The organism is Phaeobacter sp. B1627 (genome assembly GCF_006265095.1).
Taxonomy (GTDB): Bacteria; Pseudomonadota; Alphaproteobacteria; order Rhodobacterales; family Rhodobacteraceae; genus Epibacterium.
On sequence record NZ_VCNK01000035.1, the window covers coordinates 1 to 57671 of the forward strand.

Below are 57671 nucleotides of genomic sequence, written 5' to 3' on the forward strand. Positions count from 1 at the left end.
TGAGGAACAGCAACTTTGCAAAGCCCGCTTCCTGCGCATTGCTGACCTTAATGCAGTGCGTAGCATCGCTCCGGGGGGCAAGTGGATTGGAATGGCCGCAATTCCCTTTGGGACATGTAGCTTTCGCAGGTGCAGAGAACGCGGGGAATCCGCCCATTGTATTGATCTAAACAGACTGCCCTCACAGCTTCTCAATGAGCTCCGGCCCATCATCCGCTGGCCGAAACCGCTTGCCCGGGTGGTCGCGCAATACAGCGCCCGCACCGAGCCGCGTGTCCGAACTGCCACCCACAGGCGTCCCAATTCAACGGGTCAAGAATGACCGGGATGCTTGGTGTCGGGGCGCTGGTAATACTTGTTTCACCGAACCAGCCGGGTAGTCTTTGCTCGCAATATGGAGCATCGCAAATGTTGAGAATCGTTCTGGCCTGGATCTTCCTTTGCTCTGCGGTTGCAGCCGGAAACGTTCCGGACTGCGGGCTGTATGCATATCGGGTTGAAATCACCCGCGTGATTGATTGCGACACTATTGTCGCAGACATCGACCTCGGCTTTGATATTTGGCTTCACAAAGAGCATTTGAGGCTCTTTGCGATCCAGGCAGAAGAGCGAAACGAGAAAGGATTTATGCCTGCAAAGATCGCCCTTGAGCAGCGTCTCGCGGGCCAGGATGTCTATATCTGCACGGTCAAGAGCGCGCGTTCCGAGGCTGAGAGAACGGGTTCATTTGGTCGATATCTGGCGACCGTATATGTCAACGGCGAAAACGTGAATGAATGGCTTGTGCGCGAAGGTCACGCGACCCGGTACGAGGACTGCGGGAAACCATCGGTTGGTGACGCGATGACGGCAGGTAGCCGAATCGCGACGTTCATACAAGGCGCAGTGAAGGCTCTCCACTGCACAGATACCTTCGGGAATTACTTCGGGACTCAGACTCCCGAAGCTACCATTTTGTTCCCTATTTTTCCCATTTCAGGGCCACGAAGCGTGCCGCACTTCAATGAAAGTTGGGGCGTAAGTATCTCATGTTGCTGAATTTTGTTTGGAGTCCTTTGGAGCGGGTAGCGAGAATCGAACTCGCGCGTTCAGCTTGGGAAGCTGACAGGCTACCATTACATCATACCCGCGCCCGTACCGCAGAGCTTTATGCGGCGCTGCGGAGGGCGTCAATAGCGCCGCTCCAGTTTTCTCGCGTCTAGCCGCGCCGCCGTCGCCGCCGTCCGCCACTGGTGTCCGCATCGCCACCGCCCGCATTAAAGGACACATCCGGAAGCCTGACGACAGTCTTGAGGATCGGGTAGGGTTCCGTGGCATTGGGAATCGCCGAAGCATTGACGAAATGCTCCTGAAACCGGGGCTCTACCGCAGTTTCGATCTTTTCGATCTGGCGAACGGTTGCCTCGATTTCCCGCCGTGCATCAATATTCAACAGGGCGATGCGGGCCCCGGTTCCGGCCGCATTCCCGGCGCTTGTCACCTTGTCAAGCGGGCAATCCGGGATCATGCCCAGCACCATGGCGTGTTTGGCCGAGATATGGGCGCCAAACGCCCCGGCCAGCACCACACGATCAACCGTTTCAACGCCGATCTTGTCCATCAACAGGCGCGCTCCGGAATAAAGCGCGGCCTTGGCCATCTGAATCGCGCGAATATCCGGGTTGGTGACAGTGATCCTCGGGCCGCCCTCGGCCGTCCCATCCCACAGGAGATAGGCATGTGTGCGCCCTTCCGGCACGCAGCGGGCGCTGCCGGTCTGGGCCGCCGACCCGATCAGGCCCGAGGCATCGAGCAGGCCCGCAAGGCGCATTTCAGCAATCACCTCGATGATGCCAGAGCCGCAGATCCCCGAAATTCCGGTCGTTGCGATGCTTTCTCCGAACCCCGGCTGGTCAGACCAAATCTCGGAGCCAATCACCCTGAACCGGGGCTCCTTGGTTTCGGGATTGATCTCCACCCGTTCAATCGCCCCGGGGGCTGCGCGCTGTCCTGAGGAGATCTGAGCCCCCTCAAAGGCCGGGCCGGTGGGAGAGGAACAGGCGAGAACCCTGTCCTTGTTGCCCAACAGGATCTCCGCATTGGTGCCGACGTCCACCACCAGAACGAGATCGTCAGATTTGTCGGGCGCCTCAGAGAGCGCAACCGCGGCGGCATCGGCACCCACATGACCCGCGATACAGGGCAGCAGATACACCCGGGCCGCCGGATGCAGGTCAAGATTGAGATCATGCGCCTTGAGGGTCAGCGCATTGGAGGTCGCCAATGCAAAGGGAGCCTGCCCCAGCTCGAAAGGGTCAATGCCGATAAAGAGGTGGTGCATGACCGGATTGCAGACAAACACAGCATCCATGATCAGCGACGGATCGATTTCGGCCTCGGCGGAGATCTGCGCGAAGAGGGCATTCATCCCCTCCTGCACCGCCCGGGTCATTTCCTTGTCGCCGCCCTTGTTCATCATCGAATAGGAAACGCGGCTCATCAGATCTTCGCCAAATCTGATCTGCGGGTTCATGATCCCGGAGGAGGCCACAACCTCGCCGCTCTTTAGGTCACACAGGTGGGCCGCAATGGTGGTGGAGCCGAGATCGACCGCCAGCCCATAGATCGTGCCGTCATAGTAGCCCGGCCAGATATGCATAATGCGCGGTGGCTGATTGGCGTCGCCCTGATGGAGGGCAACAGTGACGTTCCAGCCGCCTTTGCGCAGCACGGGCTGAAGCGTTTGGATGACATGAAGGTCGCAATTTACATCTTTGATTTGCCACTGTTTGTCCAGTGCTTCACACAGCCGTTCGAGGTCTCCGGTCGGCTTGTGCATGTCAGGTTCTTCCACCTCGACATAGACCAGACGGACGGATGGATTGAGGGTGATATCGCGCGCCTCGGCCCGTTTGCGGACAACTTGTTTGTGGACCTGACTTTCGGGCGGAACGTCAATGACCACGTCCTTTTCTATCTTGGCCTGACAGCCAAGGCGACGCCCGTCGATCAGGCCGCGCTTGTCCTTGTAGCGCTGTTCAACCTTGTTCCACTCCGACAGCGCATCATCGGCAACGCTCACCCCGTGTTTGGCGAAATCCCCATAGGACGGCGTAATCTGGCATTTCGAACAAATGCCGCGCCCGCCACAGACAGAATCCAGATCCACGCCCAGTTGACGTGCGGCGGTCAGAACCGGGGTGCCTGTCGGGAAACGTCCGCGCTTGCCGGATGGGGTAAACACAACGAGGGGATCGTTTGACATGCCTCTAGCCTTTATGTTCCGAAACTCATGCGGAGCATATGTCACTTTTTGCAGCGTGAAAGGCAAGCACCGTCACTTCCTGTTCCAGGGGCGGCATCGAGGTTGCAAATCTGCATTGAATTCCGCGCTCAAAGGAGCGGTCACGCCCGAGACAGGCGCATCTACGGGCGCATCGATGGGCGCGTCTTTGAGGCGCTAAGATGCGGGAAGCTCGCGAAAATGGCCGCAGCCTCTTTCCCCTGTTGGGAAACTGTGCAATAGGGTCACCGCCAAACGGTATTATGCATGGGGAAGACAGATGCAGATTCGTGAGGCTCTCACATTTGACGATGTTTTGCTGGTTCCGGCCGCGTCCAGCGTGCTGCCAAATACGGCGGATACGCGCACTCGGGTGACCCGCGCGATCTCGCTCAACATTCCGCTGCTGAGTTCGGCCATGGATACGGTCACGGAATCGCGCATGGCGATCAGCATGGCGCAGGCCGGGGGGATGGGCGTGATCCACAAGAACCTCGATATTCTGGAGCAGGCGCGACAGGTACGCCGGGTGAAGCGGTTCGAGAGCGGGATCGTGTACAACCCGATCACCCTCCGGCCCAACCAGACGCTTGCGGATGCCAAGGCCCTGCAGGAGCGCTACCGGGTGACAGGGTTTCCGGTCGTCGACGAAAATGGCCGGGTCGTGGGCATCGTGACCAACCGTGACATGCGCTTTGCCTCTGATGATCGGACGCCGGTTTCCGTGATGATGACTTCGGAAAATCTGGCCATGCTTCAGGAGCCGGCAGAGCGCGAAGAAGCAATATCCCTGATGAAAGCCCGGCGGATTGAAAAGCTGTTGGTGACCGACAAGAACGGCAAACTGACCGGGCTTTTGACCCTGAAGGATACGGAACAGGCGGTCCTGAATCCGACCGCTTGCAAGGACCAGCTGGGCCGGTTGCGTGTGGCGGCTGCCAGTTCTGTCGGCGATAGCGGCTTTGAACGGTCAGAAGCGCTGATCGATGCGGGCGTCGATATTGTGGTGGTTGACACGGCCCATGGCCATTCCGCCGGGGTTATCGAAGCCGTCAAGAGAATCAAAGCACAATCGAACGAAGTTCAAGTGATTGCGGGCAATGTGGCGACCGCTGCTGCGACCCGGGCACTGATCGATGCGGGCGCGGATGCGATCAAGGTGGGCATCGGACCCGGATCCATCTGCACGACCCGTATGGTGGCGGGTGTCGGGGTGCCGCAATTGACCGCGATCATGGATTGCGCCAGTGCCTCCGGGGATACGCCGGTGATTGCCGACGGCGGTATCAAGTTCTCCGGCGATTTTGCCAAAGCGATTGCGGCGGGGGCATCCTGCGCGATGGTCGGCTCGATGATTGCGGGCACAGACGAAAGCCCGGGCGAGGTCATTCTCTACCAGGGGCGCTCGTTCAAATCCTACCGGGGCATGGGGTCCATGGGCGCGATGGCCCGCGGCTCGGCGGATCGGTATTTCCAGAAAGACGCCGCTAGCGACAAGCTTGTTCCCGAAGGCATCGAAGGGCAGGTCCCCTACAAAGGCTCTGCCGGTGCGGTCATTCACCAGCTGGTGGGTGGCTTGCGGGCTGCTATGGGGTATACCGGCTGCGCCACCGTCGACGAGATGCGGACGAACTGTGAATTTGTGCGCATTACCGGCGCGGGTCTGAAGGAGAGCCATGTGCATGATGTGCAAATTACGCGCGAGTCGCCGAACTACCGCATTGGCTGAGCTGCTGCTGGCCACCTGTGACCATCCCGGAGCCCGCGCATGACCCCGGCTGCTCGCATTCAGGCCGCGATCGAGTGTCTCGACGACATATTCGCCGGAACCCCGGCGGAAAAGTCGCTTACCAATTGGGCGCGGCGGAGCCGCTATGCCGGATCCAAGGACCGCGCGGCGGTGCGGGACCACGTGTTTCAGTCGCTGCGCTGTCTGCGATCTCACGCCGCCCTTGGGGGCAGCAAGACCGGGCGCGGGCTTCTGGTCGGCGCGTTGCGGGAGGACGGGATTGACCCGGCCGGTGTCTTTACCGGAGAGGGCCACGCGCCATCCCCGTTGAGTGACGCCGAACGCGCGGCGTCCCAGAGCTTTGACACGACGGCAGAGGAATACGATATTCCCGAATGGCTCTGGCCTCTGTTCCAACGCAGCCTTGGCCAGGGTGCCTTGGATGCTGCCGGGGCTCTGCGCTCACGGGCGCCAGTGTTCCTGCGTGTCAATCTGAACAAGACCACCGTGCCGGAGGCCATTGCGCGTCTGTCAGGCGAGGAGGTCCTGGCCGAAGCCCACGGGGCAGCGACTTCGGCGCTCCGAGTGACGCAGGGCGCGCGCCGGATCAAGAATACCCAAAGTTACCTCCAGGGCTTTGTGGAATTGCAGGACGCAGCCAGTCAGGCCGTTGTCGATGCCCTTCCACTGCAAGACGACATGCGGGTTCTGGACTATTGCGCGGGCGGCGGGGGCAAGGCTCTGGCAATGGCGGCACGGGCGCGGCTTGCGCTCTTTGCCCATGACATCGACCCGCGCCGGATGAAGGACCTGCCGCAGCGGGCTGAACGGGCAGGGGTCCGTGTGACCACTCTGACGACCGAAGACCTGACGAATGTGGCGCCGTTTGATCTGGTGCTGTGTGATGCCCCCTGCAGCGGCTCCGGCTCGTGGCGGCGTGATCCCGAGGGGAAATGGCGTCTCAGCCAGGATCGGCTGGAGGAGCTGGTCGCGCTTCAGGCGTCCATATTGGATGAGGCCGCCGGGCTTGTCAGCGCGCAGGGCCGACTTGCCTTTGCCACATGCTCGATGCTGGATGTGGAAAATGGTATGCAGGCGGAGCAATTTCTGAACCGCAACCCCGAGTGGCAGCAGCTGTCCGAGGTCTTTTGGCAGGTGCAAAATGGGACAGACGGGTTCTATGTTGCAGTGTTCCAGCGTAGAAAGTGAATTAATCCCTTGGAAAGTTTTGTCATCCGGGCCGTTAGTTAACTTCGCTTTAACCAACAATGCCGTGATAGTGCGGCATGAAAAATGCTGACGGAGCCGAAATGATCGGTCGCCCCACCTCGATTGTACCGGACCTGAAGGGGCAGAGCCCTGAGCAGATCCGGCTGATCGTGACCCTGTGTCTCGCGGGAGGTCTTGTGATCGTCCCTTGGATATTGCCGGTTCCCGACTGGGCCGCCCGCGCGGTGATCGCGGTTGGTCTGACATTGGCGGGGGTCGCGACAATCATCCTGTACCAGACGCGGATTCAGGGGCGCGCCCGGGCCATGGCCAGTGAGCTGCTGAGCGGTTTTATCGACAAGGACGCCTCGCCCAGTTTCGTGACCGATGAAGACGGGCTGATTCACGCCTGTAACACCTCGGCCCTGAAACGGTTTGAAAGCAGCGAAAGCGAAACCTTGTCAGGAACTATGAGGTCGGTTCTGGCAAATCCGTCGGCGGTTTTGTTTCGCTTGCAAAGCCGGGCGAAACTCGAAGGATCAGCGCGCGAAGATATCGTGACAAGGCGGGGTCATGTCCGCCTGTCGGTGCATGAGATGGCCAATGGAAGTTTCCTGTGGCGCGTTGAGGACATGGGCGACCGCCCGGCCGGACGCACTGCGGATGCCAACCCGGTTCCGATGATCTCGGTCGGGCGCACCGGAGCGGTCTTGTTCATGAACGAGGCCGCCCGCAGCCTGATCGGCGAACGGGTGAAATCCACCGACCGTCTCTTTACATCGCTTCCGGTGGCGCCGGACCGGATCAACACCATCATGACAAAAACCGGACCCGTTGAGGTTCTGGTGAGTGAACAGGGGCGCGGGCAGGGGCGCAGCGAACTGTATTTCATGAAGGCCGAGGTCGAGGACAGTGGCACGCATACCGGGGTGGAAACATTGCCGGTGCCGCTCCTGAAAATCCGGCCGGAGGGCGAAGTGGTTCTGGTCAATCGCATGGCGATGCGTCTGCTTGGGATCGAACAGGCGGAGGGCGTGCATCTCGGCCAGCTCATGGAGGGGCTGGGGCGTCCGATGAACGATTGGCTGCATGAGACAGCGCATGGGCTGGCGCCGCATAAATCCGAATTCCTGCGCGTCAGCCGCAAGGACAAGGAGGTCTTTGTGCAGGTGACCCTGACCCGCGTGATCGAAGACGGCGAGACGCTGTTGATGGCGGTTCTGAACGATGCCACCGAGCTTAAAACGCTCGAGGCGCAGTTCGCACAAAGCCAGAAGATGCAGGCGATCGGGCAGCTGGCTGGTGGTGTCGCGCATGATTTCAACAACTTGCTGACTGCGATTTCAGGTCACTGCGACTTGTTGTTGTTGCGTCATGATCAGGGTGATCAGGATTTCGGGGATCTGATCCAGATTCATGAAAATGCCAACCGTGCCGCCGCATTGGTGAGCCAACTTCTGGCCTTCTCGCGGAAACAAACCCTCCAGCCCGAAGTTCTGGATATTCGCGAAACCCTGTCGGATCTGACACATCTCCTCAATCGGCTGGTGGGCGAGAAGGTCTCGCTGACGCTGAGCCATGATCCGGTCATGCGGTCGATCCGGGCGGACAAGCGTCAGCTGGAACAGGTCTTGATGAACCTCGTGGTGAATGCGCGCGATGCCATGCCGCATGGCGGCGAAATCCGTGTCGAGACCGAAGTCGTATCGCTGGACGCAACGCTGGAGCGGGATCGCGCTGTCGTGCCGCCCGGCGAGTGGGTCACCATCCAGGTCCATGACGAAGGCACCGGCATCGCGCCGGACAAGCTGCAGAAGGTCTTTGAACCTTTCTATACAACCAAGCGGACCGGCGAGGGCACGGGCCTTGGTCTGTCCACGGCCTACGGTATCATCAAGCAGACCGGCGGGTTTATCTTTGTCGACTCGGTGGTGAACCAAGGCACCAGATTCACGCTGTATTTCCCGGTCTATCGCAGCGATGGCGAAGAGCTGGACCCGACCCCGGAGCCGGTCCAGAAGGCGAAGGTCACGGCGCAGCACGGCGAGGGCGTGGTGCTGCTGGTCGAAGACGAAGCCCCGGTCCGGGCCTTTGCGTCGCGCGCCTTGCGCATGCGGGGCTACACGGTTCTGGAGGCCGAGTCCGCCGAGGACGCGCTGCACACGCTGGAAGACCCGAACCTGAGCGTCGATGTCTTTGTGACGGATGTGATCATGCCGGGGATGAATGGCCCCAGCTGGGTGCGCGAGGCGCTGAAGGAACGTCCGGGCACCAAGGTCGTCTTTGTATCCGGTTATTCCGAGGGCGCCTTTGGCGAAGCGGAGCCGGACATTCCCAACTCGGTCTTCCTGGCCAAGCCATTTTCGCTCAGCCAGCTGACGGAAACCGTTCATTCACAATTGCAGTGAGTGGGCGGGTGGCGGCTAGGCCCTGATCCTGGCGTAAAGCGCAAACTCCTCCGGGTGTTTGCGCTTTAGCTTTTCCAGCATGTCTTCGTGCAGCGTCACATCCGCCTGGGGGCTCACATTTTCAGGTTTTGTCTGGTAGGAAACGCCGATGCGATCCTGCAGGAAGGCGTGCAGGGCCTTTTGGTTTTCATAGGCAAACAAATGAGAGACGTGACAGCCATTGGGCTGTGCTTCCAGGAATTTGGCCTGGCTACCCACATTGGCATGCGGCGGCCGTTTTCCCCGGCAATAATCGTCAACGAAGGCATCAAAGCTCATCCCCTGCGTCGAAGTGGGTTGCCCGTCAAGATGCGGGCGTCTGCGAAACCGATACCAACTGCCGAGCCAGTCCACGGGCTCGCGCATTGTGGCCACCACCTCAAGCTCGGTGCCGCAGACCTTGTCAAACATCGGGCGGACCCATCGATTGTAGCGGTATACGGGCGAGTGTTTGAGCTCTGGCGGGTCCGAAATCACCATATCGGCATAGGGCCGCAGCGCCGTCATCAATGCGGTGGTTCCGGTTTTCGGGACCGACAACAGCACAAGCCTTGCGTGGAAAAAGACCATCATGACGTTAAAGCCCCGGTAATACTTCAAAGTGTTCCTGCTTTGTAAACTATTCTTTAACTCCGTTGCCAGTCCCTGAATGCAGGTGGATTTGGCTTGCAATGTTCTTGTTTTGACCCCATAAGGAACAAGAGGAGAACAAAGCAGTGATTGTCGTCCGCCTCCGGGTGTGACACATAGAGAAGGATACGGGTATTATGGCGGATCTATTGACCATGAAGGACGACAAGAAGAGCGGCGACAAGAAAAAGGCTCTGGACAGCGCGCTGGCCCAGATCGAACGGCAGTTCGGCAAGGGCTCGATCATGAAGCTTGGGGACGGTACGGCTCTGCAAGAGATCGAAGCCAGCTCCACGGGCTCGCTGGGGCTGGACATCGCGCTTGGCATCGGCGGTCTGCCGATGGGCCGGATCGTGGAAATCTACGGGCCCGAAAGCTCGGGCAAGACCACGCTGACACTGCACTGCATTGCCGAACAGCAAAAAAAGGGCGGTGTGTGCGCGTTTGTCGATGCAGAGCACGCGCTGGATCCGCAATACGCCAGGAAGCTTGGCGTGGATCTGGACGAATTGCTGATTTCCCAACCCGACACGGGTGAACAGGCGCTGGAGATCACGGACACGCTGGTGCGTTCCGGTGCGGTCAATATGGTGATCGTCGACTCCGTGGCGGCTCTCACTCCGAAGTCGGAACTCGAGGGCGACATGGGCGACAGCAGCGTGGGTGTGCACGCGCGTCTGATGAGCCAGGCAATGCGCAAACTCACCGGTTCGATCAGCCGGTCCAAATGCATGGTTATCTTTATCAACCAGATCCGCATGAAGATTGGCGTCATGTTTGGCTCGCCCGAGACAACGACAGGCGGCAATGCGCTGAAATTCTACTCTTCGGTGCGGCTGGACATTCGCCGTATCGGCGCCGTCAAAGACCGCGACGAAGTGGTCGGAAACAGCACGCGGGTCAAAGTGGTGAAGAACAAGGTGGCCCCGCCGTTCAAGCAGGTGGAGTTCGACATCATGTACGGCGAAGGGATCTCCAAGATGGGCGAGCTGCTTGATCTTGGCGTGATTGCCGGTGTCGTGAACAAATCCGGGGCCTGGTTCTCCTATGGGGACGAACGGATCGGTCAGGGACGGGAAAACGCCAAGACCTATCTGCGCGAGAACAGTCGCATTGCACTGGAAATCGAGGATAAAATCCGGGCTGCACATGGTCTGGAGTTCGATATGCCGCCAGAAGAAAAAGATGACGACGTATTATTTGAAGGCTGACAATGCCCGTCACTCGTGAAGAACTGGACGCGGCCCTGCCGCATGTGATGGCTGCCCCAAAGGACGGGGCGGCCATTTCCATGTTGTGCTTGCGGCCGGGGTATAACCAACGCAATTTCGTCGATGAAATTTCGGTCACACCTGAGGCGGGCATTGCGGGCGAGCGTTGGTCCACCCGCCCCTGGATGCGGCTGGAAGACGGCAGCCCGCATCCCGGCATCCAGATCTCCATTCTCCCGCAGCGGGTGTTGGATCTGGTCTGGCTGGAGCGTGAGACGACCACGCATCCGGGAGACACATTCATTGTCGATATGGATCTCTCAGAAGACAACCTCCCTGCGGGGCAATTGCTGCAGGTCGGATCTGCCAGGCTGCGGGTGTCTGATATCTTCAATGACGGCTGTGTGAAATGGAAAGTCCGCTACGGCGCTGAGGCGAAAGACTGGGTCGCGACACCGGAAAACCGTCCCCTGCGCCTGCGCGGTATCCTGTGTTCCGTGGAAAAATCAGGCACATTTCGGACCGGCGATCACCTGACAAAGGCATGACTCTGTCTTCGCGGGAGCATTCCCGTGAAAAACAGGGGAATAGGGTGCCTGTGCTTTGGGCGGTAGACAGGCCTGCGCGGGCGCGATAAACCGCCTAGGACTGTCACATTCACTTCAGAGAGCCGCGTTATATGCCCAGCTTGAACGACATCCGGTCGACCTTCCTCAATTACTTTGCCAAGCAGGGCCACGAGGTTGTGGACTCCAGTCCGCTGGTGCCACGAAATGACCCGACTTTGATGTTCACCAACTCCGGCATGGTTCAGTTCAAGAACTGTTTCACCGGGCTGGAAAAGCGGGACTATGTGCGCGCGACAACGGCGCAGAAATGCGTCCGGGCCGGCGGTAAGCACAACGATCTGGACAACGTCGGATATACGGCGCGCCACCACACGTTCTTTGAAATGCTGGGGAACTTTTCCTTCGGTGATTATTTCAAGGAGGAGGCAATTCCCTTCGCCTGGGAGTTGATCACGCGCGAGTTCGGAATTCCGCAGGACAAACTCTATACCACGGTTTATCACAACGACGACAAAGCCTTCGAAATTTGGAAGAAAGTCGGCGTACCAGAGAGCCGGATCATCCGTATCGCGACCTCTGACAATTTCTGGCAAATGGGCCCGACCGGTCCCTGCGGACCCTGTACCGAGATCTTTTTTGACCACGGCGACCATATCTGGGGCGGGCCTCCGGGCTCTGCGGAGGAAGATGGCGACCGGTTCATCGAGATCTGGAATGTGGTCTTCATGCAAAACGAGCAGTTCGAAGACGGCTCGATGAAGGCGCTGGACATGCAGTCGATTGACACTGGCATGGGGCTGGAACGGATCGGTGCCTTGTTGCAGGGCAGCCACGATAACTATGATACCGACCTGTTCAGATCGCTGATCGAGGCCTCGGCGGATGTCACCAATGTTGATCCCTATGGGGAGCAGAATGTCCACCACCGGGTCATCGCTGACCACCTGCGGTCGACCTCCTTCCTGATGGCAGATGGCGTCACGCCGTCAAATGACGGGCGTGGCTATGTGCTCCGCCGCATTATGCGCCGCGCCATGCGTCATGCGCATTTGCTGGGGGCAAAAGATCCGGTCATGCATAGGCTGGTGCCCGCTCTGGTCCAGCAGATGGGCGCGGCCTACCCTGAGCTGGGGCGGGCTCAGTCGATGATCGAAGAGACCCTCAAACTGGAGGAAACCCGGTTCAAGCAAACCCTTGATCGGGGTCTGAAACTTCTGGACGACGAACTGTCCGATCTTGAGGAGGGCGCGCCTTTGCCGGGTGCTGCGGCCTTCAAGCTATATGATACCTTCGGCTTCCCGCTGGACCTGACGCAGGACGCCCTGCGCGAAAAAGGGCGCGATGTGGACATCGAGGGATTTGACAGCGCCATGGCCGAGCAAAAGGCCAAGGCCCGTGCAGCCTGGGCGGGATCGGGCGAGGCGGTCGACAGCACAATCTGGTTTGATATCGCGGACAGCAAGGGAACCACGGATTTCCTTGGCTACGAGACCGAGCGGGCCGAGGGTCAGATCCTGGCCTTGGTCAAGGATGGCGCCATCGTGAACGAGGCGGGCGAGGGCGATAGTGTCCAGGTCGTGCTCAACCAAACGCCATTCTATGCGGAATCCGGTGGCCAGGTTGGGGATCAGGGCCAGATCCGCCTCGATGGTGGCAGCCTGCGGGTGACGGACACGAAAAAGGTCGCCGGCGTATTCATTCACATCGCGGAGGTTACCAATGGGTTGGTGACCACAGGTGCTGCCGCACAGCTGGAGGTCGATCACGCACGTCGTTCGGCCATTCGTGCAAATCATTCTGCCACACATCTGTTGCACGAGGCGCTGCGCGAGACGCTTGGCGATCATGTGGCGCAGCGCGGCTCGCTCAATGCGGATGATCGCCTGCGGTTCGATTTCAGCCACACCAAGGCGCTCAGCCAGGAGGAGCTGCTGAAGGTTGCAGGCGACGTCAATGCCTTCGTGCGCCAGAATACGGTTGTCGAGACCCGGATCATGACACCCGATGATGCCCGTGCGCTGGGTGCGCAGGCGCTGTTCGGTGAAAAATACGGCGATGAGGTGCGTGTGGTCTCCATGGGCACTGCTCAGACCGGCAAAGGTCTGGCGGGCGATACCTATTCGATCGAATTATGTGGGGGAACCCATGTAAAGCAGACCGGCGATATCGGCACTTTTGTCATTCTGGGGGACAGTGCCTCCTCCGCGGGTGTCCGGCGGATCGAAGCGCTGACAGGGGCTGCGGCTTTTGCGCATCTGGAACGCGAAGCCGCGCGAATGGCCGAGGTCGCGACCTCGCTCAAGGCGCAGCCGGCAGAGGTCATGGACCGCCTGAAGGCCCTGATGGATGAACGCAAGGCGTTGCAGAACGAGATTTCCAATCTCAAGCAACAGATTGCCATGGGTGGCGGGGCCGATGGCGGTGTTGAGGCGAAAAACATCGGCGGCAAGACCTTTGTCGGTCAGGCCTTGCAAGGCGTGTCCGGCAAGGATCTGCGTGGATTGGTCGATGCGCACAAACAGAAAATAGGCTCCGGTGTGATCCTCCTGATTGCCGAAGATGACGGAAAGGTCGCGGTTGCTGCCGGGGTGACGGATGATCTGAAGGCTGAAATTTCCGCTGTGGATGTGCTCAAGGCCGCAGTTCCCGCCGTCGGAGGAAAGGGCGGCGGTGGCCGTCCCGACATGGCGCAGGGCGGCGGCAAGGATTTCTCCGGCGCCCAGGAGGGGATCGCGGCGGCAGAGGCATTTCTCGCGGGCCAGTGACTGATTGAAACGATCAGTGCGGGCCATAGGGATCTGCATTGACCGGGAATGACCAAAGAAAATAGGAGGCCAGGATGCCTGCACTGTGGATTGCACATGTGACCGTGACCGATGCGGACGCCTACGGAAAATACGCCGAGCTGGCGGGACCGGCGATTGCCAAGCATGGCGGGGAGTTCATCGCCCGAGGCGGACGGTTTGTTCAGCTTGAGGGCAAGGAACGTCCCCGGAATGTGGTGGCAAAGTTCCCAAGCGTGGAGGCTGCGGTCGATTGTTATCACAGCCCTGAATATCAGGAGGCGCTTGCCCACGCGCGAAATGCGTCAGAACGCGAGTTGATGGTGGTTGAGACCAGCGACTGACAGATTTGACCGGCATTTTTGCAAGGCAGGGCACCTTTGGGTGCCCTTTCCTTTGCCTGAAACACCGTTTACCCATGTAAGCGGGACATTTGTTCTGCGCAGTGATCGAGCAACAAAAAAGGCCGCCAATACAGGCGGCCTTTTGTGGTCTTGCAGAGTTTATTGGTTGGCTTTGGCCATCCTCTTGCGCTCATGCGGGTCCAGATAGCGTTTGCGCAGACGCACGGAGCTTGGCGTGACCTCAACAAGCTCATCGTCGTTGATATAGGCAATCGCTTCTTCCAGAGAGAGCGTGATTGGCGTGGTCAGACGGACCGCATCGTCAGTACCCGAAGCCCGGACGTTGGTCAGCTTCTTGCCCTTCAGCGGGTTCACTTCGAGATCGTTTTCCCGGCTGTGCTCGCCGATGATCATACCCTGATAGATATCTGCCTGTGCGCCGATGAACATCTTGCCACGCTCTTCGAGGTTCCACAGAGCATATGCCACGGATTGGCCGTTCTCCATCGAGATCAGAACACCGGCGCGGCGGCCGGGGATCGCACCTTTATGCGCAGTCCAGCCGTGGAAAACGCGGTTCAGGACGCCGGTCCCGCGGGTATCCGTCAGGAATTCACCGTGGTAGCCGATCAGCCCGCGCGACGGCACATGGGCGATGATCCGGGTTTTGCCGGCGCCTGCCGGTTTCATCTCGACCAGTTCACCCTTGCGGTTGCCGGTGAGCTTTTCGATCACCACGCCGGAGTATTCGTCATCCACGTCGATGGTGGCTTCTTCGACGGGCTCCATCCGCTGACCGTTTTCTTCCTTGAACAGAACCTGCGGCCGGGAGATCGAGAGCTCAAACCCTTCGCGGCGCATGTTTTCGATCAAAACGCCCATCTGAAGCTCGCCGCGACCGGCCACCTCAAAGGCTTCACCGCCGGGCGTGTCTGTGACCTGGATCGCCACGTTCAGCTCTGCCTCTTTCATCAGGCGATCGCGAATGACCCGGGACTGGACCTTTTTGCCATCGCGGCCCGCCAGCGGACTGTCATTGATGCCAAAGGTTACGGTGATGGTCGGCGGATCGATTGGCTGCGCGGGCAGGGCTTCGGTGACCGAGGTATCGACCAGAGAGTCCGCAACCGTCGCCTTGGTCATACCGGCCAGAGTGACGATATCGCCGGCTTCGGCCCGATCGATAGGCTGCTGGGACAGACCGCGGAAGGCGAGGATCTTGGTGCAGCGGAAGTTCTCGATCAGCTCGCCCTCACGGGTCAGCGCTTTGAGGCTCTCGCCGACCTTGAGGGTGCCGCTTTCAACACGGCCCGTCAGAATACGACCCATGAACGGGTCGGAGCTGAGCGTGGTGGCCAGCATGCGGAAGGGATCGTTCATCTGCGCGATCTGTCGCGGAGCCGGTACGTGGTCTACGACCAGATCAAACAGCGCCGAGAGATCCTTGCGCGGGCCGTCGAGTTCCATATCCGCCCAGCCGGAGCGGCCGGAGGCGTACATGGACGGGAAATCGAGCTGATCATCATCGGCACCGAGGTTCGCAAACAGATCAAAGCACTCGTCCAATGCGCGATCGGGTTCCGCGTCGGGCTTGTCGACCTTGTTCAAGACGACGATCGGACGCAGGCCAAGCGCCAGCGCCTTGGAGGTCACGAATTTGGTCTGCGGCATCGGGCCTTCGGCGGCATCGACCAACAGGACAACACCGTCGACCATCGACAGAATGCGTTCGACTTCGCCACCAAAGTCGGCGTGGCCGGGGGTGTCGACGATATTGATGCGGGTGCCTTTCCACTCAACCGAGGTGGCTTTGGCGAGGATGGTAATGCCGCGTTCGCGTTCCAGATCGTTGGAATCCATGGCACGTTCTGCCACGGCCTGGTTTTCGCGGAACGCGCCGGATTGTTTCAGTAGCTCGTCAACCAGGGTCGTTTTACCGTGGTCAACGTGCGCGATGATCGCAATATTGCGCAGGTCCATGACTATGCCTTTAATTGGAGGTTGCCGCGCGCATACCGCGATACCCCGCCAAAGGCCAGAGGAAATGCGATCTGGAGGTGTTTCAAAGGCCGCTCTGTCGCGATGGCACTGGGTTATGGATGACCGGTGCTCGCGGAAAACAGGTGGATGACCAGAATGCCCAGGATGATGAGCCCCATTCCCAGGACGGCCGGCAGGTCGATCCTTTGGCCAAACACCACGAAACCGATCGCGGCGATCAGCACAATGCCGAGACCGGACCAGATGGCGTAGACAATCCCGACCGGCATCACCTTCAATGTGAGACTCATCAGGAAGAAGGACGCGCCGTAAGCGACGATGACAATCAGGACGGGCACCAGCCGGGTAAACTGCTGGCTGGCCTGCAGCGCTGTCGTTCCGATGGTTTCGGCCAAAACTGCGGCGAGCAGGTAGAGGTAGTGCATCTCTTGTCCTCATGCGTCGGTGTTTCAGGGTGCATACCCTTGAAATCCTGACATTCGCCCGGATGCAAGCAGAGAGTGCGGGGGGCGGTGGGATGGATCAAGGAGAGAGGCGCTATAGGCGATTATGGGCGGTAAACCAGGGCAACAACAACTCTCTGAGATGGGCCCAGACATCTGGAACGCCTCGGGCAACCTTGCTGCCGACCCGAGTGTCCAGTTGCGGCAAGCTCACATCATAATCGACCCAGCTGCCGCCGCCATTGGCGAGGTTCAACAGCACCGGCTGTATGCGGTCTATGGATTTGGCAAAAACCGCATCGCCGCTTTCGGCGGCTTCGAAGTCCTGCCAGAGTTCCATGCAGTTTTCCGCCTGCGGGAGCGGCAGCAATCCAAATATCCGCTGCGCAGCCCTGTGTTCTGCGGCCTCGATCCGCGCCGCTTCAGCCGCATCGGGCGCGGAATGTATCGGTACGTCACCGGCGTCGATTTCCACCAGATCATGCAGCAGCAACATGGTCAGCACGCGATCAAGATCAATCCCTGCGACACTATGCGGGGACAGAATCCACGCATACATCATGATATGCCAGCTGTGTTCGGCTGAATTCTCCTGTCGCGTTCCGGCGGCAATCTTCGAGGCGCGCAATACCGTCTTGAGCCGGTCTGCTTCGGCCAGGAACGCCAGCCGCGCGGCAAAGGCATCCTGGGGCAGGGAGGCCCCTGCAATCAATGCCGTCGCTGCATCATAGGCCTCGGGGAATCTGTCTTTGAGACATGTAGCCCGCCCGGTGGCCAGGTTTTCCCGCACGACCCGCATGTGATCACGGAGCGGCTGATCTGCATATAGGGTTTGAAAAATGGGCTGACAGTAATCCAGCGCCTTGGCAAAGCGGGCATCGGCGCTTTCGGCCAATTCAAATTCCACCCATAGCGCGGTCAGTTCACGCCCCTGCTCCGTCGGCAGCAGGCCAAAGATGCGGCGTTGAGCCTGTTGTTCGGCCAAGGCCACGGCGTCCCAGTCGGTCGGTTCATCAATCGGATGGTCACCGACGTCGATCTCTACGATGTCATGCAGCAGCAGCATCCGGATGACCCGCGGAATGGACACCTCCGGGGCGGCGTAGGGCGCGAGTGCGAGCGCGTAGAGCGCCAGATGCCAGCTGTGCTCTGCCGAGTTTTCCTGTCGGCTACCGTCCAGCAGCAGGTTTTGACGATCCACCTCGCGCAGGCGTTCGATTTCGGCCAGGAATTCGAATTGCCGCTGCAAGGATGTTGTCATTTCGGGAGTTTGGCCTGTTTGGAGTGTGCTTCAGCCTCAAGAGCGGCCTTGGCAGCTTCGAGGCGCGTGTTCAGGAACGCCCGCGCCTTGCGCTCGGCAAGGCGAACGCGGATTTCGGTCAGGAAGGCTTCTTCGAGGGATTGCGAGGCCGCCCCCAGAACCTGGGCGACCTCCATGAACATGCGGTCTTCGCCAAGCGCATCCTGGACCTTGAGCGTATCTTCGGCCAATTGGGCCGCCAGCTCGTCCAGCGTGGCCATCAGCGGGAGCTTTCCGTCAGCCGCCGCTTCACATAATCGTTCACACTGCCGATCATCGTGTCCATGTGGCTGTCCTGGAAGAAGTGATCCGCTCCCTCGACCTCCGTATGGGTGATGGTGATTCCCTTCTGCTCGTGCAGTTTGTTCACGAGGTTCACGGTATCCGCAGGTGGAGCCACGCGATCTGCCGTGCCATTAATGATCAATCCGGACGACGGGCAGGGCGCCAGGAACGAGAAATCATACATGTTGGCAGGCGGCGCAACCGAGATGAATCCCGTGATCTCCGGACGGCGCATCAGCAGCTGCATGCCAATCCACGCGCCGAATGAAAAACCGGCAACCCAGCAATGCTTGGAATTGTTGTTCATGGATTGCAGATAATCCAATGCGGAGGCCGCATCGGACAATTCGCCGACACCCTGGTCGTATTCGCCCTGCGACCGGCCGACACCGCGGAAATTGAACCGCAGGACCGTGAAGCCCATATTATAGAATGCGTAGTGGAGGTTATAGACCACTTTGTTGTTCATCGTGCCGCCGAATTGCGGATGAGGATGCAACACGATTGCGATCGGCGCGTCCTTTTCCTTTTGCGGGTGATAACGGCCTTCCAGGCGTCCTTCGGGTCCGGGGAAAATGACCTCAGGCATGGGTGGGTGGATCCTACTCTCTTTTGGCGGGGATGCCGGAGACAAATACTTGACGACTTTTCTCTGGCACCTTAGAACTATTCTAAAGAGGCGCGGGTTGGCACCGGCACCTTGTCAAGGTGAGATACGCATTGACAAGGGTATCGTCAATCGTTTGCTGCCTTTTCGGTGAAAGGGTGAAGAAATGAAGCTTTCGACAAAGGGACGATACGCGATGGTGGCCTTGGCCGATATCGCGATGCACCCGGCCAAGGGACTGGTCGTTTTGGCAGATATTTCCAAGCGCCAGGATATTTCCCTGCCATATCTGGAACAGTTGTTTGTGAAACTGCGCCGGGCTGGGCTGGTGGCGTCTGTGCGCGGGCCGGGCGGTGGCTATCGTCTTGCAAAGCCCGCGACCGAGATCCGTGTTGTTGAGATTCTGGCGGCCGTGGATGAAACCGTCGACGCCATGCACAAAGGCGCCGGGGTGTCCGGTGGCGCATGTGGCAGTCGCGAACAATCCCTCACCAACCGGCTCTGGGAAGGGTTGAGCGCGCATGTCTATGTGTTCCTGCACCAGACCCGGTTGTCCGATGTGATCGAAAACGATCTGGCGCCGTGTCCTGCGGTTCCGAACCTCTTTGCGGTTGTCGACGAGTAACCATATCTAACTCACTCCCGGCCGTCAGAACGTCAAAATCCAAACGTCAAAAAAGATGTCTCCATGACCCGTGTCTATCTCGATCACAATGCCACGTCGCCGCTCCGCCCCGAAGCGCGCGATGCGATGATTGCGGCGATGGAGTATTGCGGCAATCCGTCGTCGGTTCATGCAGAAGGCCGTGCGGCTAAGGCCGTGGTGGAGCGCGCCCGGGCACAGATTGCATCGGCTTTTGGTGCGGATGGTTCAGATGTTGTTTTCACCTCCGGTTCCACAGAGGGGGCTGCGCTGGCCTTGGCGGGGCGGAAATTACACGGGGCACCAGTTGAACATGACGCCGTAAGGGCCTGGATTGATGAGGATCTGAAGGTTCTCACGGATGGGCGCGTCATTGTGGATGACCCGTCGCAGAGTTGCCTGCAATTGGCCAATTCCGAAACCGGTATCCTTCAGGACTTGCCCGATGGTCTGGCCGTGACGGATGCGACGCAGGTCTTTGGAAAGCTGCCGGTGGCCTTCAACTGGATGGGGGCCACAATGGCCCTGATTTCGGCGCATAAACTCGGTGGACCAAAGGGCGTGGGTGCTGTTGTGATCAGGCGCGGGACCGAGCTCAGCGCGCAGATCAAGGGCGGCGGCCAGGAAATGGGACGTCGCTCCGGAACGGAAAATGTCATTGGAATTGCAGGCTTCGGCGCCGCAGCTGAAGCTTCTGCACGGGATTTGGACGCGGGGGTATGGGATCGGGTTGCACAACTTAGAAATATTCTAGAAAACGTGCTTGCGACGAACTGCCCTGAAACTATTTTTATAGGTCAGGAGGCGCGCCGCCTGCCGAACACCTCGTGTTTCGCGACCCCCGGCTGGAAGGGCGAAACACAGGTCATGCAAATGGATCTGGCGGGTTTTGCGATCAGTGCAGGCAGCGCTTGCTCCAGTGGCAAGGTGCGCGCCAGTGCGGTTCTGACCGCGATGGGATTTGACGAAACCACGGCCCAGGGTGCGATCCGCGTGTCGCTCGGGCCGGAGACGACGGAAACAGAAGTGCTGTGCTTTGCGGAAGCGTGGTGCGCCAAACAGAAAAAACATCGCGCCCGTTCGGCGTGAGTTCAGGAGAACACGATGGCCGCTCTGGACCAATTCGAAGCAAAAGAAGGTGTTGATCAGGAAACGGTGGATGCCGTTCGTGACGTCAGTACCTACAAATATGGTTGGGACACCGATATTGAGATGGAATACGCCCCCAAAGGCGTGAACCCGGATATCGTGCGACTGATCTCTGGCAAGAACGAAGAGCCGGAATGGATGACCGAATGGCGTCTGCAGGCCTTTGAACGCTGGACGGGGATGAAAGAGCCGAACTGGGCTATGGTCAGCTACCCCGAGATCGACTTTCAGGACCAGTATTACTATGCCCGTCCCAAGAGCATGGAAACCCGGCCGAAGTCTCTGGACGAGGTCGATCCCAAGCTTTTGGCAACCTACGAAAAGCTTGGCATCCCATTGAAAGAACAGATGCTTTTGGCTGGTGTCGAAGGCGCGGAAGATGCGCCGGACGAAGGTCGCAAGGTGGCGGTCGATGCTGTGTTCGACTCGGTTTCCGTCGGCACCACCTTTCAGGCGGAGCTGAAAAAGGCGGGGGTGATCTTCTGCTCCATATCAGAGGCCATCCGCGAGCACCCAGAACTGGTCAAAAAGTATCTCGGCACGGTCGTCCCGGCGTCGGACAACTTTTATGCGACGCTGAATTCCGCTGTCTTTTCAGACGGATCCTTCGTCTACGTGCCGCCGGGCGTGCGCTGCCCGATGGAGCTGTCGACCTATTTCCGCATCAATGCGGAGAACACCGGCCAGTTTGAACGCACATTGATCATTGCCGACAAGGGCAGCTACGTGAGCTACCTTGAGGGCTGCACGGCGCCCCAGCGCGACACGGCCCAGCTGCATGCGGCGGTGGTCGAGATCATCATCGAAGAAGATGCCGAAGTGAAATATTCCACCGTTCAGAACTGGTATCCGGGCGATGAGAACGGCAAAGGCGGCATCTACAACTTTGTGACCAAGCGGGCCGATTGCCGGGGCGACCGGGCCAAGGTGATGTGGACACAGGTCGAAACCGGTTCTGCGGTCACCTGGAAATATCCCTCCTGCATCCTGCGCGGCGAAGAGAGCCAGGGCGAGTTCTATTCAATCGCCATTGCGAACAATATGCAGCAGGCCGACACCGGCACAAAGATGATCCACCTCGGTAAAAACACCAAGAGCCGGATCGTGTCCAAAGGGATCTCGGCGGGCAAGGCGCAGAACACCTACCGCGGGCTCGTCTCGATGCATCCGAAGGCGAAGAACAGCCGCAACTACACGCAATGCGACTCTCTTTTGATCGGGGACAAATGTGGCGCCCATACCGTGCCCTATATCGAGGTGAAGAATAACTCCTCGCGCGTGGAGCACGAGGCCACGACCTCGAAGGTGGATGACGATCAGCTGTTCTATTGCCGCCAGCGCGGCATGGACGAGGAAGAGGCCGTCGCTCTGGTGGTGAACGGGTTCTGCAAGGATGTTCTTCAGGCTCTGCCGATGGAGTTCGCCATGGAAGCGCAGCAGCTGGTTGCCATTTCCCTCGAAGGGTCCGTCGGTTAACGGTCGCCATAGTCAAGGACGCAGCGGTCGCCCGGCGACGGCAGGAGATTTCGCATGGATTTTGATCCGGCAAAACTGGCAGAGTTTACCGGCCGTATGGTCGCCGGAGAGCCTGTGGGCTTTCCGGGGCTTGACCTCCATGCCTGCGACATCTCCGGCCGTCGTTTCGTCTTTGCGGTGGATATGAAACGCGACCCAATTCAGCGTGCCCTCCGCGAGGGAAAATTCTACGAAGAGGAAGAGCTCTCGCTGGTGAAGTCGATCTTCCCGTTCGGGGGCACTTTCGTGGATATCGGTGCAAATGTCGGCAACCATAGCCTCTATGTCGCGAGTTTTCTGACCGCTGCAAAGGTCATCCCGTTCGAGCCAAACCCCAAAGCGTTGAAACTTCTGCTGGCCAATATCGCGATGAACGGTCTGACGGATCGTTTCGATCTCAGCCATCTGGGGCAGGGCGTGGCGAGGAGTCCGGGCACCGGCTTTGGGATCGAGGACAGAAACAGGAACCTTGGCGCCGCCCGGATGCGTGCTGGCGAAGGGGAGATCCGGGTCACGACGGGCGACATCGCGCTTGTCAACGATGCCCCGGATTTCATCAAGATCGATGTTGAAGGCATGGAAATAGACGTGCTCTGCGGTCTTCGGGAGACAATCGCCCGGTGTCAGCCTGCTTTGCTTGTCGAAGTGGACCGTGACAATGACACAGCCTTTCATGCGCTGCTTGACGAGATCGGTTACTGCGTCGTCCAGACGTTGCAGCACTACCGACAAAACAAGAATTACGTTGTCAAACCGCGTCCGGATGACGCGGCTGGGCAAGGATAGAAGATAAATATCCGCACCTTGTGACGGATTGTCAGAGACAAAAGGACGAATAGAAATGCTTGAGATCAAGAACCTGCACGTAAAACTTGAAGAAGAGGACAAGCAGATCCTCAAGGGTGTGAACCTGACCGTGGAAGCGGGCAAGGTGCATGCGATCATGGGGCCGAACGGCTCTGGAAAATCCACCCTGTCCTATGTGTTGGCGGGCAAGGACGGCTATGAGGTCACCGAGGGTTCGGCAACTTTGGCGGGCGAGGAATTGCTGGAGCTGGAGCCGGAAGAACGCGCCGCGCTTGGTGTGTTTCTTGCGTTCCAATACCCCGTCGAAATCCCCGGCGTCGGCAATATGACGTTCCTGCGGACCGCGGTGAATGCACAGCGCAAAGCGCGGGGCGAAGAGGAACTCTCGGCCTCTGATTTTCTGAAGGTCGTGCGTGAAAAGGCGAAAACGCTGAAGATCGACGCCGATATGCTCAAGCGTCCGGTCAATGTCGGCTTCTCCGGTGGTGAGAAGAAGCGGAACGAAATCCTGCAGATGGCGATGCTGGAACCCAAGATGTGCATTCTGGACGAGACCGACTCTGGTCTGGACGTCGACGCCATGAAACTGGTTGCGGACGGGGTGAATGCGCTGCGGGATGAGGGACGGGGATTTCTCGTGATCACGCACTACCAGCGTCTTCTGGACCACATCAAACCGGACGTTGTTCATATTATGGCCGATGGCCGGATCATCAAGACCGGCGGTCCTGAGCTGGCGCTTGAGGTGGAGAACAACGGCTACGCAGACATCCTCGCCGAGGTGGCATAATGGCGCTTCCTGAGTTGAAACAATCCACGACAGAGGCGCGCCTGGCGTCATTGTCGATGCCCGCTGGTGGCTGTCTCGAGGCTGCGCGACGTGCGGCGATCTCACGTGTGCAGGCCACCGGGCTTCCTGATCGTCGGGACGAGTATTGGAAATACACCCGACCCGATACACTCACTGTCGCCGAGGCCCCGAAGGCGGCCGTCTTTGACAGCGGCGAAGAACCGATGTTCGATGCATTCGACCGCATCAAGATCGTATTCGTCGATGGAGTGTTTGACGCGGCGGCGTCCGATGATCTGGCCCTGGAGGGTGTGAGCATCGAGCGTCTCGCGGATCTTGCTGGCAAAGATATCCATTGGAGCAAGGACATATACGGCGTTCTTGAAGCGCGTGGACAATCCCCGGTGGAGCGTCCTCTTGCCGCACTGAACACAGGCTATGCCACGGATGGTGTTGTCATCCATGTGACGGGACGCCCCTCCAAGCCGATCAATCTGGTCTATCGCCACCAGAGTGACAGCTCGGATGCGATGCTTCATCACGTGGTCAAAGTGGACAGCGGTGCCGAGGCGACCATTCTGGAAAACGGCCCGGCCGCATCGCGGTTCAGTCACGTGATGGAGATCGACATTGCCGATACCGGAACGCTTCATCTGGTGCGGGCGCAAGGCCGTGACCACGAGCTGCGGAACGCAACGCATCTGTTCGCCCGCCTCGGCCGCGAGTCCGTCTTCAAGAGCTTCACGTTGACGGTGAACGGTGTTCTTACGCGCAATGAGGCCGTGATTGAATTCCTGGGTGATGATGCGGTTGCCCATGTGGCGGGAGCCTGCGTCGGAGACGGCGACTTCCACCATGATGACACGGTGTTCGTGACCCACGATGCGGTAAATTGCGAAAGCCGTCAGGTTTTCAAAAAGGTTCTCCGCAATGGCGCCACAGGCGTGTTCCAAGGCAAGATCCTGGTGAAGGAAGGCGCTCAAAAGACTGACGGCTATCAGATTTCGCAATCTTTGTTGCTGGATGACGATAGCCAGTTTCTTGCCAAGCCGGAGCTGGAAATCTACGCCGACGATGTGGCCTGCTCGCACGGGTCAACCTCTGGTGCGATCGACGAGGACGGTCTCTTCTACCTCCGTTCGCGCGGCGTGCCCGAAGCCGAGGCAACCGACCTGATGACACTCGCTTTCCTGGCCGAGGCCGTGGAAGAAATCGATAGCGATGACATTGCAGCCTCGATCAATGACCGCCTCTACGGCTGGTTGGCGCGGCGGCGCTGAGTTCGGATGGCGGTGACCTCTGATATTCTTGCAACCTATCGGGGGCCGCGAAAAGTAATCGCGCGGCTCCTGAATATGGGGCCACGCGAGGATCGGCTTTTGGCTTTCCTGATGGGGGCTTGCGTTTTGATGTTCATCGCGCAGATGCCGCGGCTTGCGCGCGAGGCCTATCTGACCGGGCAAGAGCTGAACATGCTGCTGGGCGGTGCGCTGCTTGGGATCGTGTTTATCGCCCCGTTGGCCCTCTATACTTTGGCCTGGCTCTCGCATCTGGCTCTGCGGTCTTTGGGCGGGCAGGGCGACGGATACCAAAGCCGCCTGGCCTTGTTCTGGGCGTTTCTGGCGGCCACTCCGCTTTTGCTCCTGAACGGTCTCGTTGCCGGTTTTATTGGCTCCGGCAGCGCATTGGTTGCCGTTGGCGTTCTTTGGAGTTTTGTGTTCCTTTGGTTCTGGATTTCAGGTCTGTTTCAGGCCTATTGGGGAAAAACCTGATGGATTTCAAAGCTCTCGCTCTTGAAACGGTTCTGGCACCGGCCAGTGCCGCACGCAGATTGCTTGACCGGAAATTTGACGCCGAAGTGATCTGGACCGGATTTGCGCTGAGCGTCGTGCTGAGCGTGCTTCTGTATGCCGTGCAGGGCTTTCTGCTGGGCGCGCCGTCCAATGCGGTGTTTCCCTCCCTCAGCCCGGCGATGTTCGGTGTTTTTCTCGCCTCTCTGCAATTGGCCTATACGATTTCCGCGATCGTTGTCGGCAGCTGGCTTGGGGGGCATGCGGGTTTTGTCCCGTTCTTTGGGCTTCTGGTCTGGCTTCGCTTTGTTAATATCGCGGTTCAAACCGCTGCGATTGTTATGGTTTTCATCATGCCACCAATCGCAATCGTGCTCAATCTTGCGGCTGCAGTCTATGGGTTCTACGTCTTGTTGCACTTTACCAACGTGGGCTTCGGTCTCAACTCCATGGCGAAGTCGCTCGGCGTGATACTGCTTGCGGGGCTTGGCGCAATGACCGTCATTCTACTTCTGATGGGGCTTTTTGTTCCCGCAATTCTGGAGACCTCCAATGTATGATGTCGAACAAATCCGTTCCGATTTCCCCATCTTGTCGCGTGAGGTCAACGGCAAGCCACTGACCTATCTCGACAATGGTGCATCCGCTCAGAAGCCGCAGATTGTCATCGATGCGATCACCAAAGCATACGCACAGGAATATTCCAACGTACACAGAGGGTTGCACTACCTATCCAACCTGGCGACTGAGAAATACGAAGCCGTACGCGGGACCATCGCCCGATTTCTGAATGTCGAGAACGAGGACCATATCGTTCTAAATTCAGGCACAACGGAAGGGATCAATCTGGTCGCCTATGCCTGGGCCATGCCACGGTTCGAGGCGGGAGACGAGATCATCTTGTCCGTCATGGAACACCACGCCAATATCGTGCCCTGGCATTTCCTGCGCGAAAGACAGGGCGTGAAATTGAAATGGATCGAGACAGAGGTGGACGGAAGCCTGGATCCACAGAAGGTTCTGGATGCCATTGGCCCCAGAACCAAACTGATCGCGATTACTCATTGTTCCAATGTGTTGGGGACTGTTGTTGACGTAAAAGCCATTTCTGCAGGCGCGCGTGAAAAAGATGTGCCCGTGTTGGTCGACGGATCGCAAAGCGCCGTGCATATGCCTGTGGATGTACAGGATCTCGGCTGTGATTTCTACGCGATCACGGGGCACAAACTTTATGGTCCAACCGGTTCTGGCGCGATTTATATCCGACCCGAGCGAATGGCTGAGATGCGGCCCTTTATGGGGGGCGGCGATATGATCAAAGAGGTGACGCGGGATCGGGTGATTTACAATCATCCGCCAATGAAATTTGAGGCCGGAACTCCAGGGATCGTTCAAACGATCGGATTGGGCGTTGCACTGGACTATATGATGAATGTCGGCATGGCGAACATCGCGGCGCATGAAGCCAGCCTCCGAGATTATGCATCAGACCGGTTCAAGGGCCTCAACTGGCTCAACATCCAGGGGCAGGCTCCCGGGAAAGCCGCCATATTCAGTTTGACATTGGACGGCGCTGCCCATGCGCATGACATTTCAACCATTCTGGACAAGAAAGGCGTTGCCGTTCGTGCGGGCCATCACTGCGCCGGTCCTTTGATGGAGCATCTTGGTGTGACCGCGACCTGTCGGGCGTCTTTCGGCATGTATAACACGATGCAGGACGTCGATCGTTTGGTCGACGCACTTGAACTGGCGCATGAGTTGTTTTCGTAATCAACAACATCGCGATACTCCACGCAGAATAGGCGCACGTCACACATCATAGTATAATATGGCGTGACTTGTGCCTCATAATTTTACATAATAATGATTATGAGATGTACATTGTGACCATAATGAGCTTTTGCACCCATCGGAAAAGCACAGCACCCTCTCTCTCCTTGCTAAACGCAGCGTCGATGAGCACATGACCTGGATGACGCGCAGGCATGAACGGAGCTGGAGCTTTCGGCGCATGTCGCGACCGAATTCCAACCCAAGCTCGACAGCAAGCTCGACTGTTCGGTCGGAGCGTTTACAGCAAGATGCCTTTGCGCTTTTGGGGCGCTCAGCCGCTGCGCCTTTCGCGCTACTTGCAGAAAGTCCCGCGTGTTTTAACTGTTTTTGACGGACCCTCGGCTGCTCCGTTCTTCCTTACTTTGCATTCTTGTCTGTTTGCTGCAGAGAATATGCTGAGCTTCGCGGACCTGCAAAAAAATAGGTGCGATTGGTGTTTTTTGCGCTTCGTGCGTTCGCAACTGCAAGGCGCCGTGCTGGGTATTCATAATATTTAATGCGAATTTCCTGGAAACTTGTTGTTATTTGGAGGGCAATTAACCTTAAAATTAAGACGCTGATCTCTTTTTCATTGGCCATGATCCCTGTGACCACGGCCCTCGGTTGGCCAATCCCCGCAAAATGAAGGGGCTTGCAGTTATGCAAACCCCGTTTTGCATCAATGGGATGCGTTTAGAATTAGAAGAATGCCTGCAGACCGGTCTGAGCACGCCCAAGAATGAGCGCATGAACGTCATGGGTGCCCTCATAGGTGTTGACGGTCTCAAGGTTCACCATATGCCGGATGACCTGAAACTCGAGACTGATTCCGTTGCCGCCATGCATATCCCGGGCAACCCGCGCGATCTCCAACGCCTTGCCGCAGTTGTTGCGTTTGACGATTGAAATCATCTCCGGCGCCGCATTGGCCTCATCCATGAGCCGCCCTACCCGCAGCGAGGCCTGCAGGCCCAAGGCAATTTCCGTCTGCATATTGGCCAGCTTCAGCTGAAATAGCTGCGTATTTGCCAGCGGGCGACCGAACTGGTGCCGGTCCAGACCATATTGACGGGCCGCATGCCAACATGCTTCGGCGGCGCCCATGACGCCCCAACTGATGCCATAGCGCGCGCGGTTCAGGCAGCCAAACGGACCTTTCAATCCTTCGACGTTGGGCAGCAGAGCGTCCTCCGAGACCTCGACGGACTCCATGACGATCTCGCCGGTGATCGACGCGCGCAGAGACATTTTCTTGTCAATCTTCGGCGCAGACAGGCCCTTCATTCCCTTTTCAAGAACAAACCCCCGGATCTTGCCGCCATGGGCTTCTGATTTGGCCCAGACCACAAAGACGTCCGCGATCGGTGCGTTTGAAATCCACATTTTGGACCCGGTCAGGCGATATCCGTCCGCGGTTTTGACGGCCCGCGTCTTCATGCCCGCAGGATCTGAGCCCGCATCGGGTTCCGTCAGGCCAAAACACCCGATCCACTCCCCGGACGCGAGCTTTGGCAGGTACTTCTGGCGTTGCTGCTCGCTGCCATAGGCGTAGATCGGATACATGACCAGTGAACTCTGCACCGACATCATCGAGCGATAGCCACTGTCGACCCGCTCGACTTCGCGCGCGACCAGCCCGTAAGAGACATAGCCTCCGCCAAGCCCGCCGTATTCCTCGGGGATTGTCGTGCCCAACAGACCCATTTCCCCCATTTCTCGGAAGATATCCGGATCGGTATGTTCTGTCTGGAAGGCTTCGGTCACGCGGCTTTGCAGTTTTTCCTGCGCATAGGCCCGGGCAGAGCTCTCAATCATGCGTTCGTCTTCGGACAACTGGTCAGAAAGCCGGAACGGATCTTCCCAATTGAACTTGCCCAGATCGGGCGCGTCTTTTGCACGAAGGGTTGGCTTTTGATCCGACATCAGTGGAGCTCCTCAAGAAAACTTGACACAACATTAATACCGACTTGTCCTGAAAAACAGCGAGACTTTCGCAAGCATGTATGACAATAAAGCATACATGACAGTCCCGCGCCGATTTATACCATCGATTGCATCATTGCGCGCGCTGGAGGCGCTGGATCGCCTTGGCAGTGCCTCTGCGGCCGCGACCGAACTGGCCCTCACCCAGGGCGCGGTCAGCCGCCAACTGCAGGCCCTGGAACGCCAATTGGGGTTGGATCTGGTCGTGCGGGACGGCAAGAAGCTCGCTCTGTCTGCAGAAGCCTCCGCCTATGCAGAGGAGGTTCGCCAGTCACTGGACCGGATCGTGCAGGCAACGGTGCAGCTGCAGGCTCAACCTTTGGCCGGCAGTCTGAACCTTGCGATCCTGCCGGCCTTCGGGATGCGCTGGCTGATGCCACGTTTGCCGGAGTTCGCGCGGCGCAATCCAGATGTCACGATCAATATGTCCACCCGGTTGGCGCCATTTAACTTCTCCAGAGACCCCTTTGATGCGGCAATACATTTCGGCCTCGGAGACTGGCCCGGAACCGATGCTTTGCTGTTGAAGCATGAATATGTAGTCCCCGTCTGCACGGCGGAGATGCGGGACCGCTATTCTATCGAAACGCCGACGGATCTGTTGCAGATGCCCCTCTTGCACATCCAGACCAGGCCCGAGGCATGGAACCACTGGTTTGCCCGCAACTCTGTTCCGGTAGAGGGCGAGATGACCGGAACGACCTATGATCAATTCTCAACAATCAACCAGGCCGCTCTGCACGGTTTGGGCGTCGCGTTGATGCCTGACTACCTTGTGGAACAGGACCTGGCAACCGGGCGTCTGGTCGCGCTCTATCCATCAGTCGAAGCAATGGATGGCGCGTACTACCTTGTTTGGCCTCAAGCCAAAGCCCGCAATTCCAGCCTGATGCGGTTCCGGGAGTGGTTGCAAGGGCAAGCGCAGCCAGAAGATCCCCTGCCCCGGTGACTCTGCCGCGATCCCCCGGCCCCGCTACCCTACCCCTATCCAGATACTCCGGCCCGGCAGACGGAAAACGGCCCCGCCATCGCGGAGCCGAATTTTTCGGCAATGAACCCCATACCCGCTCTAGCCAAGCGCGTAGCCCGCGCCGCGTACGGTTCGTACCGGATCTTCGCCACCATTCTGGGTCAGCGCCTTGCGAAGACGGCCGATGTGCACGTCAACGGTGCGAGTATCGACATAGATATCGCGCCCCCAGACCCGATCCAGAAGCTGTTCCCGGCTCCAGACCCGCCCCGGCTTTTCCATGAAGGTGGACAAGAGACGGAATTCGGTGGGACCTAATTTGAGCGGGTGCTCGGATCGGCTGACCTTGTGGGTTTCGGCGTCCAGAACGATATCGTCAAACTCCAGCCGCATGCCCACCGTTGCCGGGCGCACACGGCGCAGCTGGGTGCGGACCCGCGCCATCAGTTCAATCACCGAATAGGGTTTGACCACATAGTCATCGGCGCCGGTTTCGAGACCACGGACCTTGTCCACTTCCTCGGACCGGGCCGACAGCATGATGATCGGAATCGCGCGGGTCTCGGCGCGCGACTTCAGGCGGCGGCAGACTTCGATTCCGGTGAGGTTGGGCATCATCCAGTCCAACACGATGATGTCGGGCATGTCCTCGTCAACAAGAAGCAGCGCCTCTTCGCCGTTTTCTGCCCTGATCACCCGGAACCCATCGGCTTCGAGATTATAGGCCAGAACCTCACGCTGGGCCAACTCGTCCTCGACGACCAGTACTGTGGGCTGATCGACTGCCATCTCTACACCTCCTGGGGCGAAACCGATGTGGTATCTGCCTTTGTGCGTTCCTCATCAGGCTTGTTGCCTGTCACGAGATAGATCACCTGCTCTGCCATCGAGGTGACGTGGTCCCCCATGCGCTCGACGTTCTTTGCGATGAAATGCAGGTGCATGCAGGAGGTGATGTTGCGCGGATCCTCCATCATATGTGTGAGGAATTCGCGGAACAGGGCGTTGTACATCTGATCGACGTTGCGGTCTCTGTCGATCACGTCGCGGGCCAGCTCTGCGTCACGCTGGATGTAGCTGTCCAATGCGTCCTTCAGCATCAATTCAACTTCCCGAGCCATACGACGCAGCGCGGCGGCGCTGTCGGCAACCGCCGGTCCCTGAACCAGCACGCCGGTGCGCTTTGCCATGTTCTTGGCATAGTCACCGATACGCTCGAGGTTGGCAGAGATCTTCATGACGCTGAGGACCACCCGCAGGTCAACGGCTGCGGGCGCGCGGATCGCAATCACCCGCGCGGCGTCTTCGTTGATCAGCTCCTCTAGACCGTCGATTGCGGCGTCGTCCTTCACCACCTTTGCGGCCAGCTCCTCGTCCCGGGTTTCCAGGGCGCGGGCGGCTTCCATGATGGCGGCCTCGACAAGCCCGCCCATTTTCATGATCCGGGCCTGAATGGCTTCCAGATCCCGGTCGAATGCGGATGCGATATGTTGCTCTTCCATGAGACTGTCTCTCTGCCTTAGCCGATACGGCCGGTGATGTAGCTTTCGGTGCGCGGATCTTCGGGGTTGGTGAAGATCTGACCGGTGGGGCCAAATTCGACCAGATTGCCCAGGTGGAAGAAGGCGGTTTTCTGGCTGACGCGCGCGGCCTGTTGCATCGAATGGGTGACGATCACCACCGAGTAGTTCTCGCGCAGCTCGTCGATCAGTTCTTCGACCTGGGCGGTCGCGATCGGGTCGAGCGCGGAACAGGGTTCATCCATCAACAGGACCTCGGGCTCTGTTGCGACCGCACGAGCAATACACAGGCGCTGCTGCTGGCCACCGGACAGGCCGGTTCCCGGCGACTGCAGGCGATCCTTGACCTCGTCCCAGATGGCCCCGCGGCGCAGGGATTTCTCGACGATTTCATCGAGCTCGGCCTTGTTGCGGGCCAGACCGTGAATGCGCGGTCCATAGGCCACGTTGTCGTAGATCGATTTCGGAAAGGGGTTCGGTTTCTGAAACACCATGCCAACCTGCGCGCGCAGTTGCACCGGATCGACGCGTTTGTCGTAGATGTCCTCGCCGTCCAGAAGGATATCCCCGGTCACCCGGCAGATGTCGATGGTGTCATTCATGCGGTTCAGACAACGCAGAAATGTTGATTTGCCGCAGCCCGACGGGCCGATAAAGGCCGTTACCGTCTTGTCTTCGATTTCAACGTTGACGTCCTTGATCGCGTGGCTTTCGCCATAATAGACGTTGACGTTCTGCGCGGCGATCTTGGTACTTTGGGTTTCCACGGTGTTATCCACTACTGTCATATCGTTCATTGTAAATATCCCCTTTACCAGCGGCGTTCAAAGCGGCGGCGCAAGATCACGGCCAAGGTGTTCATGGTGATCAAGAAGACCAGCAGGATGATGATACCGCCCCAGGCCCGTTCGTAGAAGGCAGGGTCTGCGCGTTTCGCCCATTCGTAGATCTGGGCAGGCATGGCAGAGTTGGGCGACAACAGCCCCGAGGCGATGCTGTCCGGCGCATTGGAGGCAATGAACCCCACCATCCCGATCAGCAGCAGCGGTGCGGTTTCACCCAGCGCCTGCGCCAGGCCGATGATGGTGCCGGTCAGGATCCCCGGCGCGGCGAGCGGAAGCACATGGTGGAACACCGACTGCATTCGGGACGCGCCTACACCAAGGGCGGCATCGCGGATCGATGGCGGCACGGCCTTCAGCGACGCACGGGTGGAGATGATGATCGTCGGCAGGGTCATCAGGGTCAGCACCAGACCACCAACCAGCGGCGCCGAGGATGGCAGGTGCATGTAGTTGATGAAAACCGCGAGCCCCAGAATACCGAAGACGATCGAGGGCACCGCCGCGAGGTTGGAGATATTGACCTCGATGATGTCGGTCAGCCAGTTCTGCGGTGCGAATTCCTCAAGATAGATCGAGGCCGCGACGCCGATGGGCAGCGCCAGGGCCAGAACCACCAGCATCATGAAGAGCGATCCGAGCATGGAGACCCCCATGCCGGCGGCCTCGGGACGGGCGTCCGATGCATCCGACCCCAGGATGAAGGCCATGTTGAAGGTCTTCTCCACCACATCGGCCTCGATCAGCGCATCCACCAGGTCGAGCTGCGCGGCAGAGATGTTCTTGTCATTGGCAATGCTGTCGCGGCTCACCCGCCCCTTCAGATAGCCATCGACGCGGCTTTGCGCCAGGAAGCGGAACTCGACCGTTTCACCGATCTGATCGGGGTGGCTCACCACATATTCACGCAGGGTCGCGGCCGCGTCCTTGGACAGGATACCGGCCATGTCCTTGGCCTTGAGCGGCGTGTCGATCCCCAATGCGTTGACTTTTGTCTCGACCGCGCCGCGGATGATCGGGGCATAGCCGAAGGTTGTCACCTTCTTGATATCGTCGATATCGCGATTGCCGGTCTTGTCGAGCTTGCTTTCAAGCAGTTCGACCTGAAGCGTCACAAAGGTTTGCTGGAAGGCGCCGATCCCCTTGCTGAAGATGGTCGTGACCAGCACCAGCAGCATCAACAGACCGATGGCGATGGCGCCGATCCCATAGGCTTTGAACCGGGTTTCAGCAGCATTGCGCCGCTTGGTGCGATCGCTCAGTTCCAGCAGAGACTGGCCTTGTTTCTTTGGCATCGGCGTATCACCGGATGCGGGCGTTTGGCTGAGGTCAGTCATTAGTCGTACTGCTCCCGGTATTTGCGCACGATGTAAAGCGCGAGAACGTTGAGGCCCAGAGTGAGCACAAAGAGGGTCAGCCCGAGGGCAAAGGCCACCAGCGTCTCAGGGCTGGCGAAATCCGTGTCGCCGGTCAGCTGGCTGACAATACGGGTGGTTATGGTGGTCATGGCCTCCAGCGGGTTGGCCGAGAATTTCGCAATCGCACCGGCGCCCATCACGACGATCATGGTTTCCCCGATCGCGCGCGAGGCGGCCAGCAGAACGGCGCCGACAATGCCGGGAAGCGCTGCCGGGATCACCACCTGACGCACGGTTTCGGATTTGGTGGCCCCCAGCCCGAGCGAGCCGTCCCGCATCGCCTGAGGGACCGCATTGATGATGTCGTCAGACAGCGAAGACACGAAGGGAATGAGCATGATCCCCATCACCAGCCCCGCCGTCAGCACCGAGGTCGCCCCGGTCATCCACTCCACCCCAAGGATACCGTCTTCGCCCTGACCGAAGAACCGGACCAGCGCAGGCCCGACTGTCAGCAGCGCGAAGAGACCGTAAACGATGGTCGGAATACCGGCGAGGATCTCCAAGAGCGGCTTGGCAAAGGACCGGGTGGCGGCGCTGGCATATTCACTGAGGTAGATCGCCGCAAACAGGCCCAGCGGGACGGCCACCAGCAGGGCGATGAGCGAGACGTAGAACGTCCCCCAAAGCAGCGGCAGGATCGAGAGTTCAGAGTCGCCGCGGAAATTCGGCGCCCAGGTTCCGCCAAAGAAGAAATCCGTCCACGAGTGCAGGGTGAAGAAATTCCGGGTCTCGAACAACATCGACAGCACAATGCCGACGGTGGTCAGGATGGCCAGGGATGCCGCGATGATCAACAGCGCCATGATGCCCTGCTCCACCACGTTGCGGGCGCGAAAATCCTTGTGCGTGCGCCCGTAGGACCAGGCAAAACCGCCGACCGCCACCAGCGCCACGACGATGGTCATGATGGTGGTCCCGGTATTGGACATGGTGCGGTAGGCTTGGGCCGCGCGCATGACCTCGGGGCGAACATCCGCCCCCAGCGCGACGCCCACTTCGCCCAGGAGGCCGCGGACATCGGAAAACTCCGTGCGCAGGTTGCGCGCCTGTTCCGCGGTCATCGCACCCTGGGCGACGGCAATATCGAGCCCTTCGGCGACGCGGCGCACATCGCTCATGACCAGCCCCAGCGTGGTGCCTTCGGGAACGGCTTCCTGCGGGATCATGTTCGACACGCGTGTGTCAACGAGCATCGGCTGCAGCAGCAACCATGCGGCAAGGATGGCAAGCGCGGGCACCAAAGCCGACAGCGCTACATTATGCCCATAGTAGGAGGGCAGCGAATGGAGGTTCTTCGGGTTTCCGTTTGCGGAAGCCAGCGCGCGGCTGCGTCCGAGAAAGAACCCGGCGACCGACAGTGCGATCAGGACGAGAACAAGCCATATAGTGGGCATCAAGAGCTCCGTTCGACGGTGCAAGAGTGGTGGGCAAAGGTGGGTGTGGGCGAGAGTAGGCTACGGCGTTGGATGTGTTTGGAAACGAAAGGCCGGGGCAGCGCACTGCCCCGGCCAGAAATCCTGCGCGGGGCCGCTTAGGAGTTGCCGCCCATGGTCGCTTCAGCAGCGACAGCTTCCTGGGTCTTCGCCAGTTCCGGGTCCGCAACGAGGCCGTATTCGGCCAGCGGGCCGTCCGGACCTGCAACTTCATCGGAGACGAAGAACTCGGCGAATTCCTTCACGCCTGGGATCACGCCGATGTGCGCTTTCTTCACGTAGAAGAACAGCGGGCGGGACACAGGGTATTCACCGGTCGAGATCGACTCGGTGGAGGGTGTGATGCCGGACATTGTCGCAACCTGCAGCTTGTCGGTGTTGTTCTCGTAGAACGCCAGACCGAAGACGCCGATGCCGTCCTTGTTGGATTCGATGCGCGCCAGTGTCTCCGTGTAGTCGCCGTCGATGTCCACCGAACGACCGTCGGTCCGCAGAGCGATACAGGCTTTTTCGGCGGCTTTCTTGTCGTCACCGTTGGCCGCTTTGTAGACGTCGAAATCGCCGGTCTCTTCACAGCCTGCGAGGATTACCTTGTCTTCGAAAACTTCGCGTGTGCCGTGTTTGGTGCCGGGCACATAGGCCTGGATTTCCTGCGCTGGCAGAGCGGGGTCAACTTCGTTCCACATTGTGTAGGGGTTGTCGACCAGCGCGCCATCGACGACGACCTGCTTGGATACGGCTTTGTACCACTGAACCGGCGTGAACTCAAAGGAGTTGCCGTTGATGTCGGAGGCAAACACGATGCCATCATAGCCGATGCGGACTTCGATGATATCCGTCACGCCGGCGTCGGCGCAGGCTTTGATTTCCTTGTCACGGATGGCGCGGGAGGCGTTTGCGATGTCGATGGTGTTTTCGCCAACACCTTCACAGAAACGCTTCAGGCCGGCGGAGGAGCCACCGGATTCAACAACAGGAGTCGGGAAGTCGAAGTTCTCGCCAAAGGCCTCGGCAACGATAGAAGCATAGGGCAGAACGGTGGATGAACCGGCGACCTGCACTTGGTCACGCGCAACCGCTGCAGTGGCGGATACGGCTGCGATGGCCAGGGTGGATGCGGTCATTTTCACAAAGGACATATACGTCTCCATGAGTTTAAGAGGTTTACGATCACCCCCAAGATGATCTTGCGCCTGTCGTAGAAGGCTCAGGTGTGGCTTTTGTGACAGTTGTGTAACAGTAATATGACGACCGCCTGCCTTGAGTGAAAAAAAACCGAAATAGTCACGCTGATTTATTGCTCGGAGGGGGGAGCAGGCCGAAATCGGCGCGCCCGGTCTGCATTTCACGGCAAAATCCTTAACCTCGTGTAACAGGGTGAGTCTCTGCTTGGCGGGCAGCAGTCCACTGGGCCGGGTGGCCAGACCTCCACAGACGAGATTGAAAGCCAACGGTGCGGCGGGGCGGATCTACTGTGGCAGGATCACGGTAAAAGTGGCGCCCTGCCCGAGATCACTTTCGACCCGCAGGCGCCCACGGTGGCGGTTGATGATGTGTTTGACGATCGCCAGCCCAAGCCCCGTCCCGCCCAGCTCGCGCGAGCGGTGGTTGTCCGCGCGGTAGAAACGCTCGGTCAGGCGCGGCAGATGCACCGGATCGATACCGGGCCCATCGTCGGTCACCTGAATGCGCACGGCCGGGCAGCGCAGGGCCGGATCGCGATCCAGCACGGTCAGGACCACAGCGACCTCCTTGCCACCGTATTTCAATGCGTTTTCGATCAGATTGGTGAAGACCTGCTGGATCTGGTCCGGGTCCGCCGGGATTTCCACCGGGATCGACGGCGCCTGAAGCCGCAATTTGGTGCCCCCCGCGGCTGCCAGAGGGTCCAGCGACTTGATCGTGGACTGCAGCTGGTCAACGAGATTGATCCGGTCCTTCGGGCGCACCCGCTCTTCGCTCTCCACCCGGTTCAAAGAGAGCAGATCGCCCACCAACCGGTTCATCCGGCTGGCCTCGCCCTCCATGATGGTGAGGAACCGGTCGCGGGCGTCGGCATCATTTCGGGCCGCACCGCGCAGGGTTTCGATGAAGCCCATCAGCGCGGTCAGCGGCGTGCGCAGCTCGTGGCTGACGTTGGCGACGAAATCGCGCCGCATCTGGCTGGCCTGTTCGCGGTCGGTGATATCAGAGAAACAGACCAGCACCGCGCCGCCCCGGACCGCCCCCACACCGGGCACATAGCGCAGGGTCACCTCAAAGGTGGTGTCCTGCGCGCCGTCATTGGAAAGATGCCGGGCGGTACGGGGCTGGCGATCGAGCAAACAGGTCTCGATCGCGGTGGTGACGCTGGGCTGACGCAGGATGGTGGCAAAATGGCGCCCGATGATCTGCGGCCCCAGAAGCGTCGCCCCCTCGGTATTGGCCGCAATGAACCGCTCCGTCTGATCCACCAGAACGGAGGGCAGCGGAATCGCCGCCAATATGCCTTCGATCAACTCCTGCGTCATGCCTGTTGCCCCCTTCCCTCTTGCCCGTCACTCTTGACCCGTCTTTTTCATCGTGGCGACCTGTGTAGCCCGCCAATGTAACTATGACGTGGCAGAGCGAACCGCCTGTTCAAAGATCCCGCACAGCGTGTCCGGGTCCTCCAGACCGACGGAGACACGGAAGAAGCCTTCGTTCAGCCCCAGACCGGCCCGCTCCGTTTCGCTCAGGGCGCGGTGCGAGGAGGATGCCGGGTGCGACAGCGTGGTTCCGACGTCGCCAAGGGTCGGCGCAAAGGACAGGCCTTCGGCCCCGCGGGTAAAGGCATTGGCCACCTCGCGCCCGCCGTCCAGTTCGAAGGACACCATATTGCAGCCCCTGCCCTGCAGCAGCGCTTTGGCGCGGGCGTGATCTGGGTGATCCTCACGGGTGGGATAGATCACCCGCTTTACACCGGGCAGCGTTGCCAGGTGGTCCGCCAGACGCGCGGCAGTCGCCTCGGCCCGGTCAAACCGCAGATCAAAGGACAACATGCCCCGCTCGGCCAGCCAGCAGTCAAAGGGGCTGGGCGTCATGCCGGTGGTCACCGAGAAGATGCGCATCCGGTCGTTCAGGGCCGCCTCTTTGGCAACCACATAGCCCAGCATGACATCGGAATGCCCCGCCAGCAGCTTGGTCACCGAATGGATGACGATATCGGCGCCATGGTCAAAGGGGCGAAACGCACGCGGCGTGGTGAAGGTATTGTCCACCGCCAGCAGAATGCCCTGCTCCTTGCAGAGCGCGGCAAGCCCGGCCACATCGGCCACAGCCAAAGTCGGGTTGGAGACGGTCTCCACCAGGATCAGCTTTGTCTCCGGACGGATCGCGGCCCGCACGGCCGCCACATCCGCCGGATTTGCCAGCGTGGTGGCAATGCCCAGCCGCGGCAGGTCTTCTTTCATCAGGCGCAGCGAGCGGCCGTAAAGCTGATCCCCCCCAATGACATGATCGCCGGCCGAGAGTAGCCCCAGCAGAACAGAGGACACGGCCGCCATGCCGGAGCCCGTGACCACACCACCGGTGGCCCCTTCCATGTCATCCAGTCGCCGGGCCACCACATCGGCGTTCGGGTGCCCTTCGCGGGAATAGGTGTAGCCATGCACGCGGCCTTCGTATTGATCATCCAGCGCGTCCGGCGTTTCAGAGGCATAGACCACCGAGGGGCTCAGCGGCGTCACAACGGGATGGCTAGCGCTCTCGGGTAGTCCATGAGGGCGCATGACGGATGGGCGGGAATTCTTCACGTTCAGATCTCCTTCAACTCCGCTTTGAAGCGGCGCATGTTGTCCTGATAATGCAATGCACTGGCTGTCAGCTTTGCGACCAATTCCGCGTCCACGGTACGGACCACTTTGCCAGGGGCCCCCATGACGAGAGAATTGTCAGGAATTTCTTTGTTTTCGGTGATCAGGGCACCGGCCCCGATCAGACAGTTTCGACCGATTTTGGCCCCGTTCAGGACGGTGGCGCCCATGCCGATCAGAGAGTTCGCGCCGATGGTGCAGCCATGCAGCATGGCTTTGTGTCCGATGGTGCAATTCTCTGCGATGGTCAGCGGGTAGCCTGCATCGATATGCATGACGACGTTTTCCTGCACGTTTGAGCCGCGACCCACACGAATTTCCTCGTGATCCGCCCGGATCGTGACGCCAAACCAGACCGAGGCGCCCTCCTCCAGGACCACCTGACCAATCAGGTTGGCATCGGGTGCGACCCATGTGTCGGGGTGGATGTCGGGGCGATGATTGCCGAGCGCATAGAGGGTCATGTCAGCTCATCAAACTCCTGTTGCAGACGTCGTGCGTGCTCTATCAGCGTGGGTTGCTGAATGCGTCTGAGACGCGTGGCCTTGATGATCGTGCGGAGGTTTTCTTCGGTCTCGTCGAGGTTCTCGTTGATCAACACATGATCGTATGATCCCCAATGCGAGATTTCATCCCAGCTTTTTTGCATGCGGCGCTTGATGGTCTCTGCATCGTCCTGTCCGCGGCTTTCCAGCCTGCGGCGCAATTCGGTGATGGAGGGCGGCAACAGAAAGATCGACAGTGTATGCTTGCCAAGGTCGGAATTGGTGATCTGCTGGGCCCCTTGCCAGTCGATGTCGAACAAGACATCGCGACCTGCATTGATTGCCTCCTGCACCGGAGCCTTTGGCGAGCCGTAGAAGTTTCCGAAGACATGCGCATGTTCCAGCATCTCGCCATGGGCCACGTCATTCTTGAACGAGTCGACGGTGACAAAATGGTAGTCCTGCCCGTCGACCTCGCCGGTGCGCGGTTGGCGGGTTGTGGCGGAGACGGAAAAACTGATGTCCTCATCCCAGGCGCGCAGCCGTTTGGCCAGCGTGGACTTGCCTGCCCCCGAAGGCGAGGACAGGATAATGAGAAGGCCACGCCGATGTGCTGGTGAGTTCGCCATGAGGGGTACGGCTCCTTATTCTATGTTCTGGACCTGCTCGCGCATCTGGTCGATCACGGTTTTGAGTTCCAAACCGACTTCGGTCAAGGCCGCGTTCTGCGCTTTTGAGCACAGAGTATTGGCTTCGCGGTTGAATTCCTGCATCAGAAAGTCAAGCTTGCGCCCGATGGCGCCCCCCTGATCAATCAAAACACGCGCCGCCTCCACATGGGCGTTCAGCCGGTCCAATTCCTCGGTGATATCCGTTTTAACGGAAATCAGCGCCAATTCCTGCGCGACCCGATCTGAATCAGCGCCATCGCTGTTTTGCAGAACACGCGCGAGGTTCGTCTTCAGGCTCTGTTCCGTCAGCGGCCGACGCGCCTCGGCGCGCTGGGCGGCAGTGGCACAAAGGGCGGCAATCTGGTCAAGCTGGGCGCGCATCACAGACTCAAGAGCCGCCCCCTCTGCCCGTCGCATGTTAACAAAATCGGTCAGAAGTGAGTCGAATTCGGATAGTAGTGTTTTCAAAAGGGGGGCGTTGTCCTGATTGGGCGTGTTCATATCCAGCACGCCCCGCATCGACAAAATGTCGGTTGCACGCACCGGCGACAGCGCTACACCGATGCGCTCCGCTTCCGCCTGTGTCTCTGCGATCAAGGTCAGCGCCAGCTTCAGCGCGGCCGGGTTCAGCTGCATCTGCGCCTTGCCGTCTTCTGCGCGGACCAACCGGAGCGTGACCGAAACATTGCCCCGCACAAGCTGCTTTGAGGATCTGGATTTTATCTCTTTTTCAAGGCCTTCCAGCCACTCCGGTACTCTGGTCCGAAGGTCGAGCCCCTTTGCATTGACCGATCGGATGTCCCAGGTCCAGGTCGCGCCGTCCTGTGCGCCCTGCCCCGATGCAAAGCCTGTCATTGAGTTCAATGTCATCTGTGACCCTCCTGTCTCCTGCATACAGTCCGGCCCGCCCGGGTCAATGGCCAGCGGGTCGGTCAACAGCGCGAAAGCGAAGGCCACTATACGATAGTGTTAACCATCGCTTAAACTATTGGTCCAAACTTGAGTAAGATTGTGTCATGTTAACTCCACGGTAACTTCATCGGCGTTAACACTTGGACATGAATATCTTGCCAAGTTTCGATGCTGAAACCGGATGCAGCAGAGGACGAGAGAAATGATGTTTCGCGGTCAAGACGGCACCGACACAAAGACTGAACAGGACAAGGTGGTAGCAATGGATCGCTTTCGCAGCCGTTCAAATCTGTCACCGTTGCGTCAGGCTGAGGCCTATTGGTCAGCGCTGCGTCAGGGGGACGAGATCCCGAGTCGGTCCCAGGTTGATCCGCGCGGGCTTGAGAACATCCTCAGCCAGACCTTTATTCTGGAGCGTGTCGCACCGGGGATTGCCCGCTTCCGCCTCGCCGGTCAAAAGGTTAACGAACTCGCCGGTATGGAAGTGCGTGGGATGCCGTTGACGGCTTTCTTCACCGCGGATGCACGCAAGGACGTCAGCGCCTCTCTGGAACATATGTTCGCGGATCCCTCTATCCTGGAATTCGACCTGAAAACAGAAGCGACCCGCCTGCGCGGCAGCCGTTCGGCCCGGATGATCCTGCTGCCCCTGCGCAGCGATCTCGGCGATGTCAGCCGCGCGCTGGGCGTGCTTGTTTACGAGGGCGGAGCGAGCCGGGTGTCCCAACGCTTTACCGTTGAAAAATGCGATATGCGTCAGGTTGGCAAAGCGGTTCCTGCAGCGCGCAAAACCGAAGGCAAGACACCCCGGCGGAATCCGGAGCCGAGCCTGCAAAACCTGCCGCGCCGGGATCTGTCTGCAAAGACGCCTGCGCCAACCCAGGGGTTTGCGGAATCCCGCCCGGCCTTTGAACGCAAATCGACGAGCCTGATGGATGAGGCACGGTCTCTTCTGGATCGGGCGCGCCGCGAGAATAACGAAGCGCTGACGTCTGCGCGCCCGCCTGCCTCGGTTCGGACAGAATCTGCCCGGAGGGAGGCCGACAAGAAATCGCCGGTCTCGCTTGAAGCTGTTTCAACAACCGATGTTGAGAAACTGGTTTCCCGCCCCCCGCGCGGCGGCAAATCAGGCAAAGCGGCGTCGCACCTGCGTTTGGTCGTTTCTCGGGACTAATCGTTAAAATTATATTCGAAGTCTCGAAGAATACAATTAAGTTTCAACCTACTGGACATAGACGTTGAAGCATTGACGCCCGGGCGCAGAACGCCCCGGGCGTTCTTTTTTCAGGGTGCACAGTCTTGGCATACAGTCTGCACACAAGGCCTTCAGTATGCACGAACTCGCCGGGACTCCCAAAAAAACGGCCCGTAAAAAACGGGCCGCCTTTCGGGTCAGTTCACTTGCGCGTTCAGCGGGGTTCAGATCGCGGCGCGGCTTTCGTTGCGCGTGCGCAGTTTGGACACTTCTTCTGCGACAAGGAACGCCAGTTCCAGCGATTGGCTGGCGTTCAGGCGCGGATCGCAAGCGGTATGGTAACGATCGCTCAGGTCCTCTTCGGTCACGTCCCGCACCCCACCGGTGCATTCGGTTACATCCTGGCCGGTCATCTCGAAATGCACGCCGCCGGGAATTGTACCTTCGGCCTGATGGACCCCGAAGAAGTCGCGCACCTCACGCAGAACGGACTCAAAGGGCCGGGTCTTGTATCCGGTCGCCGACTTGATGGTGTTCCCGTGCATAGGGTCGCAGACCCAGGTCACATTTGCCCCTTCTTCTTTCACCGCCTTCACAAGCCGCGGCAGGTGTTCGCCTGCTTTTCCGGCGCCAAAACGGGCGATCAGCGTCAATTTGCCTTCTTCGTTGGCAGGGTTGAGCTTTTGCATCAGAATTTTCAAATCTTCGGCGGTGGTGGTCGGGCCGCATTTGAGGCCGATCGGATTCAGCACGCCGCTGCAGAATTCGACATGTGCCCCATCGGGCTGGCGGGTCCGATCGCCGATCCAGATCATGTGGCCCGAGCCAGCCAGCCACTTGCCGGACGTCGAATCAAGCCGTGTGAGCGCTTCTTCATATTCCAGCAACAGCCCTTCGTGGCTGGTATAAAATTCCACCGATTGCAGCGTGTGCGCCGTTTCAGTGGTGACGCCCGCGGCCTTCATGAAGTCGAGCGTATCGGTGATACGGTTGGCCATCTCACGATAGGATTCGGCCTTTTCACCTTCGGTGAACCCCAAGGTCCAGGCATGAACCTGGTGCACATCGGCATAGCCCCCGGTGGAAAAGGCCCGGATCAGGTTCAGCGTCGCGGCGGCCTGCGTATAGGCCTGCAGCATCTTTTTCGGGTCGGGAATGCGGGAGCCCGGCGTGAAGGCCAGCTCGTTGATGATGTCACCGCGATAGCTCGGAAGCTCGACACCGTTGACGGTTTCGGTCGGAGCGGACCGGGGTTTGGCAAACTGACCGGCCATGCGGCCCACTTTGACCACCGGCACTTTGGCGCCATAGGTCAGAACCATCGCCATCTGCAGCATCACCTTGAACGTGTCCCGAATGGCATCGGCACTGAATTGTTCAAAGCTCTCGGCGCAGTCGCCGCCCTGCAGTAAGAAGGCCTCACCACGACCCGCTGCTCCCAGTTGGGATTTCAGACGTCGCGCCTCGCCTGCAAAAACCAGCGGCGGGTATTTGGACAATTGCGCTTCGACAGACTGCAGCGCGTCCTGATCCGTATACTCCGGCATCTGGACCCGCGGCTTGCTCCGCCAGTTCGTTTTTTGCCAATTGCTCATGGCTTTCACTCCGAAAATGACTTTGAAACCCGGTTTTACGAAAGTAAGCGTATATAGAAGAGCGCTAACAGTGGCCAGTTTAGAATTTCGATGTCTTGACCCGGATGCAAAGCTGTGAGCAGGGTTTTCGAATTCGCGACCCTGCGTTGCCCTAAACTTCCGGCACTGTCTATCCAGACCCGTTTTGTAAGGACCCGGCCATGCAAACCAAACCAGAGGCTCGTCCTGAACTGACATCAGGTGGCAAGCACCGCCGGTTTACGTTTGTCCTGTTGGACCAGTTTACCCTGCTGTGCTTTTCGGCGGCAATGGAATCTTTGCGGATCGCCAACCGTATGGCAGGCAAGGAGTTGTATTCCTGGAAGCTGCTGGGCGAAGGCGGAGATACCGTAACCTGTTCTGCCGGAACGATTTTCCATGTTGATGCGGATCTGGAAGAACTGCCCCGGGATGACACCGTCATGCTGTGCGGCGGGATCGAAGTGCAGAAGGCCACCACCAAGAGGGTCCTATCCTGGCTGCGCCGGGAAGCACGCAAGGGGCTGACGATTGCCGGATTATGCACCGCTTCCTATTCCTTGGCCAAAGCGGGCCTGCTGGACGGCAAGCGGGCGACGATCCATTGGGAAAATTCCGACAGCTTTTCCGAAGAGTTTGAAGATGTGGATCTGACCAAGTCCGTTTTCGTGATCGACGGCAACCGGATGTCGACAGCTGGCGGCACCTCCTCGATCGACCTGATGCTGAAGATTATCGCGGAGGACCACGGGGAGGAGCTGGCAAACATGGTCGCGGATCAGCTGATTTACTCTTCGATCCGCACCGATCAGGACACCCAGCGCCTGTCTATACCGACCCGCATCGGAGTGCGCCATCCGAAGCTGTCGATGGTGATTCAAATGATGGAAAATAACATCGAAGAACCCATCAGCCCCTCGATTCTGGCCGAAGATGTCGGCATGTCCACACGCCAGCTTGAGCGGTTGTTCCGCCGGTATCTCAATCGAAGCCCCAAGCGCTACTACATGGAACTGCGCCTTCAGAAGGCGCGCAATCTGCTGATGCAGACCGATATGAGCGTGATCAATGTGGCGCTGGCCTGCGGATTCGCATCGCCCTCGCATTTTTCCAAATGTTACCGCGCGCATTACGACACCACCCCCTACCGCGAGCGCGGCAGCAAAGGCGTGCGGCACGTCCCCTAAGGCCTCGGTTCCTGCGCGCGCCCCGTGTTCTTTCCAAATCAGGCTGATCTGACCGTCAGGCTCGGCGCCGCGTGTGGTACCTGATGCGGCTCTGGGCGTGGTACGGGGCGTGGCACATGAGGCCTGCCTGCGGGGGACTGTTTCCGGATGTCAAACCGGGATTTTTCTTCTTTCATCATGAGGGTCTTGGCCGGGTGCTGCAGGTTCCGTAGCGGTGGCACGGAACCCTCTTCCCTTTCCTGCGGGGCTTGCATAGGCTCCGGTTTGAACAGCAATGTTCCAACATGGGAGTCTAGAAATGAAAAAACTGCTGACCGCGACGGCTGCCGTTGCACTGACCGCTGGTTCCGCATTTGCCGGTGGCCACGCGAAGGAAGTCAAACTGGGCGTTCTGATCGGCTTTACCGGTCCGATTGAATCTCTGGCGCCTGCGATGGCCGATGGTGCGGAGATGGCCATGGCCGAGGTAACCGACTCCGGCAAGCTTCTGGACGCTGCCAAGGTAACGCCGCTGCGTGCCGATACGGGATGTATCGACAATGGCCTGTCCACCGCCAACGGTGAAAAACTGTTGGCTGATGGTGCCAACGGCATTATCGGCGGGGATTGCTCAGGCGTGACCGGGGCGATTCTTCAGAACGTGGCGATTCCGAACGGTATGGTGATGATTTCACCCTCCGCAACGTCGCCGGGCTTGTCGACCATGGAAGACAACGGCTTGTTCTTCCGCACTGCGCCCTCTGATGCGCGTGAAGGTCAGGTGATGGCAGAAATCCTGCAGAACCGCGACATCGATTCCATCGCCTTGACCTACACCAACAACGATTACGGCAAGGGCCTTGCTGATGCGATCCAGTCGTCCTTCGAGGCGGTCGGCGGCGAAGTCACCATCGTGACCGCCCATGAAGACGGCAAAGGCGACTATTCCGCCGAGGTTGCGGCTCTCGCTTCCGCTGGGGGTGATATTCTGGTCGTTGCCGGCTATCTGGATCAGGGTGGTCTCGGCATCATCCAAGGCGCGCTGGACACTGGTGCATTTGATACCTTCGGTCTGCCCGGCGGCATGATCGGGGACTCCCTGCCCGCCAATGTCGGATCCGACCTTGACGGTTCGTTCGGCCAGATTGCCGGTTCTGACAGCGAAGGGGCTGAGATCTACGCAAAAATGGCTGCTGACGCAGGTTTTGACGGAACATCCGCCTACTCGCCCGAATCCTACGACGCGGCGGCGCTTTTCCTGCTGGCCATGCAGGCTGCGGGCTCCATGGATCCGGCCGAGTACGGTGCGAAGATCCTTGATGTTGCCAATGCACCGGGCGAAAAAATCAACCCGGGTGAGCTGGGCAAGGCGCTTGAGATCCTCGCCAATGGCGGCGATATCGACTACGAAGGCGCAACGGGTGTCGAATTGATCGGCCCGGGTGAGAGCGCAGGCTCCTACCGTGAAATCGAGGTCAAGGACGGTAAGAACGCCACCGTCGCGTTCCACTAACGCGGTCCGCGTTCCAACTTGGTTCTGACCGTCAAAACTGATCAGCCCGGGAGCCCCAGTGCCTCGGGCTGTTCCAAATTAAAAACGGTCGCACGTAAACACGCGACAGGGGAAAACATGATATGATCGTCGTCGAGGACTTGCACAAGCACTTCGGCGGGTTCCATGCGGTTGATGGCGCTTCGCTGGAAATCGCAAAGGGGTCCATTACCGGTTTGATCGGGCCAAATGGCGCGGGAAAAACCACGCTTTTCAATGTTGTAGCCGGAGTTCTTCCACCAACGTCAGGGCGTGTCCTGATGGACGGAGAGGATATTACCGGTCTGCCGCCGCACGAGCTGTTTCACAAGGGGCTGTTGCGCACCTTCCAGATTGCGCATGAGTTTTCGTCGATGACCTGCCGGGAGAACCTCATGATGGTTCCGGCGGAGCAGTCGGGCGAGACGCTGTGGAATACCTGGTTCGGGCGCAAGCGGATTGCTGAGGAAGAGCGCGCCCTGCGTGCCAAAGCGGACGAAGTGCTGGAGTTTCTCACCATCAGCCATATCGCGGACCTGAAAGCCGGTGAAATCTCCGGCGGGCAGAAAAAGCTGCTGGAATTGGGCCGCACCATGATGGTGGATGCAAAAATCGTCTTTCTCGATGAGGTCGGCGCCGGTGTGAACCGCACGCTGCTCTATACCATTGCCGATGCGATCAAACGCCTGAATGAAGAGCGCGGCTATACGTTTGTGGTGATCGAGCATGACATGGAATTCATCGGCCGCCTCTGCGATCCGGTGATTGTCATGGCCGAGGGCAAAAAGCTCGCCCAGGGGACGCTCGACGAGATCAAGGCAAACGAGCACGTCGTCGAAGCATATCTTGGCACAGGCCTGAAAAACAAAGACAAATTGCAAGGGGCGGACGCATGAGCGAACCCTTTCTGATCGGTGAAAACATGACAGGGGGCTACGGCAAAGGGCCCGATATCCTGCATGATTGCACGATCGCCGTGAACCCGGGCGAGATCGCCGTGATCGTCGGTCCGAACGGGGCCGGCAAATCAACCGCGATGAAAGCAGTGTTTGGCATGCTGACCGTGCGATCGGGATCGGTCCGGCTGGCGGGCGAAGATATCACGCAGCTCAGCCCGCAGGACCGGGTGGTCAAGGGCATGGGCTTCGTGCCGCAGACCAGCAATATTTTTGCCTCCATGACAGTAGAGGAAAACCTCGAAATGGGGGCTTTCATACGGACGGATGACTTCTCGGAGACATTGGAGCAAGTTTACCATCTGTTCCCCATTCTGAAAGACAAGCGCAATCAGGCCGCGGGAGAGCTGTCGGGCGGGCAACGGCAACAGGTCGCCGTCGGCCGCGCCCTGATGACAAAGCCCAAGGTTTTGATGCTCGACGAGCCGACCGCCGGTGTGTCCCCGATTGTGATGGATGAGCTGTTTGACCGTATCATCGAAGTCGCCCGGACGGGTCTGCCGATCCTGATGGTCGAGCAGAATGCCAAGCAAGCGCTTGAAATAGCTGACAAAGGTTATGTCTTGGTGCAGGGGCGAAATGCCTATACCGGCACCGGGCAAGATCTTCTGGCTGATCCCGGAGTTCGCAAATCCTTTTTGGGGGGCTGAGCTATGGACTTTCTCAATGCGCTTGTTGCGCTTTCGAACTTTGTGCTGATCCCGGGAATTGCCTATGGTAGCCAGCTGGCGCTCGGGGCGCTCGGGGTGACCCTGATCTACGGGATTTTGAGGTTTTCGAACTTTGCCCATGGCGACACCATGGCCTTCGGCACCATGGTCACGATCCTCTTTACCTGGTGGTTTCAGTCCCTTGGCATCAACGCCGGGCCTCTGCCGACCGCGCTCCTGGCCCTGCCTTTCGGAATTCTGGCGACGATGGCGCTTGTGGTTGCGACTGACCGCGCGGTTTTCAAATTCTACCGACAGCAAAAAGCCAAACCGGTCGTCTTCGTGATGGTCTCGCTGGGCGTGATGTTCATGATGAACGGTCTGGTGCGGTTTATCATTGGTCCCGGCGACCAGCGATTTTCAGACGGTGAGCGCTTCATCATCAAGGCCCGCACGTTCAAGCAGATGACAGGCCTGGATGAGGGACTCGCGATCAAGACCTCGCAAGGGATCACAGTGGTGACAGCCATCATCGTCGTAGCGGTGCTGTTCTGGTTTCTGAACAAGACGCGCACCGGGAAGTCGATGCGCGCCTATTCCGACAATGAAGATCTGGCCCTGTTGTCCGGGATCAACCCGGAGCGCGTGGTGATCTATACCTGGTTGATCGTGGCCCTGCTGGCGACCGTGGCGGGGACATTATATGGCCTCGACAAGTCCTTCAAACCCTTCACATATTTCCAGCTGCTCCTGCCCATTTTCGCCGCTGCTATCGTCGGCGGGCTGGGCAGCCCGCTGGGGGCGATCGCCGGTGGTTTCGTCATCGCCATGAGCGAGGTGATCATCACCTATGCCTGGAAGAAAGTTGCGCAATACCTTCTGCCGGAAAGCATGGAGCCGGACGGTCTGGTACAGCTTCTGAGCACCGACTACAAATTCGCGGTCTCCTTCGCGATCCTCATCGTTGTGCTGTTGTTCAAACCCACCGGCATCTTCAAAGGAAAAGCGGTATGACCGAGACTGTGAAACACACGCTTCTGTTCGTCGCCGTCGGTCTGTTGCTCCTGTTGGAAGGCACGACCACAGCGTTCGGGGTCTTCTCTGGATCCTGGAATTCGTCCCTCACGATCCTCAATATGGGGCTGATCTCGGCGATCATGGCCTTGGGAGTGAACCTGCAATGGGGGTTTGCGGGATTGTTCAATGTGGGCATCATGGGGTTCACGGCGCTTGGTGGGCTTGCGGTTGTGCTGATCGCAACGCCCGCTACGCCGGGTGCCTGGGACGCAGGCGGCCAACGCATTCTTCTGGCGCTCATTCTCGGGGCGACCACGATTTTCGGCGCAATTCTCGTCTATCACAAGATGTCTGGAAAACGCACGCGACCGCTTGCAATGATTGCGGTTCTGATCGTTGGTTTCTTCATCTATCGCGGCGTGTTGGATCCCGGAGTTGAAGCGGTCGAGAGCATCAACCCAGCCCTGGCTGGCAATATCGGCGGGCTTGGTTTGCCGGTTCTTCTGGCCTGGCCCGTTGGCGGTATTCTAGCAGCCGGTGTGGCCTGGGTTATCGGCAAAACCGCCCTTGGCCTGCGGTCCGATTACCTTGCGATTGCCACCTTGGGTATTGCTGAGATCATTCTGTCCGTCCTGAAGAATGAGGATTGGCTGTCCCGTGGGGTGAAAAACGTCGTCGGCCTGCCGCGCCCCGTGCCCTATGAGGTGGACCTGCAGAACAATCCGGATTTTGTGGAGCAGGCAGCGGCCTGGGGATTTGACGCCACCACGGCCTCCACGCTCTATGTCAAACTCGGCTATTCGCTGCTGTTCACCGCCGTTCTGCTGGTGCTGCTGTGGATGGCGCAGATGGCGCTGAAAAGCCCCTGGGGGCGGATGATGCGGGCGATCCGGGACAATGAGGTCGCCGCCAATGCCATGGGGAAAGACGTTACCAGCCGCCATCTGCAGATCTTCATCCTGGGCTCTGCGATTTGCGGGATCGCCGGCGCGATGATGACCACGCTCGACAGTCAGCTCACGCCGGGCACATATAATCCGCTGCGCTTCACCTTTTTGATCTGGGTGATGGTGATTGTTGGCGGGTCTGGCAATAACTTCGGCGCAGTGCTCGGCGGTCTTCTGGTCTGGTTCCTCTGGATCAAGGTGGAACCGCTGGGGCTCATGCTGATGGATATCCTCACCGCTGGCATGGCCGAAGACAACGGATTGCGTGTTCATCTACTGGAAAGCGCGGCCCATATGCGTCTGTTCACGATGGGCCTCATTTTGCTGCTGGTTCTCAGGTTCAGTCCGCGCGGACTTATTCCTGAAAAATAATGACCAGGCCTGAAAAATATGAACCAGGCCAGGCGCCGTCCGAGAGCAGGGCGGCGCCTGGCAGCGCGGGAACAGACGTCTGTCAGCGACCTTTGAACAGGCCGCCCAGAATTCCGCGGACAATGCGTCGCCCGGTCGTGCCCTTCAACTCCTTGATGACGGCCTCGGACATGGCTGAGGCAAAGGTATCCGCGCGACCGCCGAGCTTGCGCGATGTCGACCGCCCGACCCGTCCGCCGTTGTAGCGGCGCGCAGCGCTGAACTCACGGACCATCGGATCTGGTGCGGTTTCGGCGATCTCTTCGGCTTCTGCGGCCTCTTTCGCGGCCTGATCCGCACGCGCCCTGAGCATTTCAAAAGCCGATTTGCGATCCACCGGAGTGTCGTATTTTCCGGACATATCCGAGGCTTGCAGGACGGCCTTGCGTTCGGCAGCCGTTATCGGGCCCAATTGGCTGGAGGGTGGCCGGATCAAGGTGCGCTCCACAATGCCGGGAACGGCCTTTTTCTGCAGCATTGACGTGACCGCTTCACCAACCCCGACTTCGCGGATGGCGTCTTCGGTCGGAAATCGAGGGTTTTCGCGATAGGTTTCTGCGGCGAGTTTCAGTTTTTTCCGGTCCCGCGCCGTAAACGCACGCAGGGCGTGCTGGATCCGGTTGCCCAGCTGTCCAAGGATGTCCTCGGGAATATCGTCGGGCGATTGGGTCACGAAATAGACGCCAACCCCCTTGGACCGGATCAGGCGCGCGACCTGTTCAACCTTGTCAACAAGGGCTTTGGGCGCATCCTCAAACAGCAGATGTGCCTCGTCGAAGAAAAACACCAGCTTTGGTTTCTCCGGATCCCCCACCTCGGGAAGTGTTTCGAACAATTCGCTCAGCAACCAGAGGAGAAAGGTCGCATAGAGTTTCGGAGCCGCCATCAGTTTGTCCGCAGCGAGAATGTTGACCATTCCCCGCCCGGCCGCGTCCTGTCGCATCAAATCGGACAATTCCAGTGCCGGTTCGCCGAACATCTTGGCGCCACCCTGGTTTTCAAGAACCAAAAGCCGGCGCTGTATGGCGCCGATGGAGGCGGTGGAGACATTTCCATAGCGCAAGGACAGGCTATCGCGGTTTTCACCGACCCAAACCAACAGGGCCTGCAGGTCCTTCAGGTCCAGCAGCGGCAGCCCCTGTTCATCCGCCAGACGGAATGCGATGTTGAGGATCCCTTCCTGCGCTTCGCTCAGCTCCAGCAGCTGAGACAGCAACAGCGGACCCATCTCTGCCACGGTCGTCCGCACCGGATGGCCCTGATCGCCGAACAGATCCCAGAAGGTGACGGGTACGTTGTGATAGGAAAAAGCGGTAAACTGAATTTTTTGCGCTCTTTTAATGAACGCATCATGAAGAGCCGTTTCTGCGCTCCCGGCCTTGACGAGTCCCGAAAGATCGCCCTTCACATCCGCAAGGAATACGGGCACGCCTTCGTTGGAGAAACTCTCTGCAAGGATCTGAAGAGTAACGGTTTTGCCAGTTCCGGTTGCCCCAGCGACAAGGCCGTGGCGGTTGGCGTATTTCAGCGTCAGATGCTGTGGCGCCGCATAGTCCTCACCTCCGCCACCGATAAAGATTTCTTTTGGCATTCCTTCATTACTCCTAATCCCGGTTATGGAACGAAAATACAATGTTAACCTATAAGTGCCAGTCTGAACCTGCTCGCTGGTTCCTTTGCGGTGAACCGGCGGACATTTCCTCCCTGTCAGACTGGCCGTGCCTTGTGCACGGCCATTTTTTTCGCCGAACGCAAGATTGTGGCGTCTGATGTCATATTTCTTCAGTAAAAGACGCGCAAAAGGAAGCTTTAGAGCAGATCCTGATTTTTTTTGTTATTCCATGTTGACCGGGCGCGAATTCGCTCGTAACGTTCTGAATAATAACTAAGTCGGCCAGTCCGACGGGGAGAAGAATTTGCAAAAAGGGGGCTTCTGGCCCCCTTTTTCGCGTCCTGCCAGTTGACCGGCCAGTTGACCCGCCCGCCATCGGGCACGCAGCCCTGCCAGCCACACCAAGGCCAGCCCCATACACCGACCAATCCGATCGGCGGAAACCCGGGAATTGCAGGGGATTCGCCGTTATTTTCCTGACACGTCCGGGCGGTCATGGTACACGCGGACGATAGAACCAAACAGAAGAGGCATTCATGTTGAAATCCCTCAGCTCGCTCTCTTTTGCGCTTATTCTGGCGGCTGTTACGCCGCTCCATGCGCAAGAGGCGACCGATCAGGATGCTGCGGAACCATCTGCAGAAACCACAGAAAACAGCACTGCTGCGCAACCGCAAAATGCAGATCAACTGCTGGATTTGGGCACTCCGAACGACGCTGCAATGCGCGTCGGTCAGCGCTATTCCAAAGAGAAGTTCGGAGATTGGGATCTGGCCTGCGTTCATACCAGTTCCGGCGATGATCCTTGCTCCCTGCTGCAGGTGCTGCTCGACGACGAGGGCGGCCCGGTGGCAGAAGTGTCCTTGTTCCGGATCGACCAATCCGGTGGTGGTCTCGCGGTCGCCGGCGCAACAGTGATCGCCCCTCTGGAGACTTTGCTGCCTGCCGGCCTGTCAATCTCAGTCGATGGTGCACCAGGAAAGCGCTACAATTTTTCCTTCTGCAATACCGCAGGCTGTGTCGCGCAAATTGGCCTCACCGAAGCGGACATCAATGCGTTCAAACAAGGCAGCGCGGCCGTCTTCAGCCTGCGCCCGGCGCCGTCGCCTGACACATTGGTTTCAGTGAAAATGTCGCTGAATGGGTTTACGGCCGGCTACAACGCTGTGGACGTCGTCAAGCAATAGACCCGACTTGCCGTGACAGAAAACGCCCGCCTCTGGACCCCGGTCCGGCGGGCGTTTTTTATGGGGATGTGCTGGATTTTTGCGTCCCCCAGGACACTGCCCCCAGACACGAGGATTTTGAATCAGATCCGCCTGAGCGCCAGAACCGCATTCAATCCGCCAAAGGCGAAGGCGTTCGTCAGCGCGACGTCGACCTCGGCCTCGCGGGCTTCGTTTGGAACCACGTCGAGGGCACATTCGGGATCCGGTTCTTCATAGCCGATCGTCGGCGCGATTATCCCGTCTTGCAATGCCATGATGCAGGCGAGTAATTCCACGGCTCCGGTGCCGCCGATCAAATGCCCGTGCATGGATTTCGTGGATGAAATCAGCAGGTTATCTGCGTGAGGTCCGAACACATCGGCGACGGCTGCACATTCTGTTTTGTCATTTGCAGCGGTGCCCGTACCATGCGCGTTGATATAGCCGACCTCATCCGCGTTGATCCTGGCGTCCTTCAGCGCCCCCGAAATAGCGCGAGCGGCCCCTTGTTTGCTAGGCATCACAATGTCGGCCGCATCGGAACTCATGGCATAGCCAATGACTTCACACTGGATTTCGGCGCCACGGGCGCGCGCGTGTTCGTATTCTTCGAACACAAATATGCCCGCGCCCTCGCCCTGAACCATCCCGTTTCGGTTGGCACTGAAGGGGCGACAGGCGTCCTTGGACATCACCCGCAGCCCCTCCCAGGCCTTGACCCCGCCAAAGCACAGCATCGATTCAGATCCGCCAGTGACCATGACCGGGCTCATGCCGCTGCGCACCATCTGAAAGGCCTGCGCCATGGCATGGTTTGACGATGCGCAGGCGGTGGAGACCGTGAAACTGGGCCCCTTCAGGTTGTATTCCATCGACACGTGGCTGGCGGCCGAATTGTTCATGAGTTTGGGAACCACAAAGGGGTGCACCCGGTTCTTTCCATCCTCGTAGACCGAGCGATAGTTATCGTCCCATGTCGAAACGCCGCCGCCGGCAGTGCCCAGGACAACACCAGATTTCGCGGCAAGTTCGCCGGTAAACTCAAGCCCGGACTGGCGAATGGCTTCGTCTGCAGCAAATAAAGTAAACTGGGTGAAGCGATCATAGAGCGCCATTTGCTGACGGTTGAAACGGCCTTCTGCTTCGAAATCATGCACTTGCCCGCCGATCTGAATGGCGAGACGCGCGACATCGCGAAATTCCAGCTGGCCTATTCCGCAGCGGCCCTCTCGCATGGCTTCACGCGTGGCAGCGGCGGAATGTCCGAGCGCATTGATGGTCCCGGCGCCGGTGATCACAACCCGTTTCATCTTCTGTCCTCTTGCCTGGGAACATGCCCGGGTGCTCAGCCTTTTGCGGCAATCAGCCTGTCTATACCGGCAACAATTGCCGCGACATTCGAGATGTCGAAATCGCTCTCGCTTGGTTCATTCGCGTTAAAGGGGATCGAGATGTCAAATTCTTCTTCGATGGAGAAGATGCTTTCGACCAATCCGAGGCTGTCGATTCCGAGGTCTTCCAGTGTGCTGTCGAGGGTGACTTCTGACGGATCCAGCACCGCTTGTTCAGCGATGATTGCGATGACCTTGTCCTGCGTGCTCATAAAAGCGGCTCCTGCGGGATAAAAGACTGCCTGAGGTGTACTAAGTGCTGCTCTATTTGAAAACAGCCTTTTTCAGAGCATCCAAATCCCGGAGCATGCGCGGCAGTCGGCGCTGTGCCTTATACATTTCCGTATGAGTGTCCATTTTGACGGCGGGATAGCCCATCATCACCCGACCGGCAGGGACATTGGAGAGGATCTTGGTTCCCCCCCCGGCGATCACCCGATCTCCGATCGCAATATTGTCGCCAACCCCGCATTGCCCGCCCAATACAACGTTGTCGCCAACCGTGACCGATCCGGACAGGCCAGTCTGGCCACAGAGCAGGCAGTCGTTGCCGATGCGACAGTTGTGGCCAATGTGCACAAGGTTGTCGATCTTGGTGCCATCGCCGATTTCCGTGTCACGGATCGTGCCGTTGTCAACGGTCGCGTTTGCGCCAATTTCAACGTCATTTCCGATCCTTACGGAGCCAAGTGAATGTATCCGTACCCAGGATTGCGCCTTGGCTTCGCCCTGATCGCCCAAGGTCTTGCGTACGTTCTCCGCCCCCGACGTCTCGGGCGTCACATAGGAAAAGCCATCGGGTGCGATCCGGGCACCCGGCTGGGCCCGGAACCGGTCGCCGATGGTGGCGCGGGCCCCGATGGAGACCATCTCCCGCAGGATGGCGCCGTTCCCAAGGGTCACGTCCGCTCCAATAAAACAATGTGCCCCGATGACAGACCCCGCCCCGATCCTGGCGCCGGGGCCGACCACCACCAACGGCCCGATCGTCACATCCGCACCGATTTCTGCTTCTGGGTCGATGACGGCGGAGGGGTGAATGCCTGCATGTTCGCGCTGTCCCGGATCGAGCAGACGGGTGACTCCGCCCATTGCCAGACGGGGGCGAGAGACAAATATCGCGGCCTCCAGGCCCATCGCCTTCCAATCGGCACCGTCCCAAAGAAGAGCGGCCTTCGACTGCCCGGCAGCGAGCGCTTCGGCATATTTCGGCGACATCGCCATGGCGAGCGCATCAGGCCCTGCGTCCTGCGGTTCGGCCGCGTGGGTAATAACCAGATCAACGGCTCCTGCGGCCTCTGCACCTATTGCATCGGCAATCTCACGTATGGTGAACATCGGGCCATTCCTCCTGAACCGGATCTGGCGCGAGACTTACCCCTGAACGCCGGGGAGTGCCACCCCTGCCCGCTCCAGAGCCTCCCAGATTTTGGCATCCCGTCCGTAGACATCGCGGCGGAACTCAGCGCGCCCATCCTCAGAGACGAAGGCGGTCCGGTAGATGATGTGCACCGGCACTTTGGTCTGCAATTCGACCTTGGTTTCCTTGCCGCTGTTCAGGATACGGTGGAAATATCCCTTCGGGTCGTCGGTCTGCAGCGCCAAAAGCGCATAGGCAAAATCGAATGGATCCTGCAGCCGGATGCACCCATGCGAGAAGGCCCTGACCTCCCGTCCAAACAAGCTCTTTTGAGGCGTGTCATGCAAATAGATGTTGTATTTGTTCGGAAACATGAACTTGACCAGCCCCAGCGCGTTGCTGCGGCTTGGCGGCTGACGCATGGCGAATGGAAAACTGCGTGCGGTAAACTGTGTGAAATCAACGCTGTCACGGCTCACCACACGGCCGCGATTGTCGGTGATTTCGATGTAGCTATGGGCGTTGGGGTTGTTTTTCAGTTTCGGCAGGTATTCCTTGGTCACGATGGAACGGGGCACATACCAGCTTGGGTTGATGACCATATGCTCCATTTCATCGGAAAACTCCGGCGAGCGGCGGTCATGGGTATTGCGGCCAATGACCGAGCGAGTCTCGAAGGTGACTTCTCCCTTGTCGACAATCTTGGCGGTGAAATCGGTCTGATTGACGAGGACATGACGCGCGCCGCGCTCAGGTGTGAGCCAGCGTTCGCGCTCCATGGCGACGACGACAGATTTTATCCTGTCGGTCACCGGGCGGTTCAACTCTTTCAGCGTGCCTTCGCCGGCGACGCCATCAACTTCCAACCCGTGCTCGGCCTGAAACCGCCGCACAGCGTCTTCCAGCGTCAAATCGTAGGTTCTGGCAGCGGTCGGCGCCAGATATTGCATTTCCACCAGACGGTTGCGCAACGAGACAACGGCGCTGCCACTGTCGCCGGGTTCCATCTTGGTGACGGGCACCCGTGTGCCCCAGCCCCCGGCCGCAAGCAGGGTTTCCAGACGCAGTTTTTCCCGCAACAATGCGCGATACTGCGGTGAGGACGGCACCAGGCCCTGCAGGAACGCGTAGGGCCGGGCGGTTTCAATGCCACGCAGGAATTCGGTTGCATCCACTTTGCGCTTCACGCGCACGATGCCTTCGTCCACGCTTGCG

Annotated in this window: 51 protein-coding genes and 1 tRNA gene (1 of these 52 running past the window's edge); 26 read left to right on the forward strand and 26 right to left on the reverse strand. The window is 59.0% G+C overall.

Annotated features, from left to right (window positions below; all coding sequences use genetic code 11):
- Positions 1-318 precede the first annotated feature (318 nt).
- Positions 319-1038, forward strand: a complete 720-nt coding sequence (locus tag FGE21_RS16850; RefSeq protein ID WP_139664586.1) for a thermonuclease family protein — start codon at positions 319-321, stop codon at positions 1036-1038.
- A gap of 18 nt (positions 1039-1056) precedes the next feature.
- On the opposite strand, the gene FGE21_RS16855 is transcribed toward FGE21_RS16850, so the two are convergent.
- Positions 1057-1130 (reverse strand) — tRNA-Gly (locus FGE21_RS16855).
- 68 nt (positions 1131-1198) lie between these two features.
- Entirely contained in the window at positions 1199-3244 is a 2046-nt protein-coding gene (locus FGE21_RS16860) for an ASKHA domain-containing protein (RefSeq protein WP_139664587.1), read from the reverse strand.
- 298 nt (positions 3245-3542) lie between these two features.
- Here FGE21_RS16860 and guaB point away from each other — a divergent pair, with 298 nt between their 5' ends.
- The 3 genes from guaB (at position 3543) to FGE21_RS16875 (ending at position 8608) form a co-directional block, all read left to right on the forward strand.
- Complete coding sequence (gene guaB, locus FGE21_RS16865; protein ID WP_139664588.1) at positions 3543-4991, forward strand: IMP dehydrogenase; 1449 nt, start codon at positions 3543-3545, stop codon at positions 4989-4991.
- 39 nt (positions 4992-5030) lie between these two features.
- The gene (locus FGE21_RS16870; protein WP_139664589.1) at positions 5031-6200 is read left to right on the forward strand and encodes an RsmB/NOP family class I SAM-dependent RNA methyltransferase; all 1170 of its coding nucleotides are present in this window, start codon (positions 5031-5033) and stop codon (positions 6198-6200) included.
- Between the two features lie 101 nt (positions 6201-6301).
- Complete coding sequence (locus FGE21_RS16875; protein ID WP_139664637.1) at positions 6302-8608, forward strand: ATP-binding protein; 2307 nt, start codon at positions 6302-6304, stop codon at positions 8606-8608.
- 15 nt (positions 8609-8623) lie between these two features.
- Here the strand turns inward: FGE21_RS16875 and FGE21_RS16880 are convergent, their stop codons facing one another.
- Entirely contained in the window at positions 8624-9220 is a 597-nt protein-coding gene (locus FGE21_RS16880) for a gamma-glutamyl kinase (protein ID WP_139664638.1), read from the reverse strand.
- 194 nt (positions 9221-9414) lie between these two features.
- On the opposite strand from FGE21_RS16880, the gene recA reads away from it, so the two are divergent.
- The 4 genes from recA to FGE21_RS16900 all read left to right on the forward strand — a co-directional run bounded on the left by recA (position 9415) and on the right by FGE21_RS16900 (position 14184).
- Positions 9415-10488, forward strand: coding sequence for a recombinase RecA (gene recA, locus FGE21_RS16885; RefSeq protein WP_139664590.1), 1074 nt, complete (start codon positions 9415-9417; stop codon positions 10486-10488).
- A gap of 2 nt (positions 10489-10490) precedes the next feature.
- Positions 10491-11036: a hypothetical protein gene (locus tag FGE21_RS16890; protein ID WP_139664591.1), complete on the forward strand. Its 546-nt coding sequence runs from the start codon at positions 10491-10493 to the stop codon at positions 11034-11036.
- 131 nt (positions 11037-11167) lie between these two features.
- Positions 11168-13822, forward strand: a complete 2655-nt coding sequence (alaS, locus tag FGE21_RS16895) for an alanine--tRNA ligase (protein ID WP_139664592.1) — start codon at positions 11168-11170, stop codon at positions 13820-13822.
- 74 nt (positions 13823-13896) lie between these two features.
- Positions 13897-14184, forward strand: a complete 288-nt coding sequence (locus tag FGE21_RS16900; protein ID WP_139664593.1) for a DUF1330 domain-containing protein — start codon at positions 13897-13899, stop codon at positions 14182-14184.
- A gap of 159 nt (positions 14185-14343) precedes the next feature.
- Here FGE21_RS16900 and typA read toward each other — a convergent pair whose 3' ends face one another.
- From typA to FGE21_RS16925, 5 genes are all read right to left on the reverse strand, one after another.
- On the reverse strand, positions 14344-16164 hold the full coding sequence (typA, locus tag FGE21_RS16905; protein WP_139664594.1) for a translational GTPase TypA: 1821 nt from the start codon (positions 16162-16164) through the stop codon (positions 14344-14346).
- Positions 16165-16277: 113 nt separating this feature from the next.
- Positions 16278-16610 carry a multidrug efflux SMR transporter gene (locus tag FGE21_RS16910; protein WP_139664595.1) on the reverse strand — a complete coding sequence of 111 codons (333 nt, stop codon included), beginning with the start codon at positions 16608-16610 and terminating at the stop codon, positions 16278-16280.
- Between the two features lie 112 nt (positions 16611-16722).
- Positions 16723-17889, reverse strand: a complete 1167-nt coding sequence (locus FGE21_RS16915) for an HD domain-containing protein (RefSeq protein WP_139664596.1) — start codon at positions 17887-17889, stop codon at positions 16723-16725.
- A complete protein-coding gene (locus tag FGE21_RS16920) occupies positions 17886-18149 on the reverse strand; it encodes a hypothetical protein (protein WP_139664597.1) in 264 nt (87 codons plus the stop codon). Before FGE21_RS16920 ends, FGE21_RS16915 begins: the two co-directional genes overlap by 4 nt.
- A complete protein-coding gene (locus FGE21_RS16925; protein ID WP_139664598.1) occupies positions 18149-18802 on the reverse strand; it encodes an alpha/beta hydrolase in 654 nt (217 codons plus the stop codon). The genes FGE21_RS16920 and FGE21_RS16925 overlap by 1 nt, the downstream gene beginning before the upstream one ends.
- Before the next feature lie 184 nt (positions 18803-18986).
- Here FGE21_RS16925 and FGE21_RS16930 point away from each other — a divergent pair, with 184 nt between their 5' ends.
- The 9 genes from FGE21_RS16930 to FGE21_RS16970 all read left to right on the forward strand — a co-directional run bounded on the left by FGE21_RS16930 (position 18987) and on the right by FGE21_RS16970 (position 27287).
- Entirely contained in the window at positions 18987-19445 is a 459-nt protein-coding gene (locus FGE21_RS16930) for an Rrf2 family transcriptional regulator (protein WP_139664599.1), read from the forward strand.
- 63 nt (positions 19446-19508) lie between these two features.
- A complete protein-coding gene (locus tag FGE21_RS16935; protein ID WP_139664600.1) occupies positions 19509-20552 on the forward strand; it encodes a cysteine desulfurase family protein in 1044 nt (347 codons plus the stop codon).
- 15 nt (positions 20553-20567) lie between these two features.
- Entirely contained in the window at positions 20568-22088 is a 1521-nt protein-coding gene (gene sufB, locus FGE21_RS16940) for a Fe-S cluster assembly protein SufB (RefSeq protein WP_139664601.1), read from the forward strand.
- A gap of 54 nt (positions 22089-22142) precedes the next feature.
- On the forward strand, positions 22143-22913 hold the full coding sequence (locus FGE21_RS16945; protein WP_139664602.1) for an FkbM family methyltransferase: 771 nt from the start codon (positions 22143-22145) through the stop codon (positions 22911-22913).
- Positions 22914-22968: 55 nt separating this feature from the next.
- The gene (gene sufC, locus FGE21_RS16950; RefSeq protein WP_139664603.1) at positions 22969-23724 is read left to right on the forward strand and encodes a Fe-S cluster assembly ATPase SufC; all 756 of its coding nucleotides are present in this window, start codon (positions 22969-22971) and stop codon (positions 23722-23724) included.
- Entirely contained in the window at positions 23724-25004 is a 1281-nt protein-coding gene (locus tag FGE21_RS16955) for a SufD family Fe-S cluster assembly protein (protein WP_139664604.1), read from the forward strand. Before sufC ends, FGE21_RS16955 begins: the two co-directional genes overlap by 1 nt.
- A 6-nt stretch (positions 25005-25010) precedes the next feature.
- Positions 25011-25496 (forward strand): YIP1 family protein, encoded by a 486-nt coding sequence (locus FGE21_RS16960; RefSeq protein WP_139664605.1) that lies wholly within the window; start codon positions 25011-25013, stop codon positions 25494-25496.
- Positions 25496-26074 carry a YIP1 family protein gene (locus FGE21_RS16965; protein WP_139664606.1) on the forward strand — a complete coding sequence of 193 codons (579 nt, stop codon included), beginning with the start codon at positions 25496-25498 and terminating at the stop codon, positions 26072-26074. The genes FGE21_RS16960 and FGE21_RS16965 overlap by 1 nt, the downstream gene beginning before the upstream one ends.
- Positions 26067-27287 carry a cysteine desulfurase gene (locus FGE21_RS16970; protein WP_139664607.1) on the forward strand — a complete coding sequence of 407 codons (1221 nt, stop codon included), beginning with the start codon at positions 26067-26069 and terminating at the stop codon, positions 27285-27287. The genes FGE21_RS16965 and FGE21_RS16970 overlap by 8 nt, the downstream gene beginning before the upstream one ends.
- Positions 27288-28028: 741 nt before the next feature.
- Here the strand turns inward: FGE21_RS16970 and FGE21_RS16975 are convergent.
- Positions 28029-29252 carry an acyl-CoA dehydrogenase gene (locus tag FGE21_RS16975; RefSeq protein WP_139664608.1) on the reverse strand — a complete coding sequence of 408 codons (1224 nt, stop codon included), beginning with the start codon at positions 29250-29252 and terminating at the stop codon, positions 28029-28031.
- A gap of 97 nt (positions 29253-29349) precedes the next feature.
- On the opposite strand from FGE21_RS16975, the gene FGE21_RS16980 reads away from it, so the two are divergent.
- A complete protein-coding gene (locus FGE21_RS16980) occupies positions 29350-30261 on the forward strand; it encodes a LysR family transcriptional regulator (protein ID WP_139664609.1) in 912 nt (303 codons plus the stop codon).
- A 120-nt stretch (positions 30262-30381) separates the two neighbouring features.
- On the opposite strand, the gene phoB is transcribed toward FGE21_RS16980, so the two are convergent.
- From phoB to FGE21_RS17035, 11 genes are all read right to left on the reverse strand, one after another.
- A complete protein-coding gene (gene phoB / locus FGE21_RS16985; RefSeq protein WP_139664610.1) occupies positions 30382-31071 on the reverse strand; it encodes a phosphate regulon transcriptional regulator PhoB in 690 nt (229 codons plus the stop codon).
- A gap of 2 nt (positions 31072-31073) precedes the next feature.
- Positions 31074-31784 (reverse strand): phosphate signaling complex protein PhoU, encoded by a 711-nt coding sequence (gene phoU / locus FGE21_RS16990; protein ID WP_139664611.1) that lies wholly within the window; start codon positions 31782-31784, stop codon positions 31074-31076.
- Between the two features lie 17 nt (positions 31785-31801).
- Positions 31802-32599: a phosphate ABC transporter ATP-binding protein PstB gene (gene pstB, locus FGE21_RS16995; protein ID WP_139664612.1), complete on the reverse strand. Its 798-nt coding sequence runs from the start codon at positions 32597-32599 to the stop codon at positions 31802-31804.
- 14 nt (positions 32600-32613) lie between these two features.
- A complete protein-coding gene (gene pstA / locus FGE21_RS17000) occupies positions 32614-33981 on the reverse strand; it encodes a phosphate ABC transporter permease PstA (protein WP_139664613.1) in 1368 nt (455 codons plus the stop codon).
- Positions 33981-35459, reverse strand: coding sequence for a phosphate ABC transporter permease subunit PstC (pstC, locus tag FGE21_RS17005; RefSeq protein ID WP_139664614.1), 1479 nt, complete (start codon positions 35457-35459; stop codon positions 33981-33983). The genes pstA and pstC overlap by 1 nt, the downstream gene beginning before the upstream one ends.
- Positions 35460-35596: 137 nt before the next feature.
- Positions 35597-36637, reverse strand: a complete 1041-nt coding sequence (locus FGE21_RS17010; RefSeq protein ID WP_139664615.1) for a substrate-binding domain-containing protein — start codon at positions 36635-36637, stop codon at positions 35597-35599.
- Between the two features lie 330 nt (positions 36638-36967).
- Complete coding sequence (locus FGE21_RS17015; RefSeq protein WP_139664616.1) at positions 36968-38008, reverse strand: ATP-binding protein; 1041 nt, start codon at positions 38006-38008, stop codon at positions 36968-36970.
- A gap of 81 nt (positions 38009-38089) precedes the next feature.
- Positions 38090-39247: a PLP-dependent aspartate aminotransferase family protein gene (locus FGE21_RS17020; protein ID WP_176695475.1), complete on the reverse strand. Its 1158-nt coding sequence runs from the start codon at positions 39245-39247 to the stop codon at positions 38090-38092.
- 26 nt (positions 39248-39273) lie between these two features.
- Positions 39274-39795 (reverse strand): gamma carbonic anhydrase family protein, encoded by a 522-nt coding sequence (locus tag FGE21_RS17025; protein ID WP_139664618.1) that lies wholly within the window; start codon positions 39793-39795, stop codon positions 39274-39276.
- A complete protein-coding gene (gmk, locus tag FGE21_RS17030; RefSeq protein WP_139664619.1) occupies positions 39792-40445 on the reverse strand; it encodes a guanylate kinase in 654 nt (217 codons plus the stop codon). The genes FGE21_RS17025 and gmk overlap by 4 nt, the downstream gene beginning before the upstream one ends.
- A 15-nt stretch (positions 40446-40460) precedes the next feature.
- Entirely contained in the window at positions 40461-41357 is an 897-nt protein-coding gene (locus FGE21_RS17035) for a YicC/YloC family endoribonuclease (protein ID WP_139664620.1), read from the reverse strand.
- A 244-nt stretch (positions 41358-41601) separates the two neighbouring features.
- Here FGE21_RS17035 and FGE21_RS17040 point away from each other — a divergent pair, with 244 nt between their 5' ends.
- Entirely contained in the window at positions 41602-42573 is a 972-nt protein-coding gene (locus FGE21_RS17040) for a PAS domain-containing protein (RefSeq protein ID WP_139664621.1), read from the forward strand.
- Positions 42574-42818: 245 nt separating this feature from the next.
- Here FGE21_RS17040 and FGE21_RS17045 read toward each other — a convergent pair whose 3' ends face one another.
- On the reverse strand, positions 42819-44189 hold the full coding sequence (locus FGE21_RS17045; protein ID WP_139664622.1) for a class II 3-deoxy-7-phosphoheptulonate synthase: 1371 nt from the start codon (positions 44187-44189) through the stop codon (positions 42819-42821).
- Between the two features lie 200 nt (positions 44190-44389).
- On the opposite strand from FGE21_RS17045, the gene FGE21_RS17050 reads away from it, so the two are divergent.
- The 6 genes from FGE21_RS17050 (at position 44390) to FGE21_RS17075 (ending at position 50846) form a co-directional block, all read left to right on the forward strand.
- Complete coding sequence (locus FGE21_RS17050) at positions 44390-45394, forward strand: GlxA family transcriptional regulator (RefSeq protein ID WP_139664623.1); 1005 nt, start codon at positions 44390-44392, stop codon at positions 45392-45394.
- A gap of 298 nt (positions 45395-45692) precedes the next feature.
- Entirely contained in the window at positions 45693-46886 is a 1194-nt protein-coding gene (locus tag FGE21_RS17055) for an ABC transporter substrate-binding protein (RefSeq protein WP_139664624.1), read from the forward strand.
- A gap of 122 nt (positions 46887-47008) precedes the next feature.
- On the forward strand, positions 47009-47800 hold the full coding sequence (locus tag FGE21_RS17060; RefSeq protein WP_139664625.1) for an ABC transporter ATP-binding protein: 792 nt from the start codon (positions 47009-47011) through the stop codon (positions 47798-47800).
- A complete protein-coding gene (locus tag FGE21_RS17065; RefSeq protein WP_139664626.1) occupies positions 47797-48510 on the forward strand; it encodes an ABC transporter ATP-binding protein in 714 nt (237 codons plus the stop codon). Before FGE21_RS17060 ends, FGE21_RS17065 begins: the two co-directional genes overlap by 4 nt.
- 3 nt (positions 48511-48513) lie before the next feature.
- Positions 48514-49524, forward strand: a complete 1011-nt coding sequence (locus tag FGE21_RS17070; RefSeq protein ID WP_139664627.1) for a branched-chain amino acid ABC transporter permease — start codon at positions 48514-48516, stop codon at positions 49522-49524.
- A complete protein-coding gene (locus FGE21_RS17075) occupies positions 49521-50846 on the forward strand; it encodes a branched-chain amino acid ABC transporter permease (protein WP_139664628.1) in 1326 nt (441 codons plus the stop codon). Before FGE21_RS17070 ends, FGE21_RS17075 begins: the two co-directional genes overlap by 4 nt.
- Positions 50847-50928: 82 nt before the next feature.
- Here the strand turns inward: FGE21_RS17075 and FGE21_RS17080 are convergent, their stop codons facing one another.
- Complete coding sequence (locus FGE21_RS17080) at positions 50929-52476, reverse strand: helicase HerA-like domain-containing protein (RefSeq protein WP_139664629.1); 1548 nt, start codon at positions 52474-52476, stop codon at positions 50929-50931.
- A gap of 557 nt (positions 52477-53033) precedes the next feature.
- Between FGE21_RS17080 and FGE21_RS17085 the strand changes: the two genes are divergently transcribed.
- Positions 53034-53684, forward strand: a complete 651-nt coding sequence (locus FGE21_RS17085) for an invasion associated locus B family protein (RefSeq protein WP_139664630.1) — start codon at positions 53034-53036, stop codon at positions 53682-53684.
- A gap of 122 nt (positions 53685-53806) precedes the next feature.
- On the opposite strand, the gene FGE21_RS17090 is transcribed toward FGE21_RS17085, so the two are convergent.
- The 4 genes in view from FGE21_RS17090 to FGE21_RS17105 are tightly spaced (at most 52 nt apart) and all read right to left on the reverse strand, a layout consistent with a single transcriptional unit that may run on beyond the window.
- Positions 53807-55015, reverse strand: a complete 1209-nt coding sequence (locus FGE21_RS17090; protein ID WP_139664631.1) for a beta-ketoacyl synthase — start codon at positions 55013-55015, stop codon at positions 53807-53809.
- A gap of 35 nt (positions 55016-55050) precedes the next feature.
- Complete coding sequence (locus FGE21_RS17095; RefSeq protein WP_139664632.1) at positions 55051-55308, reverse strand: acyl carrier protein; 258 nt, start codon at positions 55306-55308, stop codon at positions 55051-55053.
- Positions 55309-55360: 52 nt separating this feature from the next.
- Positions 55361-56434, reverse strand: coding sequence for a UDP-3-O-(3-hydroxymyristoyl)glucosamine N-acyltransferase (gene lpxD / locus FGE21_RS17100; RefSeq protein WP_139664633.1), 1074 nt, complete (start codon positions 56432-56434; stop codon positions 55361-55363).
- Positions 56435-56470: 36 nt separating this feature from the next.
- Positions 56471-57671, reverse strand: the 3' portion of a protein-coding gene (locus FGE21_RS17105; protein ID WP_139664634.1) for a murein L,D-transpeptidase. It continues 422 nt past the right edge of the window; only the last 1201 of its 1623 coding nucleotides appear in the window; its start codon lies beyond the right edge, outside the window — the gene reads right to left on this strand; its stop codon occupies positions 56471-56473.

Excerpts from the sequence above, each read along its gene's own strand:
- FGE21_RS16850 (WP_139664586.1), top strand. The coding sequence starts at position 319 with ATGACCGGGATGCTTGGTGTCGGGGCGCTGGTAATACTTGTTTCACCG.
- FGE21_RS16860 (WP_139664587.1), bottom strand. The coding sequence starts at position 3,244 with ATGTCAAACGATCCCCTCGTTGTGTTTACCCCATCCGGCAAGCGCGGA.
- guaB (WP_139664588.1), top strand. The coding sequence starts at position 3,543 with ATGCAGATTCGTGAGGCTCTCACATTTGACGATGTTTTGCTGGTTCCG.
- FGE21_RS16870 (WP_139664589.1), top strand. The coding sequence starts at position 5,031 with ATGACCCCGGCTGCTCGCATTCAGGCCGCGATCGAGTGTCTCGACGAC.
- FGE21_RS16875 (WP_139664637.1), top strand. The coding sequence starts at position 6,302 with ATGATCGGTCGCCCCACCTCGATTGTACCGGACCTGAAGGGGCAGAGC.
- FGE21_RS16880 (WP_139664638.1), bottom strand. The coding sequence starts at position 9,220 with ATGATGGTCTTTTTCCACGCAAGGCTTGTGCTGTTGTCGGTCCCGAAA.
- recA (WP_139664590.1), top strand. The coding sequence starts at position 9,415 with ATGGCGGATCTATTGACCATGAAGGACGACAAGAAGAGCGGCGACAAG.
- FGE21_RS16890 (WP_139664591.1), top strand. The coding sequence starts at position 10,491 with ATGCCCGTCACTCGTGAAGAACTGGACGCGGCCCTGCCGCATGTGATG.
- alaS (WP_139664592.1), top strand. The coding sequence starts at position 11,168 with ATGCCCAGCTTGAACGACATCCGGTCGACCTTCCTCAATTACTTTGCC.
- FGE21_RS16900 (WP_139664593.1), top strand. The coding sequence starts at position 13,897 with ATGCCTGCACTGTGGATTGCACATGTGACCGTGACCGATGCGGACGCC.
- typA (WP_139664594.1), bottom strand. The coding sequence starts at position 16,164 with ATGGACCTGCGCAATATTGCGATCATCGCGCACGTTGACCACGGTAAA.
- FGE21_RS16910 (WP_139664595.1), bottom strand. The coding sequence starts at position 16,610 with ATGCACTACCTCTACCTGCTCGCCGCAGTTTTGGCCGAAACCATCGGA.
- FGE21_RS16915 (WP_139664596.1), bottom strand. The coding sequence starts at position 17,889 with ATGACAACATCCTTGCAGCGGCAATTCGAATTCCTGGCCGAAATCGAA.
- FGE21_RS16920 (WP_139664597.1), bottom strand. The coding sequence starts at position 18,149 with ATGGCCACGCTGGACGAGCTGGCGGCCCAATTGGCCGAAGATACGCTC.
- FGE21_RS16925 (WP_139664598.1), bottom strand. The coding sequence starts at position 18,802 with ATGCCTGAGGTCATTTTCCCCGGACCCGAAGGACGCCTGGAAGGCCGT.
- FGE21_RS16930 (WP_139664599.1), top strand. The coding sequence starts at position 18,987 with ATGAAGCTTTCGACAAAGGGACGATACGCGATGGTGGCCTTGGCCGAT.
- FGE21_RS16935 (WP_139664600.1), top strand. The coding sequence starts at position 19,509 with ATGACCCGTGTCTATCTCGATCACAATGCCACGTCGCCGCTCCGCCCC.
- sufB (WP_139664601.1), top strand. The coding sequence starts at position 20,568 with ATGGCCGCTCTGGACCAATTCGAAGCAAAAGAAGGTGTTGATCAGGAA.
- FGE21_RS16945 (WP_139664602.1), top strand. The coding sequence starts at position 22,143 with ATGGATTTTGATCCGGCAAAACTGGCAGAGTTTACCGGCCGTATGGTC.
- sufC (WP_139664603.1), top strand. The coding sequence starts at position 22,969 with ATGCTTGAGATCAAGAACCTGCACGTAAAACTTGAAGAAGAGGACAAG.
- FGE21_RS16955 (WP_139664604.1), top strand. The coding sequence starts at position 23,724 with ATGGCGCTTCCTGAGTTGAAACAATCCACGACAGAGGCGCGCCTGGCG.
- FGE21_RS16960 (WP_139664605.1), top strand. The coding sequence starts at position 25,011 with ATGGCGGTGACCTCTGATATTCTTGCAACCTATCGGGGGCCGCGAAAA.
- FGE21_RS16965 (WP_139664606.1), top strand. The coding sequence starts at position 25,496 with ATGGATTTCAAAGCTCTCGCTCTTGAAACGGTTCTGGCACCGGCCAGT.
- FGE21_RS16970 (WP_139664607.1), top strand. The coding sequence starts at position 26,067 with ATGTATGATGTCGAACAAATCCGTTCCGATTTCCCCATCTTGTCGCGT.
- FGE21_RS16975 (WP_139664608.1), bottom strand. The coding sequence starts at position 29,252 with ATGTCGGATCAAAAGCCAACCCTTCGTGCAAAAGACGCGCCCGATCTG.
- FGE21_RS16980 (WP_139664609.1), top strand. The coding sequence starts at position 29,350 with ATGACAGTCCCGCGCCGATTTATACCATCGATTGCATCATTGCGCGCG.
- phoB (WP_139664610.1), bottom strand. The coding sequence starts at position 31,071 with ATGGCAGTCGATCAGCCCACAGTACTGGTCGTCGAGGACGAGTTGGCC.
- phoU (WP_139664611.1), bottom strand. The coding sequence starts at position 31,784 with ATGGAAGAGCAACATATCGCATCCGCATTCGACCGGGATCTGGAAGCC.
- pstB (WP_139664612.1), bottom strand. The coding sequence starts at position 32,599 with ATGAACGATATGACAGTAGTGGATAACACCGTGGAAACCCAAAGTACC.
- pstA (WP_139664613.1), bottom strand. The coding sequence starts at position 33,981 with ATGACTGACCTCAGCCAAACGCCCGCATCCGGTGATACGCCGATGCCA.
- pstC (WP_139664614.1), bottom strand. The coding sequence starts at position 35,459 with ATGCCCACTATATGGCTTGTTCTCGTCCTGATCGCACTGTCGGTCGCC.
- FGE21_RS17010 (WP_139664615.1), bottom strand. The coding sequence starts at position 36,637 with ATGTCCTTTGTGAAAATGACCGCATCCACCCTGGCCATCGCAGCCGTA.
- FGE21_RS17015 (WP_139664616.1), bottom strand. The coding sequence starts at position 38,008 with ATGACGCAGGAGTTGATCGAAGGCATATTGGCGGCGATTCCGCTGCCC.
- FGE21_RS17020 (WP_176695475.1), bottom strand. The coding sequence starts at position 39,247 with ATGCGCCCTCATGGACTACCCGAGAGCGCTAGCCATCCCGTTGTGACG.
- FGE21_RS17025 (WP_139664618.1), bottom strand. The coding sequence starts at position 39,795 with ATGACCCTCTATGCGCTCGGCAATCATCGCCCCGACATCCACCCCGAC.
- gmk (WP_139664619.1), bottom strand. The coding sequence starts at position 40,445 with ATGGCGAACTCACCAGCACATCGGCGTGGCCTTCTCATTATCCTGTCC.
- FGE21_RS17035 (WP_139664620.1), bottom strand. The coding sequence starts at position 41,357 with ATGACATTGAACTCAATGACAGGCTTTGCATCGGGGCAGGGCGCACAG.
- FGE21_RS17040 (WP_139664621.1), top strand. The coding sequence starts at position 41,602 with ATGATGTTTCGCGGTCAAGACGGCACCGACACAAAGACTGAACAGGAC.
- FGE21_RS17045 (WP_139664622.1), bottom strand. The coding sequence starts at position 44,189 with ATGAGCAATTGGCAAAAAACGAACTGGCGGAGCAAGCCGCGGGTCCAG.
- FGE21_RS17050 (WP_139664623.1), top strand. The coding sequence starts at position 44,390 with ATGCAAACCAAACCAGAGGCTCGTCCTGAACTGACATCAGGTGGCAAG.
- FGE21_RS17055 (WP_139664624.1), top strand. The coding sequence starts at position 45,693 with ATGAAAAAACTGCTGACCGCGACGGCTGCCGTTGCACTGACCGCTGGT.
- FGE21_RS17060 (WP_139664625.1), top strand. The coding sequence starts at position 47,009 with ATGATCGTCGTCGAGGACTTGCACAAGCACTTCGGCGGGTTCCATGCG.
- FGE21_RS17065 (WP_139664626.1), top strand. The coding sequence starts at position 47,797 with ATGAGCGAACCCTTTCTGATCGGTGAAAACATGACAGGGGGCTACGGC.
- FGE21_RS17070 (WP_139664627.1), top strand. The coding sequence starts at position 48,514 with ATGGACTTTCTCAATGCGCTTGTTGCGCTTTCGAACTTTGTGCTGATC.
- FGE21_RS17075 (WP_139664628.1), top strand. The coding sequence starts at position 49,521 with ATGACCGAGACTGTGAAACACACGCTTCTGTTCGTCGCCGTCGGTCTG.
- FGE21_RS17080 (WP_139664629.1), bottom strand. The coding sequence starts at position 52,476 with ATGCCAAAAGAAATCTTTATCGGTGGCGGAGGTGAGGACTATGCGGCG.
- FGE21_RS17085 (WP_139664630.1), top strand. The coding sequence starts at position 53,034 with ATGTTGAAATCCCTCAGCTCGCTCTCTTTTGCGCTTATTCTGGCGGCT.
- FGE21_RS17090 (WP_139664631.1), bottom strand. The coding sequence starts at position 55,015 with ATGAAACGGGTTGTGATCACCGGCGCCGGGACCATCAATGCGCTCGGA.
- FGE21_RS17095 (WP_139664632.1), bottom strand. The coding sequence starts at position 55,308 with ATGAGCACGCAGGACAAGGTCATCGCAATCATCGCTGAACAAGCGGTG.
- lpxD (WP_139664633.1), bottom strand. The coding sequence starts at position 56,434 with ATGTTCACCATACGTGAGATTGCCGATGCAATAGGTGCAGAGGCCGCA.